Here is a 57,671-nt window from a genome sequence, read left to right on the forward strand (position 1 = left end):
ATCATCATGAGCGTCTTTTTCCTTATGAGGAATAAATGATTTTATAATTTTCCAAAAAGAGGGCGCAGATAGAATTATAAGCAAGATGACAATACCCCATGGAATAGAAACTTGTGATGTAAAAAACTTCAATATATCATCAAATATCGACAGGAGCCACTTTATCAATGTTAGTACGCCACGCCATAAAGCGAATACTATCGCCAAAAGAATGCCGCCAATAACTGTAATAATTATTCCATTGCGAATTGGGTGTTTTTCTTCAGACATAGATTTTCTCAAAACCAATAGGATCGTTCCAGCCTTCGGCGTTGAGTCGCTGGTAGAATTCGTGGACGGTGGGTTTGTCCTGCGAAGAATGACAGAGGAATACGCGGAGTTTTCTGTCAACGGACTTCATAACGGACTCACGGATGAAAACGGATTTTGGCGAGGTTTGGTCATTGGGGATGTCCCCATTTCCTTGTGATGCTCAAATTATACGGCAGAATTGAGGGCGGAGGCTACTTTTTATCGCCTTCACATTCACACCCAATTCGATAAATTCTTATGTCGTCTTTATCATAAACTATTTCAATGGTTATGTACGGCTGTATATCCTGATCTTCGATAATGTCATGCGTGACGATATACCTAATATGATATGTATCCCAAAGTTTGCCATAATCCCGATTTTCGATCGTTTCTACCAAGGCCCTGTCCTTTTTATGTACGCTGGCGGGAAGCCGCGAGACGTAACCGAGCACAAGCGGTTTGTTATGAATTGTTTGATAATACAGGCTGAGAGACTTGTCACTCGCCACCAAGTCAACTACTCCACCGTCATTCGGAAGTTCCGCCAGCGATTGCACATATCCCGGAACTTCCACCCTGGTCGTGTCTAGGGGTTTTGGCAGGGTCTCAAAAATGAGCACGCCCAATAATACAAATATGAGAACCGTTTTCAGAGGAACCCGCCGTAATAACTCACTCATCCCTATGGCACTCAGCACAGAAGCGGAGAATATGACCATTACCACCATCCTGACGGGCACTCCTGCCAGGCTTAATACGGGCAATCCCTGGACTAGAAGTCCATAGGGCATGAATTTATCCCAGACGACCTGCCCTGCAATATGTAAAACTGGTCCCAGGGCCAGCAAGAAGAAGAATCCCATTATGATGGACCATAAATAGACCTGCTGTTCCATAATAAGTTCAAGCGTCTTTCTTTTTATCCAGGCATAGATTATGAGAATATAGACTGAGAGTGCCAGATGGACACTGCTCTCTACTATAAGCCCCGGCAGCCTGGACCAATAGAATTGGGTCCATTGATGAAACAGCCAGTGCCCTCCGGGGATAATAAGGGCCAGAAGGTCTAACGAAAAAATGTCAGCTTCGTGAGAACCCAATAATGGGTCTCTATAATTGATCAGCAGCAGCGAACCGACGATCGGTCCCGTGAGAAATAGTGCAGCGATAACGAAAGTTATCAGAGGAGAAAGATATTCCCTGCTTACGATAAAGCTTATATTTTTGTTTCTAAACGCATACCAGATAACAATGATGATCGCCGTCAAAACACAATAGAAAAAATAATAATAGTCGCAGAGGATGACCATCCAAAGGGCAACTGCTGCGCCGATCGCACTAAATGCATCTGGCTTGGTGATCAAGATGTACCATGCCAGGACAAACAAAGGTATCCACTCCAATGATATAAGCTGCAGATGCGGTCCAGCATGGCCGAAGTGATAACTCGAAAACGTGAAGATAAAGCCTGCCATGATGCTTGCCCAAAACGACCTGGTCAGATAGTAGGATAACCAGTACATGGTGATTCCACCCATAACAAAGCCAAAAATCACAATCGTGTTATACGTAGCTATGGGCGACAAGAACCTGAAAAGAAATACCGCCAGGAAGCCATTGAATGGATTGAGGGTTTGCCCATACAACGTTGTCCCGAAAGGCCAATGTAGCATGTTTGTCTGCCAAATTGAGGGATGTAAATCTGGATGGAGAACAGCAGAGTTAACCCACCAAAGATTCCACACGTTCTGTAAACCATCACCAGCATCAGCAAAATAGTGAGTGAGAAATTTTGTTATTAGCGGATATGTAAGCAGGGAAAACACGAGAAAATAAAACAAAAAAGGCAGTACAACATGTTTTATGGCATTTATTACATTGGGGTGTTTCCAAAATGATTTTTCCACCGTAATGTCATCCTTGTCATTCAGAATTATTTATTCAGCCTTGTGAAAGTTGTTCTACGCTACCTGATATCATACAGAAACCAGGACGCGCGTCGTGATTATGAGGAAGACGCGCAATTTTCTCTCAGTTGGATTCTATCTGGTTAATGAGATTTGTCTACGGGTCAGGTCCTCAAAGCGAATAATGAGAGGTGCACCCGCGCTCATCCACCTACGGGCATTTCAATACGAAATCCAAAATAGCCGTTTCTCCCGCATCGACCGTAACATCCACACTTGAAAAAAGTATGTCATACCACATCTCTCCCTGAAGCGAGGTGGCGTAGTGACGCCATGCCAGATCCGTACTATAAATATATTCAGGGGCATCACACAGCCTGTCACTTATTGGCAGATTAAAGTAAAGCCCAAATCCATAATCCCCGGGTTCGATATTAAGGAATGCAAAATGGCCGTTCTGACCAATTTTCGTTGTATATCTTGGCTTGTTGCCCGAATGCCCATTAATTTCCAGGTTCACCTTGGTAATGGGCACCTTCGCGGATGTTGAGGAGTCCAACCACGAAATATTGCCCTCGATGCTCCCCATTGTAGGGTCAGGGGTTACAGGCACTGGAACAGTGCCGCCAACTTCAAAGGTGTTTAGGGGAAATATTGGTTCTCGTGTGGGAGCCAGCTTCACCGGTCCAGAACACGAAGCCAATCCAATGAAAATAAGTAGAAAAAATCTTACGTGCTTCATTTTGATCGCCTTTAATTTCTAAATAGTCTCAAGTGATAGTTAGATTATACGGCAAATGATTTCAACAGAGTCGTGTAAAATCAGCCTATCGTCAAGTTAATTTATTGGATTTTATAAGCAAGGTATGTCAATGACAACAAATACAACGCAACATGGGTACTTATTACTGGCAGATATTTCAGGGTATACCTCCTTTGTTGCCGCCACCGAGTTAGAGCATTCCCAGGATATTCTAAGTGAACTGCTTGAAGTGATCGTGGGAAAATTTAAAACATTACTGACGATCCATAAACTTGAAGGGGATGCAGTTTTTGCATACGTGCCGCAAGAGAAAATTGTTCGCGGTGAGGCCGTATTAGAATTGATAGAAGCAGTATATATGGCATTTCGCGCCAGAAGGGACGCTGTCCATCACCGCACTACCTGCACCTGCAATGCCTGCCGCAACATCCCAAACCTTGACCTGAAATTCATCACGCATCACGGAGATTATTTTGTGCAAGATGTTATGGGGACAAAAGAACTCGTCGGCAGTGACGTAAACCTGGTACATCGCCTGCTCAAAAACCATATCAGTGAAGTTGAAGGCTGGCGTGCCTACGCGCTCTTCACGGCACAGAGTCTTGAGCATCTTAACATCCATCCTGAGGGGCTGTTCGAGCATATCGAATCTTACGAACATTTGGGGGATATCCGAACCCTGACCATGGATTTGAATGCCCGTTACCAGGAAATCATGGAAACTCGTCAAATAGTTATCCCGCCGCAGGAAGCTCATTTTGTTTTTGAGCATGATTACAATGCGCCTCCAGGAGTCGTGTGGGAGTGGTTCAACGAACATCATAAACGCGGCCAGTGGATGACCAGCGAGATCATCCCGATCTTGCGTATCCGCGGACGAAATGGAGCCGGTGCCCGCAATCATTGTGTCCATGGAAAGAATCAAGTGATCGTTGAGGATGTGTTGGATACCAGACCTTACGAATATTTCACCGCGTCGCATACGCCGCAGGGAATGTCTACATCGCTGCTGATGACTTTTTATTTTCAGGAGCGCGGTGAAAATAAGACACATCTCTCCCTGGTATTCAAAGGCTATATTCCCTTTATGCCGAATTGGGTTAATAAACAGTTTTGCAAATTTATTGTGCGTTCCCAGATATTCAAATTATGGAAATTGGAATCCATCAATGATCTGATGGCAAAGTGACCCAGGTTTGCCCAGGGATTGGTAGATGAACAAAATTATCCGCGATACTCAGGCAAAATATTTATAGATATTTCCATACCTCAGTAGGGTGTATTTTCTCAAGCCATCATTTATAAATAAGCTATCTTCAATTTACAAGGAGCCCAAATGACCACTGTGATCGCTGAAATTATTGTCGATGCGCCTTTAAAATTTGCCTATCGCGCCTTTACCAATTCCACTTCCCTGCGCGAATGGCTGTGTGACGTTGCCACCGTCGAGCCGCATCCGCAGGGACGCATGTATCTTTGGTGGCGTGGGGATTTTTATTCCAGTGGACATTATCTCGAATTGGAGGAGAACAAACGAGTCAAATTCCGCTGGTATTCGAACATTGACCCCGCCCCCACCGAGGTGACCGTGACGCTCACAGAAAAAGGCGACAGCGTGGAAGTCTGCCTCGAGCACGAGGTGCCCAGCGACGGGTCATGGAAAGAGGCGGCGGAAGAGTTCCGCAAAAATTGGGTGGAAAGCCTCGAGAATCTAAAATCCGTACTGGAAACAGGGATCGACTTGCGCATCACCACCCGTCCAATGCTTGGGATTCTGCCCGGTGATTTCACCGAGGAACAGGCAATTGCATTGAATGTCCCGGTGCGCGATGGGATGCGAATTGATGGCACGGTGGAGGGCATGGGCGCACAAAGGGCGGGGCTTCAACGCGATGATGTGTTGGTTGGAATGGCGGGGCATCCGATCACGAGGGATTTCAACAGCCTGCCCACCGCAATCACCGGCAAAAAAGGTGGCGATAATATTGAAGTTGTTTTCTATCGCGGGCCTGAAAAGAAAACGATCAACATGGAGTTGAGCAAACGTCCCATGCCTGATGTTCCGTTCAACCCTGCTGAGCTTGCAAAGAGAGTACGCGAATTATTTGACCCTGCCCTGGCCGAAGTAGAAAAATGTTTTGAAGGGTACAGCGATGCGCAAGCCATGGCACGCCCGGAACCAGGCGAGTGGAGCGCACTTGAAATTGTTGCGCATCTTATTCATGGATTACGATTCGATACGACCTTCCTGACCGGCTTGATCGATGGATACGAACCTGTAACTGACGGCTTTGGGACAAACATCCACGCGCAGGTGCAGGCTACCGTAAAAGCACATCCATCGATCAAATTGATGCTCACAGAGCTGCGCTGCGCCGCTGACGAAGTTGTGACTTACACCACGCTGATTCCCGATGATTTCGCGCAGAACAAGGGTAGTTTCTATCGCTTCGGTTTCCTCCTTTTGCAGCCTGATTTTCATCTCGCGGCGCATACGCAGCAAATCAAAGAGGCACTTGCCGCGGCAAGCAGTTAACAACAAAACAGAATCAAAGTTGCCACGGATTTCACAGATTTTCACGGATTAATTAAAAAATCCGTGCCGATTCGTGAAATCCGCGGCAAAATATTTTAAGAAGGTTGTTGTAAGGCCTACAATAAAACATGATTCAGGGTGGTTAATTTCGCATCAAGAGTAGAATCGATGAAACAAAATTACGGCGCGCGTCGTCATCAATACAAAGGAGAGACCATGAATAAAATTTACAAACTTTTCACCTGTCTATTGATCACAACCACTCTGCTTTCTGCGTGTGGAGGTGCAGCGGCGCAAATTGTGGAATCAAGCCGTAGCCGTGAAAATAATCCGTCGATTCAAGAAGACGCGTTTCAGAATCTTGTGGATAGAAACAACGCCTTCGCCTTCGACATTTACAACTCGCTTCGTTCCCAAAACGGAAACTTGATCCTGTCTCCGTATAGCATTTCCCTCGCCCTGGCCATGACATACGCCGGTGCGCGCGGCAATACCGAAGCACAAATGGCGCAAACCCTGCATTTCACTCCACAGGAACAACTACACCCCTCATTCAATGCTCTCGATCTTCAATTGGAAAAAAAGCCCATCAACCTGGATAAAGATCAGGAGCCCATGCAATTGAACATCGCCAATGCCGTCTGGGCCGAACAAACTTTTTCGTTCCTGCCTGAATTTCTAGATACCATCGCAGTCAATTATGGCGCGGGAGTCCATCTTTCAGATTTCATCAACAATTACGAACCCACCCGCAAAGAAATCAACAATTGGGTCAGTCACCAGACAGAAGATAAGATCAACGACCTGCTTCCCGATGGCTCCGTAGGGGCCGATACACGCATGGTCTTGGTCAATGCTATTTATTTCAAAGCAGACTGGCTCGATCAATTCGATGCAAACGATACATATGACATGCCTTTCAATCTATTGGATGGTTCGCAAGTGAACGTACCCATGATGGGGCAGGGAATGAGCATCCCTTATATGAAAGGAGATGGCTACGCAGCCGTTGAGCTACCCTATGCCGGTGATACCGCCGCCATGGATATTATCGTCCCCGATGCGGGCAGGTTTGATGAAATCGAATCTGCTTTAACAAACGAACTGTTCAATCAAATCATTCAGGATATGAGCCAAACTGCCTTGCAGTTAAATCTTCCCAAATTCAAATTCGAGAGTTCATTCATCCTATCCGATACATTGAAGAATATGGGCATGGCTGACGCTTTTGATGGCGACAAGGCTGATTTCTCAGGTATGACGGGCAATAAAGATTTATTTATTGGCGATGTCATCCACAAAGCATTTGTAGCCGTGGATGAAGAAGGTACAGAGGCTGCTGCTGCAACAGCCGTCATTATGGAACTCGCCAGTGCGCAGTTGTCGGAAATATCATTGATCATCGACCGCCCCTTCATCTTCATCATCCGCGATCTGCAAAGCGGACAGATCCTGTTTGTTGGGCGTGTGTTATCGCCTGACTCATAATTCAGCAAACCTTTTGGCAGAGATTGCGAGTATTTATCACAACTCTGGTTTAGTAAATTACGCGATACCGTGTGAATCCGCAATAAAGGCTCGCAACGCGTAAACCTCCTTTGGGTTTTTATCTATAACCAAAGGAGGTTTATATGCCACATCCAGGGTTTCATGGAGTTATTGCGTTAGCCGCCCGTAAAGCTTTTTCAACAAAAAATTGGTTTGCACTGGGCCTCGTCTTCGGGAGCATGATCCCCGATGCGGATGGATATCCACAGGCCTTTGCTATCATGGCGCAGGGCGTGGATCCGCATATTGCAGAAGAAACTTTTCACCGCACATTCACCCACACTTTATTCTTTCCTCTCGCCATCGCGCTCATCTTTCTGCTCATTCATCTATTCAAGCGCGATCAAAACCTGTTGAACTTTGGCCTGGGGATGGCAACAGGTTCGGCCATCCTACACAGCCTGATAGACATCCTTGGCTTTTTCGATGGGGTCGGACTGCTTTGGCCGATCTGGTCCATCAACTTATATAGCAATGTACAACTGACAGACCAACAGGTACAAATGCTGCGTTCGGTCAACTTCCTGGCGTTCACCTTATATTTCTGGTATCTGCTGTCGATTGCCAAGCAGAAAAACTCAAACACTGAGTATGCTCCGCGATTACGAAATTACATGTTTGTGCAGGGAGCATTGTTCGTTATTTTCTTTGCGCTTACGTTTTTCCTCCCGTTCAAGACCTACAACACTATTGACGGCGCTGTATTCCTCTTCCTTGCATTCCCAAATGTGTTATGGGTCACATGGAAAATGAGGGAGACAATTGAAGCCTGAAACATCATCCATCCACAGATTTAGCAGATTACGCAGACAAAACAATAAGCAAATTCTGCACGGTTTGTGGGTAAGATCGGAATTCTTTCCCTTCCATTAGGGGAAAATTCTTCCAAAAAAAGTAGTTTCACGTAACGTTTTCTTTTATCATATAATGAAAGCGTGGTTTTATTTCAAGGAGGAGAAATGAACAATCCATCCGTTTCAAAAAATTCAACAAATGGAATATTAATTTTCATGTTGATCTTATGGATGGCGAGCTTATCCTGTAGAACAACATCTCGCACACTTGCGAGCACTACACCTACACCAATAAGATTGCCCCAAGTTCAAGTATCCTCCAAAGATGGAATGGAAATAATACTTACCCCCAGTGGAGAATTTACAATGGGAAGTGAGGATGGAGAGGACAATGAAAGCCCTGCTCACACTGTTTACCTTGATGATTTTTGGATCGATAAAACGGAGGTCACGAACAAAATGTATTACGATTGCGTGAGAAGCGGAGCTTGCGAGTCACCCCTTGCGGATGGATTTATCGCACCTCCGGATCACTATACGAATCCTGTTAGAGAAAATTACCCTGTCGTCTTTGTTGGTTACGATAATGCTAAAAGTTATTGCCAATGGGTAAACCGTAGATTACCAACCGAAGCCGAGTGGGAAAAGGCAGCAAAGGGAACAGATCATCGTACTTACCCCTGGGGGATTCAATTTCCAAGTCCCGAGTTATTAAATTTCAATCAATTTTATGGAGATCTAATGCCTGTAGGAAGTTTTCCTCTTGGAGCCAGCCCCTATGGAGTATTAGATATGGCTGGAAATGCGTGGGAATGGGTAGCTGATTGGTATGCCGATGATTATTATGAGTATTCGCCCTCAATCAATCCAATTGGGCCGGCTGTGGGTGAGTTTCGAATTACTCGGGGCGGCGGGTATTATCAAGGAAATCGTGAAGTACGTGTTACCACAAGATCTACAGTATCGCCGTGGTATCGCCAAAGCGCTGATTTTGGCTTTCGGTGTGCCATGAATGACATCCTGACAACCACATCTTTCATATTATCGGAAAATCAATAACCGGATTTTAGTGATTCACAACATTCAGCCAGGCCGGCAATTGATCGAATAGTGTTTTCATCACGGCTTTGGTGCGCTCATGGAATAACTCAATATTTCCATAGGCTTCTCCCCCATCATTCCCCACCAAGTCAGTAACGCCACGTAGAATCAACAGGCGTGTATTATTCTTTTTTGCCACCCATGCGATTGCGCCTGATTCCCAATCCGCGGCGACGGCTGCATATTTTTCGATCAGCATGGGGATATCTTCCACCACGATGTCACGGTCGGCAGAGACGAGGAGTCCGCGCGAGGTGGGATGAGGCAAATTGGCAGGCAACCAACTCAGGTCGAGGGTTGAGGCGTAATGCTCAATCGCTGCAGCGCCATCTCCCATCTGCTCGAGGATGTCATAGACTAGAGTCCGCTCAACAAGGATGATAGTCCCTGTTTGGATGCGCCCGGCAAACCCGCCGCAAGTGCCGAGGTTGACGAGCAGGTCTGGTTGGAAGTGATCGATCACATATTGGGCGGTGGCCGCCGCTGAAATTTTTCCCCAACCGCCATGAAAGAGTCTCAGGTGCGAGGTACCAAGATTCAGATCGGCATATTCGCCATATGGAGATTGCTTGGTCTCAAGGTTGGGATATAGTTCCTTGACTACCCGCCATTCCGCATTGGCTGAGACGATAACGACTGTCTTCATTCCAATTTTCCGTCCAGATAATCAAGTATGAGTTGTAAAGCGGCATCGCACGAATATTGTTTATTCTGCTCACGATTGCCATCCCAGGTGAATTGACGCGCCCACTCACCATTTGGAGTCACCAATCCGACCCAGGTAAAGCCAACAGGTTTCTCCGGCGTACCGCCGCCAGGGCCCGCAATTCCACTGACACTGATGGCAATATCGGCATTCAATATCCGTTTTGCGCCCCGCGCCATTTCAAGGACTGTCTCGCGCGAAACAGCACCCTTGGTATTCAATGTATCCCACGAAACACCCAATAATGAGGCTTTGGCTTCATAAGCATAAGCAACAATGCCGCCAATAAAATATTCGGATGAGCCGGGAATATCTGTTATGCGGTCTGAGATCAATCCGCCAGTGCAGGATTCGGCGGTAACCAGTTTTAAACCATTATTCTGAAAATGATTTTGTAATACTTTTTCAGGCAATATCGACATACAATCTCCTTACACCACTTGTCGTATACATTCATAAATTTTTTATTGAACATTATGAGGAATTTCATGGCTCCGTTTAGAAACTATGAAGTGCCATGAAATTTGTCAAATTATACTATCAGGTATAATCTGCCCATGTCAAACTGGAGCGAGAAAAATCTTGGCAAAGTTCAAATCGGCGAGATGATCGCACGCGGCGGCATGGCAGAAGTTTATCTGGGAGAACATACTTCGCTTAACCGCAAAGTGGCTGTAAAGATCATGCGCGATCACGTTGATGATGACCCCGAAACTCGCGCCCGTTTTGAACGCGAAGCGAAGGTGATCGCCAGCTTGCGCCACTCCAACATTATCCAAATTTTCGATTACGAATTAGTGGAAGGACGTCCCTTCCTCATCATGGAATTGGTAACTGGCCCTTCGCTTGGCGGCTACCTTAAAGCCCTGCACAAAAACGACGAAAAGCTTCCGCTGGATGTTGTGGCGCGCATTCTTTCCGCAATCGCTTCGGCAATTGATTATGCCCACAGCCAAAACATCGTCCATCGAGATATCAAACCATCCAATGTATTGTTGCGTTCCATGAGTGGATCAGTAACCCTCAACCACCCTTTACCGGAAGATGTGGAACCGATCCTGACTGACTTTGGGCTGGTGCGCCTGCTGGATTCTTCCATCCAGACCTCAACTGGTACTGTTTCCGGCACGCCCACCTATATGAGCCCCGAACAGGCACGCGGCGAAAAAGTGGATAAGAGAAGTGACATCTATTCTCTGGGTGTCATGCTATACGAGATGTTGGCTGGCACAGTTCCTTTTGACGCAGAGTCTTCCTTCGGTGTGCTAATGAAACACCTGAACGATCCTCCCCCACCCATCGACGGCATCTCCACAGACTTGCAGGCTGTCATTGATCGCACACTTGCCAAAGACCCAGACTTGCGCTATGCCAGCGCAAAAGACCTTGCAGATGAATTCCTATCTGTCTTTAATGGAGAGACCGTTTCCATAGATACCTCCAAGGTGGCTAAATTTGTTCAAAGTTCGGGCGCAACCAACAAACGCAGGACTCCCATTGCCTTGACGATCACTGCCACCCTTACAGTGATTGCGCTGGCCTTCTTCGCATTGCGCCCGTCGCTCCTGAGTTTGGCAGATGATAACCAATCCATTGGCCGCGTCTCTTATACAGACTTCAATGCCATCATGGATAAGGCGACCATAACCTTCTCCGATCTCCCCGCCCTGGAAGATGGCACTCACTACGATGTCTGGTACCTCGCCCAGGGAGGAGAGGTGCGCCGCAATATAGGTTCCATCCAAATGGATAACGCCAATCAGGGTCAACTGGTTTTTATAAACTCCGGGCAGGAAAACATTCTTTCGTTGTTTGATCAGGTCGAAGTTACGACAGAAGCGGATAATGATCCCAGCCCGGACGAGTCATCAGGCAGCATCGTTGCATCCTCCATCTTCCCGCCGCTGGCCCTGGTGCATGTTCGTCATGTGCTTGTTTCATACGGCGATGCTCCTGGTGGCATAGCCCTCATTCAGGGGTTATGGGAGACAGCCGATAAAATTGACTCATCCGTTCTTGAGCTGCAAGGCGCTTTGGACAGCGGTGAGGAAGAACTCTTCCGCCGAAAAAACGAAGAGATCATCAACCAGCTTGTGGGCCGCGGAAACAGTGACTTGTACATGGACTGGAACCAGGACGGCACCGTTGATGACCCGGGCGATGGGTTCGGCTTGCTTGTAAATGGAGAAGACAATGAAGGTGGCCTGGGTTACATTCCGGCAGCCATCAGCCACGCAAGATTCGCCGCAGATTCAGTGGATGCAACTGAAAACATTCAGATGCATAGCGGTCACGTGGTGATATGTATTGAAAATATGCAGGGTTGGTCTGAGCAGTTGCTTGATAAAGCCCTGCAACTACAGAAAATGCCATTTGGCCCGGAAATGACGCCTGTCATTAGTGATATGCAATCGCTCTCACGCCAGATCTTATTTGGTGTGGATACGAATGGAAATGAATTGATCGAACCGATCACCGGCGAAGGCGGAGGCGATACAGCCTACGAACATGCCTACTACATGGCTGAAATGCCCTTGCTAATCGGCGAGCATCGCATCCCGCCGCCTGCTGCAAATGAATAAATAAAAGTGGTGCCTCCCAAATTGGGAGGCACCACTTTTATTTACGGAAGATCAAATTTTATGGAGCAACCGGTAAGCCTTCAAAAACATTGCCGATCACAGGGCCGAGCAATGACAAACCTGCGATCACAATGCAACAAATAAATACGAAGACGACCAAGCCTGGGATGAAGACAGAGCCGATAGCCGGGCCCCAGCCAAATCGATTTACACCTTTAACCGCCATCACCTCCAGCACAATTACGTAAAGGGTTAATCCAAGCGAAAGCAGGCCGGTGCAGGCTCCTACAAAAGGTATCGCCGTGAACAGGCTTAGCACCGCAGAAACCAGCGTGAACGGCACAGTGATTGCGGCCAGTGCATATGCGAGTTTATCGAAAGAACCCAGACCGCCAAACAGTTTCGCGATCCATTGGACGATGGCTGTCCCAATTGCAAAAAAGATAATACTCAAAACCGGTGCGATGCATAAAAACATGACAAGGGTTATACCAATTGTGCCTACTTCACCGCCACCGCTGGGTGCATATTGCTCCAAACCAGGAATTGGCAATTGAGGCGTTGTCCCTGTTGCCGCGTAAATGAGCTGCAAAACCGCTTGAGCAAGTCCTGAAACCAGCCCTGCAATAAAGACCCAGATGAAGGCCGTTTTGGCGGTGGCATCAGGATGTTCTGTAATTTCCACAAAGGTCTGTTCGCTGGGCTTGGTGACAGCCTTGATCCAGACCGGCATCCAGCCAGCGGGACCGGGCTTGGATTCCATGATCGGCATATTGGACGGCATTTGTTCCATTTCTCATTCTCCTTTTGTTAAATGATTTATTCAATTGTACTTGCTCAAAATAAAAAGTCCAGTGGCAATTATTGATTCACTTTACGCAGTGTCATGCTGAGCGCAGCGACACTTGCACCGCGCGCCAGTGCGGTGAGCATCTCATATTCCTGTGGTAGAGACCCTTCGCTACGCTCAGGGAATCACGATTTGACACGTACGGTAAGTTATTGATTCACAGCTTTATCCGTGATCTCCAATGCATCATCCAAAACATCAAAGCCTTCCTTCAATTGCTCCTCATTAATGATCAATGGCGGAATGATCAACACAGTATGCCAGTGTGTGTATAAAAATAATCCGTGATCCACACAATATTTTCGCAGCGCAGCCATCTCAGGTGATGACCCGTTCCACGGCGCCATGGGTTCCTTGGTTTTTCTATTTTTGACCAATTCGATGATGCCGAACAAACCGATATTGCGGACTTCGCCAACGGACGGATGTATTTCGCCGAGATCGGTCAACATGCGCCTCAAGACTCCGCCCATACCTGCCGCGTGCTCGACGATTTTATCCTCCCTCATCACCTGTATGTTCGCCACAGCCGCCGCCAATGAAATGGGATGCGAGGTATATGTCAGCCCGCTTTCAAAGGCATGTTCATCGAAAGCCGCAGCAATCATCGGCTTCATCGCAACGGCTCCCAAAGGCGCATACGCAGACGTGAGCCCTTTCGCCATTGTGATCATGTCTGGAATAACGTCCCAGTGCTCCACTGCGAACATTTTGCCTGTACGGCCAAAACCGCTCATGACTTCATCACAGATCATCAGGATGCCATATTTATCACACAAGGCACGCACGCCCTGCATATATCCTTGCGGCGGGATGATGATGCCATTTGTGCCCGTAACCGACTCCATCAGAATCGCCGCAATGGATTCAGGGCCTTCGTAGAGAATGATCTCTTCCAAATGATTGAGATAATCACGCGTGAATTCCTCTTCTGAAATATTCGGGTTCGCACGATGAAAGGTGGAACGATAGCGATACGGGTCGAGGAAGTGAACAATCCCTGTCATCAAATTCGGCTCCCATGCCACGCGGCGTGGGTCACCAGTGGCGGCCATCGCCCCAGCGGATGCGCCATGATAGGAACGATAGCGGGACAAAATCTTATGGCGTTTTGTATAACCACGTGCAAGTTTGATGGCATTCTCATTCGCATCCGCCCCACCGAGGGTGAAGAGAACCTTGCTCAACGCACCTTTGGGTGTAACTTCAGCCACAGCCTTGCTCGCAATCGCGCGGATTTTCGTGGCCATGCCTGGCGCGGCATAGGGCAATTCCGCAGCTTGGTCCTGTATAGCTTTGATCACGCGCTCATTGCCGTGACCAATATTGACACACATCGTCATTGAGTTGAAATCGAGGTAGCGCTTATCGTCCACATCCCAAAAGTACACACCTTTGGCTCGTTTCACTGCAATCGGGTTTACTTTGGCTTGCGCAGACCACGTCCAAAAGACATGTTCCTTGGAGAGCGGGAGAATTTCATCATCGGGAAGGTCAAACATGGAACCTCATTTTTGATTTACGATTTTCGATTGATGGTCGAGTAACCCCAAGTGTTTTCCGAGGGGTGTATCGAGGCCACGATTTGTAAATTATAATCCCGCGTTCTATGAATACCTTTCCGTTCAAACGCATCGTTGTAATCGGCACGACATCTTCGGGCAAGTCCACTTTGGCAGAGCGGCTTGCCAATAAACTCGATCTGGATTTCGTTGAGTTGGATGCATTGCATTGGGAACCAAACTGGAAGGAAGCAGAGCTTGAAGTGTTCCGAAAGCGCGTCGAAACAGCGACCAGCTTACAGCACGGTCAGAGCGGCCATTCATCAGGTTGGGTGGTGGCGGGAAATTATCATGTCGTGCGTGATTTGATCTGGCCCAAGGCACAAGCAGTCATTTGGCTGGATTATCCATTTCATATCGTGTTCTGGCGGATGCTCATCCGCACAATCCGCCGCGCAGTGACTCAGGAAGAATTGTGGAATGGCAACCGCGAGACATTTTTGGTGCATCTAAAATTTTGGTCAGAGGATTCTTTATTCAACTGGCTATTCAAAACCTATTGGCGGCGTAAACGCGTCACCCCGCTTTTACTTTCCCAGCCTGAACATGCACATTTGAAATTAATTCATTTCAAACATCCGCGCGCAACGGAAGAATGGATGAACCACGTAGGTCACGCTTGCAAAGTCCCAGATGGGAAAGCGTGATATCACTTCTTTATCCACGCAACAATTTGCATCAACCCCAGCAAAGTTACACCCAGCAGGAAAATTTCCCATTCCAAAGTTATCTGCCCCCATAACAACATTAATATGGATGCAAATAACAAACCGCCGAATGCGAAAAAGCTGACCCGCGCAATATGACGCCGCTCCACACCCCTGACGTCATCACGCGCAGTCATAAGGTACAGTTTTTCTCGAAGCTCCGTCATATCCCATGCAAACAACGCAAAGATCGCACTGCTGAACATCCAGCCAATTTGAAAATTTAGCAGCAAACCGATGATGGCAAGCAATAGGCAAAAGAATAATCCCAGCGATGAAAACCATTTCCAACCGCGCCAGTAGGATGCCAACCACAAAATTCCAAAAGCGATGATCCACGGTACAAGGCCATTGAGTCCCGTGCCTGCATATCCCCACGCAAGCGAACCCACGCCGATGACAATACTAAATATAAGCGCAATGATACTCAAGAGATTCTCCGCAAAATATCTGAACGCATTTTATCATCTGAAAAGAACCTGCATGATATACTACCGAAACTATCCAAATTATGCCTTCGCGAATCGACATCATCCTTAACATCCGCCCCGATGAACGCCGCAACGTATATCTCATGCTGGCACAATATTTTTTCATGGGCGCCGCCATGCTCTTCGCGCAAACCATCTCCATGCCTTTGTTTTTGGAATATTGGGATGCCTCCGCCATCCCTTTTACATACATCGGCATCGCAATTGTTGTCTCATCCATCACGGCTGTATTTCTAAAAATATCCGAACGCGTCACGCTTGCAAAGTGGCTCTGGCTGACCGTCTTATTTATTTCAGTCATCACACTTGTTCTACGTGCGGGTCTCGCAGTTGCCCCATCTAAATGGCTGGCTCTGTTCCTCCCCATCTGGACTCAAACTCTCATCAACCTGGCCGTACTCGCCTTCTGGACCCTCGCCGCTGACATCTTCGATGTGCGTCAGGGCAAACGCCTTTTTGGTTTGCTCAATGCAGGTTCGTGGCTTTCGTATGTTGTCGCAGGCCCATTCACGGGGACTCTCGCAAAACTGCTCGGCACAGAAAATATTTATTTTGTAGTTGCCATTTGTTTATTCATTGCCTTGCTCATTCAGGGTGTTATCTTGCGTGGTGTAAAAAAACCGAAGGCGCAATTTATAGACTCTGCCCCACAAGCACAACCTCCCACCAGCGCATTATTCCGCAACCGTTACATTCTGCTGGTCTTCGCAATTGCCGCGATCTGGCGCGTGGCGTATTTTGTGATGGATGCCATCTTCTACAACATGACCTCCATTCAATATCCCAACACCGCCGAGAGCGCAGGCTTCATCGGCGGATTTTTTAGCATGGTCGGTTTGCTCGGCTTTATCACAGATACTTTTCTGACAGGCCGCATCATCAGCAAATATGGATTATGGGCTGGATTGCTGACCACGCCAATTGCCTTGATCCTCTCAATGAGCGGATTCGCATCCATAGGCATCTTCGCCTCTTCCTGGACCTTGGGCCTGTTCTGGTTTGCAATAGCAGGGAAATTTAACAACGAGGGACTCGGCTTCACCCTCGATCAGTCTGCTTCATCCATTTTGTATCAACCCATTTCAGACGCGATGCGCCCGAAAGCCCGCGCCATTGGCGAGGGGATCATCCAACCTGCGGCGATTGGCATCGCAGGTTTATTACTCACCTTACTTTCTAATATTTTAAAATTTGATGCGATCCAACTTTCATTTGTTTACATCCTGCTCGCAGTTGGCTGGCTCTTGTTGAGCGTTGTACTTGCAAACGCTTACCCCAAACAACTTGTGGAAGCCATCAACAAACGCCGCCTCAAACGTGAAGACTTGATCAACGTGGAAGAGATCAACACGCAGATATTGATCAAAAGTCTAAAAAGCCAGCACGAAGGGACAGTCATCTACTCGCTGGATTTACTGGAAGAACTCAATCACCCCAAGCTAAAAAGTGAATTGATTCCTTTATTGGGTCATGCCTCGTCCAAAGTCCGTGTTTCCGTGTTGGAACGGATCGAAAGACTCAAACCTGCTGAAGCCCGCCAGGATCTTCCTGGGCACATCAAGAAAGAAGACTTGCCCCAAAACCGAACAGCAGCCGTGCAGGCATTTTCTGCGTTGACAGCAGAAGATGTCAACTTGATTCTCCCGTATTTGAATTCAAGCAATTCGGCAGATACCTTTGGCGCGCTAGTGGGATTATTAAAATATGGCGGCGAAAACGGCATTTCCATTTCACGTGAAAAGTTGGAGAAACTGGCAAGCCATAAGTCTCCGCAAAATCGGGTATTGGCGGCACAGGCGCTGAGGAAGTTTGGGTCATCGGGTTATGATGATGTGCTTGAAAAACTATTGGATGATGAAGAAACATCCGTTCGGCGTGAGGCTTTGCTGGCAGTTGGGAAAATCCAGAGTAAAAATCTTTGGCCAAAGGTAGTGGATGCGCTCACCCATCAACACACACGCGATGCCGCCGCAAAAGCACTGGAAGCAGGCGGCGAATCCGCTTTGCCGCTTATCGAAAGCGGATTGGCAAACAAGGACTTTCCAAAAGCTGCGCGAATCAAATTGACACGCATTTGCGGGAACATTCGCGGAGAGGCTGTGGCGAATCTGCTGCTGGCTCATATCGCCGTCCCTGAGAATGACTTACGCGAAGCGGTGCTCTCGGCATTGAGCGAATGCGGCTTTAGCGCTGGCAATGTCAATGGTGAGATTCAGGCTCAGGTTAAGAATGAAGCGGCGGATGTACGGGTGTTGTACTCTGCTTTGCGGGAGATAGAATCAGAAGATGGGATGAGTCTTGCGGCGCAGGCCATCCGCATTGAACTCAAACATGCGCGCGAAAGATTATTTTATTTACTATCGTTCATCCATGATCGCAAAGCCATCCTGAATGCGCGACGAATTATCAATCAACGCAATGAAGCGAAACTGTCTTATGCTATTGAGACGCTGGATACGATTTTGCCGCGCGACATCAAATTAATTATGGTGCCGCTTGCAGAAGAACTTCACGGAAAAGAAGTTTGCAAGAAAATTGGCATTAATGAAACGATTTCACTACATGAACTTGTGGAGTGCTCGCAAGGTTGGCTGAAAATTTGCGCGCACGCGATGATGAAAGGAAAGGCTGAGATGCATTCAACTGTTGAAAAAGTTTTGATCTTAAGATCGGTGAATTTGTTCAAGACAACACCCGATGATGCGCTGGCAGAATTGAGCGAGATCATTAGTGAGATGGAAGTGCCTGCGGGGACGAACATTGTGGAAAAGGGCGAACAAGGCAGCAGTATGTTCATTATCGTGAATGGTAAGGTGGCGGTGATGGATGGTGAGCGGGTGTTGAATACGCTCGGCGAGCGCGCTGTCTTTGGCGAGCTGGCACTGCTGGATACCGAGCCGCGCAGTGCGACCATCCGCGCGACGGAAGATACGTTGTTGTTTCGACTCGACCAGGAACCGTTCTATGAATTGATGTCTGATCGGGTTGAAGTGGCGATGGGCACCATCCAAATGTTGACGGGGAATCTGCGGGCGCGGGTACGGGAGGTGATGGAGTTGCACGCGGAAAAGGGATGAAGAATGAAGGCTGAATCTGATTGCAATGGTGTTTTGCACCAAAAAGCAATTGAGGGAATGAAGCTGTTTAACGAAGGGAAATTCTTCGAGGCGCATGAAGAGTTGGAGGCGGCCTGGAAGGATGAGATTGGCGAAGTGCGCGAGTTGTATCGGGGGATTTTGCAAATCGCAGTGACGTATCTGCACATCACACGCGGGAATTATGATGGTGCGGTCAAGGTTTATGGGCGAAGCATGAGATGGCTGAAGAATTGGCCTGAAGTTTGCAGGGGAATTCAAGTGAGGAAATTAAGAGACAATGCCGAACGGGTGATGAAAGAAGTGGAAAAGTTGGGGAAAGAAAATATTCATGAATTTGATAAATCCCTTTTCAAGCAGATTATATGGAATGCCGCCGAGGATGGCGGCGAGAGCAGAAAAACTTGGATCTGTGATCGCTGTGGCAGCGAGATGCACGAGAAGAATTGCAAAGTTAGCTGCCCCAATTGCGGGAATCGTTTTGATTGTTCTGATCTGAATATTTATTTTGATTGAGAATACGCGCCCTCACCCTAACCCTCTCCCGAAAGGAGAGGGGACTCCCTTCCCCTTCGGGGGAAGGGTTGGGGATGAGGGATTATTCGTGACTGCGTAAGCGATAGACCAGTGCGCTAATTCCCCAGATACCCAAAAGAGCAAGCAAAGCCGCTGCGCCAAATGTCAATGTGACGTGGATGCGGGTTGCGGCAACATAACCCGCCACACTCAAGCCGATCACAAGACCAAGGCGTGCCAAATGGGCGCGTTCCATTTTATGTGCATCCTGCGGGCTATCCGTCATTTGCAGGCGCTGGAAAAATTTGGTCAAGTCCCAGGCAAGCAGGGAAAATATCACACCTGCCAGGGCCAGCCAGGGGGAAACGCCCACCCAAAGGCAGGCTAGTGAAATGATCGTGAAAATTGCAAACACAAGCCCGGAGAAGCGGTGCAAACCACGCATAAAAAGGACGATCCAGGCCACGCCTAGTAGTGCAACAGTTATGGCGGAGGAAATGTAATCCTTTGCGAGCAGTCCAGCCGCCAGGGCAGCAGTAGAGGCAAAAATCGACCCGTAAATCAGAAAACGTGTCATTTGCCCACTCCACGCTGGATGGCGTGTAAAAATGCGGCTGGACGGCTCAGAGAGGCGCGTACAGCCTGTTCAAACGGAAGCGCCACATCCCAACTGACAATTGGTACGCCGGCACGACGCAGTTCGCGCAATAAAACCTCGCGCTGAAGCCTTGCAATGCGGGCGGCAAGTTTCACCGAGGGACGGTCTCCAAGCCCACGTGCCTCAAAGGAAACTGGGTCCGGGCTGATGACCATCAGTTGGTAGCCGCGTGCGCGCAATTGCATCAACAGGGACGCGTCACCCGCACCCAGAGGACTGATGAGAATGATCTGCGAGTTGGGCGGAAATAGTTTGCGCGGAATCACTAACGAATTGAAATTCTGGCTTTCCCCCGTCTCTGCCAGGGAAAGGTCCTGCATGATTCTTTCGCGTTGACGTTTTCCATAGCCGGGCGAGGTCCATTTATTGCGTTTGCCAAAAATGAAGAGGCCAACCCGATTCCCTTCTGAAAGCAGGGAAGATGATATAGCCACCGCAGCCAGCACAGAATCTTCAAAGATGGAACGTCCGCTGCTGAATTCATTGAGGCGCCGCCTGCCATCCAGCACGATGCCGACATCCGCAACGCGCTCCTGTTCATATTCATTGGAATAAAGTACATCGCCTTGTTTCGCCGAAGCACGCCAGTTGATGTGATGCGGCGAATCCCCCACCTGATATTCACGCAGGCCGAAGAACTCGATTCCTGTGCCGCCTTGATGTGCGGGAATGACTCCCGAATACACACGCGTCTGGCGAGGCTGAATGGCAATATGTCGGACGCGAGCCACTGCGGGTAGTACGAGCAACTGTCCGCGGGTGGGAAGAACCGCGCGTTTGACCATCAATCCCAAACTATCTTCAGCAATCGCTTTGATTTCTCCAAAGAAATGACTGCCGCGTCTGCCGCGCAAAACATAAGACCATGAAATGCTTGCGTGTGCAGGCAGGTTTACTAATCTGCTTGACGAACCTTCAACAACTTTGAGGAAAGCGGGCAGCGGATCGTAAAGCAAAACCTGCTCCAATGCCCCGCCATGATTTGTGATTTTCAATTCAACGGTGACTTGATCGCCAGGCGCGATTCTTTCCGCGCTGATAGTGCGTTCGGCGGAAAGATTTAGTTCTTCTGGCCCGCGCCATAACCCCGCCAATAAATACAAAACCAAAGGCAGGGCCAGCGCCACCATTGCCCCATTCAACGTGCCGACGCCAGCAAGAATGACGAGGTAGATTAAGGCTGCCAACAGAGCGATACGACTCATTTAATTCCTCAAACCTCTTGTATAGGTAATTGTAGGGCAGGTTTGTAACCTGCCAAATTATATTTTTCAAAAAGCGTCAGGCTGCAAGCCTGACCTACAAGCGACTTTTGCAAGAGGCCTCTTAGAGAGCGTTTTGATATTCGTTTTTAACCACAGATGAACGCAGATAAACTGGATTTAAAAGCGATTCCACCACGTGTTTTATCAAAAATCGGTGTTCATCCGTGTTTATCTGTGGTGAATTCTGATTTATTAAACACTCTCTAAAAGGTTTATGCGCCGATAGCTTAAGGGCATTAGCGAAGATTAGCGGATTCATTACGCTCCCGCAACCACTGGCACAGCAACTTTTCTCAAGACATCGCTAATCACCACAGAGGTGATATCCCGCGCCACCCAGTACTCCGGCAAAAGAATGATTCGATGAGAAAGGATGGGGCCAGCAAAACGCTTAATATCATCGGGCAAAATAAAATCACGTCCATTCAAGGCGGCATGAGCGCGCGCCATTTTCAAGAAAGCCAGTGAAGCACGCGGGCTTGCTCCCACCGCCACGCGGCGGTCATTGCGGGTTTCATGCACAAGGCGGGCGATATATTCCTCAAGATCAGGATCAACATGCACAGACTCAACGGTTGCGCACATCTTGATCAACTTTGCGGCAGTGGTTACCGATTTCAACTCCACTTCATCCTGGCGGCGTGTATGGCGGCGATTCAAAATTTCCTTTTCTTCCGCCACATCGGGATAACCAATTGAAAGTTTGAGCATGAAGCGATCCAATTGCGCTTCAGGCAAAGGGAACGTGCCTTCGTATTCAATTGGGTTTTGAGTTGCCATCACCAGGAAAGGATCGGGCAAAGGCATGGTCTCGCCTTCAAGAGTTACCTGTCCCTCTTGCATGGCTTCGAGCAATGCCGATTGTGTTTTGGGCGACGCACGGTTGATCTCATCCGCAAGTACGATGTTTGAAAAGATCGGGCCCTGCCGCAATTGAAAACGGTTGTGAGTGCGATCTAATACATAGCTGCCAGTAATATCACCGGGCAAAAGGTCAGGTGTAAATTGAATGCGTTTGAAATCGAGTCCCAACACGGCGGCGAATGAACGAGCGATCAAAGTTTTGCCAAGCCCGGGGTAATCTTCCAACAGCACGTGTCCGCCCGCCAGCACCGCAGACATGATCATCTCCAACACACTGCGTTTGCCAACCACCGCCCGCTCCACTTCATTCATTACCTTTTGCGAAGCCGCCGCAACATCGTTGATCTTACTGTTCATGTTTGATCTCCATTTGCTCCTCAAGATAATCCACCACTTGTTCCAATTCAATGTCGAGCGGGTTGGATGTACTTCTCAACAAAATTCCATCAGGCGCATAATCCGCGTAGGATGTACTCACCCCCGCATCCAGAAAAGCCTGTACTTTCTTTGATGGCAGCGGAATTCGGCCCGAAGCAGTTTGTTGAATTGTCTGCTGGACTTTGCCCAAGAGGTTGGCGATCTGCCATTTGAAATAGATTCCGCGGTGTCTTTCCTCGATGTATCCCGCCATCGCTTCCACCGCGCCGATAATTGGTGAGCTGTCCTGCGGGCTTGATTCTTCGCTGAAGCGTTTTCCATAAAAACTTCCTACTGCAATGTAGAGGATCAAGATCAATAAAAATAACCATAATACCTGTTGAGGGATCACCTGTCCGAGAATGTTCACAGACCAAACCAGATATGCGCCGAATCGAACTACTACGCCAGCCACTGCATGGCGCAAGGGAAATAAAATAATTGCGATCAAAATCAATAAGGCGATGGAAAGAAGCGGCTTCCAGGCCTTTAGGGTCTCGCTTCGCATGCCGTCAGAATGCTGGTCAGACAATGCTTGGCCTCCTTGATCTCCTCCGCGCTGACATTCTGCCCCCCATAGCGGACTTTCTCGAACACCTGCGTCAATCCATTGATGGCTTCGCTGGGTAAGCCTGCTCTTTCAAGTTTCTCCGCAAACTCAGTCGGAGTCATTGCCTCGTCACGGGTAATACCTCGGTGTTCATTCACTGCCGCATTCATACGCACATAACTACGGATGATGACATTTCTGGATTCTTTGTTTTTGGAAAGGTCGTTCAATGCGGAGCGGGCAATTTCAGCGATCTCTTCCAGCCCTGTTTTTGGCTGAAACCAGCGATCTACAAAGCGATTGAAGAGAACAATGGCAACCGCGCTAATTCCAACAGCGATCAACGATATGATCCAAAACTCCCACTGTGATGAAACTTGCGGTTGAGTGAAAGCTTGCGGTTCTCCGTTCGAGCCTGGCACAGGTGTAAGAGATTGTTCGTCCCCAAATAATGACAAGTTGTTTCGAGCCATACGTCCCAGGACGAGCATTACAATAAAAGCGAATCCTAAAAGGCGGGCAAGTTGTGAGATCAAGCTCTTGGTGGTCTGCGGGCGGATAGGCCCGAGCATGACCAGAAACAACACAATGAACATGCCAACTACAAAATATCGAAACCATGAATATTGAGTTGTATCTTGTGAATCTCCAGTATTTGAAAGCCTGAAAAAATTCTCAACCACCTCCATGCGCGGCTGATCGAATTTCATTCCGCTCAAACCCGAGGCAAGGACGACCAACCCGATCAGCGCGGCAAACGCCAACAGGAGTATCCATGTTTTACCGTTAAAGAGGGATTTCATAAGGTTACCTGAGTTATTTTACCAAGAACTTGTTTAGCGACAGACCGCCTGTAGTAGGGTTTTTCTAAAAGTGCGCTCTGGTATACTGCCAATCAAAAATCAGGAAAAGAATCCCATGTCTACTTTTACAAACAAAATTGCTCTTGTTACAGGTTCAGGGCGCGGAATTGGTAAAGCCATTGCCCTGCACTTCGCCCAACATGGCGCAGATGTGATCGTCAATTTCTTTCGCAACCGTACACCCGCCGAAGAGACAGCCCGTGAAGTGGAAAAATTTGGCCGCCGCGCATTACTTGTCAAAGCAGACGTGGGCGACATCGATGACATCAACCGTCTCTTCGATGAAGTCGAAAAGGAATTCGGCGGGCTGGATATTCTTGTCCACAATGCAGCTTCGGGCTACAATCGCCCCGCTATGCAGCAGAAACCAAAAGGCTGGGACTGGACGATGAATATCAACGCCCGCGCTTTATTATTTGCTGCACAACGAGCAACAACTCTTATGGAAAAACGCGGTGGAGGGAAAATTGTCAGTATTTCGAGCGCGGGGTCTGTGCGTGTGCTGCCTGACTATGTTGTGGTCGGCGCAAGCAAAGCGGCTTTAGAATCGCTGACCCGCTATCTGGGTGTCGAGTTGATCTCAAAGGGAATCAATGTCAACGCTGTGTCACCAGGCATTGTTGAGACAGATGCGTTGAATTACTTCACGTCCATGGGCAATCAGGATCAAATCCTGCAAAAATTTATCGAGCAAGTCCCCGCAGGTCGTCTTATCACCCCGGAAGAAGTTGCAGGAGTCGTCGAGTTTCTATGTTCCCCATCTGCATCCATGATCGTAGGTCAAACCATCGTAGTGGATGGCGGGTACACATTGCCAATACCACAATGATCATTCGGGCTCAGGGAACGGGCATTGGAGAGCAGGCTGAGGCGAACGCAAATAGACATACTCTGGCTCCGATAAGATAAAGACGGCTATGGCGTCCAAGTGTAACTCGTTCTTGCAACCTATCACTACCACATCTGCCGCGTGGAAATTAAACTTAGGTTTGTCACCCGCGATAATCACACTCTGTTGACCAGTATCAAACGGCCCTATTGTTAAAAATACAAGGCGCGGATAATCAAGCCGCACATAGGGATAATGCCGATCCATCTCCCCCTGCCCCGCACGATAAAAGCGTGGATAAAGCAGCCTGCCAACAAGCATATCCGCCTGTGGGTTAGCTAGAAACGTTGAAAGATCATTCTTGCTAAAACTGGTTTGCTCGAGCATCCCCTTTTGTTCCAACATATCAAGCGTTTCATCCACTGAAGAAGCCTGATACCGCCTTTCAAAAGGCAATTCGGCAATCGGAACTAATGAACCGATCATAAATATTATTACAAAAGCGAAAATAACTCTGGGATAGCTGAAAGGAATTTCCGCCTTAGCTTCAGACGGTAAATTCTGAAAAGTCAAAATAACCCCTGCCTTACGCATTGCCCAGGCTGCAACCTGCAAAAGACCAGCCATGTAATAAACACAAATGATCCAATCCACCGGGGTAATATATCGTCCACCGGATGTAAGCACCAAAGCGTTAGACAATATATAAACCAGAAAAACTGCCGCAGGTAGAAGGCCAATAAATCTGTTACGCTCCCATGCAGCCCCCACTCCCAAGGAAACCATGGCCAGGTTTATCGCAATAAAAACACCCTGGGTTATGCCAACACCTCCCCCTGTCCAACCTGCTCTCCAAAAAGGCACGCCCTCTTTTATGATGTTCCACAAATCATCAAGCGTGAAAGATGTTGGCAGAAAAAGCACGGATGTGATTAAATTGTGAAAAAAGTGATTGACAATATTACAAACGCGAGTATTACACTCACCGATCTCCAATGGATACGCGGCATGTGATCTTAATATTTCTCCAGAAGCAATTCGAGCACGCGAATCTCGAAGGCTGGAACCCATGGAGGGCGTGGGTGGAAGATATGTGTCCCCGTAACGCGCTCGAAGGATTAGTTGGATGCGTGCATAATACATATAGAACATGGGCAGGCCCATCGAGCGGTTTCGGATCTCCCAGGGCGTTGTGGCAGCAAGCATTCCAAATATAAACGCCAGGGAGCCAATTACCCGATAATTCCAGCGAGGCCGTACCCCAAATAACAACACGTAAACTATTATGAACGGCACGAGCAAAAGTACGTGAATTCTGAGCATTAACGTCAGGCCAATGATACCGCCTGACCAGACTGCAAAGTTGACCCCGGCTGGTTCTTTCAACCACTTAAAAACAAACAGTATAAGCAATGCAATGCCAATTGCAGTAGGGAAATCTGTCAATATCATTTTTGGGCTGGCAAGATCAATCCAGGTGGCAGATGCAAGCGAATTCACTCCGCGCAGTAAAATCAATATCGCCGCTGAGACGCCTAATGCGCGGCTATGTAATTCCCTGACCAGCAGATACACGATTACCGGAAAAACCGCATAAATAATGGCCTGGGCAGTCAGGATTTGTTCCATGTCTTGGCCGAATAAAGTATGCAGGTATGTTAAAAAAGCACTATAAAGTGCGCGATCAAAAAACTGATTATTAAAAAGTCCCTGTCCGATCAAAGCAAATTGACTCCCCGTATCAAACGTTGCGCTGTCTGAATATGGATAAAGAACATTTTTAGCCGTGTCCGGCATAAAGAAATTTGGAAGTAACGGTTCGCGCGCCCAGAGCCAGGCCGTTATCAGAAAAATCACAATACAGATAAGCCACTCAGATGCTTTTGTATCGTTCCGTTTGGCTGTGGTGTCCATCCACATGACGAACATGCCCACCAACAGCGAGAACAAGATTTGCAATCCCATCACCGGCACGCCAGTGCCATACCAATAATCTCCGGGGTGGCGAACGCCAATACCGGTGAGAACAACCAGCGCTCCCGTAAGAAGAGATAGCCCAAAAACGATGAGGGCTATCCTAACTGCAGTCCTGTTCATTAGGATGATCGTCTTAATTGATTCCTTTCCACGCTCGAACAGGATTAAAAGCATCGTGGCCGCGCTGACAACTGCAAGCCACACAATGACAGCTTTCAACTGGATGGCATATCCCGCCATATTCCCTGAAAACCGATACAAGGGCCAAAATAATACTATCCAACATATTAAAAAAAAGATGAGGGCAATCCCTAGTATTGTCGCATTGATGGCCTGGTTATTAAACGCAACATCCCACAAATGGCGCGGCCATTCGGGTTTCTGAGCCAGCTTCGTGGTCAACATGGTGAAAATCAGAAATAATAAGAGAAGGCCAACTCCAAGCAGGACTCTTTCCAACGAGTAACCCAAAAAGAAAGCATTGCTTGACTCTGACCGTGAACTCAGCACTGACAAAAGAGTGAATAATGCCCCACACGCTAAAAATCCAGCATAAAAAACCAGTACAAAGTGGGGCTGGTGCCATTGGCGGAGGTATTCAATCATTTTGCGCACGGGTATTTGTTTCCTATTGGTCATCCAGGGTAGGCCTTCGCTCCAACCACAACAAAACTATTATCCCGCAGAAGATTGTTAATAAAAAGAAAATCATGGCAATAAATGGGGGTAGGTAAAGGGTTAGAAAAGCAAGGAAGCTGATGGTCAGCGCCGCTACGTGAGTGATTAACACGGAAAATCGCGGAGAAAAACCCAGTGCAATCAGACGATGGTAGGTATGATCACGCCTGCCACTCCCCACAGCCTGTTTTCTCCTGATACGAGATAAAACCACAAGCGTTGTATCGAAAATCGGAACGCCCAGTAACATGATCGGCACAATCCAGGAGGATTCGGGATCACGATTTAGGGGATTATACATGATGCTAAATGAAGCAAGTAAAAAGCCCAGCGTTTGCGCCCCTGAATCACCAAGAAAGAATTTGGAGGCCGTTTTATTCCAAAAATACAGCCCTGTGCAAATACCTAGCAGGACCGCAGACCAAACTGTAAGCGCAGTCTGATCCGATAATTTCGTCGCACCAAGAAAAAAGGCGAAGGCAATCACACCAAGCCCGGCCACAATTCCATCCATACTGTCTATCATATTCAGGGCATTTGTGATTCCAATTACCCAAAACAGCGTAATGATAATATTTAGTAACTGGGCAACTGCTGGAGATATATGCCAAACATCGGAGAGAATAGTAATAAATTGGACCTGAACCTCAAATGAGATCAAAATGGCTACTGCAATAAGTTGACCCATCAATTTAGGCCAGGCTGATAATCCTTTATAGTCATCCCATACGCCAAAGAGAAATATCACCGCGGCCCCAGTGAATACTACGAGAATTTCGCGGCCGAGCCACGGTCGAAGGATAAATGCAACAACAGCGAGCGTCACCGCCAGCAAAAGGCCGCCTGCCAGTGGAGTAGGGTTCATATGTGTTTTGTGGGAAGCGGAACCAGGGATATCCATTAAATTAAATCGCTTTGCCAATAATGCAGCGGGGTATCCCAAGATCATACTTATCAGAGCACTTATTACGAGAGAAAAAAATGGATTATCCATGGGGGGCCGTATCACGAAATTCCTATTCACAGGATTTTATAGCGCCGCTGCCTATTTCTTCCACTATCGCAAGGAGACAGCGGGCAAATAGCACGCATATTTGTATAACCAGCAGGGCATCAACTAAGGAATGCAAACATATTATTCAAACTTGATATCAGTCCAAATTATAGCCCGCCATTGAGCAATTGAAGATAAAGTTTTAGGGTTTGAGCAATAATGTGGCGATCACTAAAACGTTGCTCCACCAGCAATCGTCCTTGTTCACCCATTTTACCTCTCAACGGCTGATCCATAAGAAGCCTTGCCAATGCGGACGCTAATGTATCTGGATCATTGGGGGGCACCAGCAAACCGTTGACTCCATCTTGGACAACATCGCGACAACCGGGCACATCCGTTGCCACAATGGGTTTTCCACAAGCCGCTGCTTCTAGTAGAACAGTCGGGATGCCCTCACCCAGGCTGGGCAGAGCTACCAGATGGCAAGCGGCAAACACAGTGCGCATATCTGCTTTCCAGCCCCACCACTCCACTATACCTTCATCCACCCATTTTTCCACCACTTCAACGCCGATACTAGCTGGATTTCCAGGATCGGTTTCACCGACCAAAATACAGCGCACATCCATCTTTTGTTTGAGGAGGCGGGCCGCATCAACAAATGTCCCAACGCCTTTATCCCACAACAAGCGGCCAGCCATCAATACGGTTGGGATTCCATCCGGTTCAGGTGAGGAATAGTAATAGTCTGTATCTACCCCCACGCCCTCGATAACGAAGGAATACTCCGGGCGAACAAGGGCTTCATCCAAAAAATATTGACGATCGGTTTGATTCTCGAAAATCGTTGCACCACCACCCGCATTGAGCATTAAGCGATAAGTCCCCTTGACGAAAGGTTTTAGCACCATCGCCCTTAGATCACGGCCCAAAAACACATAGCCGCGTCCGGTAATGGAACGAACAACAGCCGGCAATTTAACCAGCCTGGCAGCCAATGAGCCGTAGAGTACAGCCTTGATGGTATGCAAATGTACAAGGGAGGGATTTTCATGTTGAAAAATACGAATCAAATCAAAAACACTATTAATTTCCCCAAGCGGGTTGATTGTCTGACGGCCCACAGACCATTCCAGCCAGCGGAATCCCTCCGCTTTAATCTCCTGTACATATTGCCCGGCTGGAGAAACAAATACCACATCCATCCCCTGTGTGCGCAGGTGTTTTGCCAGCAAAAGGCGAAAACGATAGAGATACCAATCAGTGTTTGCAACAAGGAGGATTTTGGTCATTCATCTCTTCAACGCAAGGCGGCCTGTTTCAGCAAAGCGAGCAACTGAGGCGCTGTGACTTCCAGATCGTACTCTTTTTCAACTTTTTTTCTGCCTGCGATCCCCATTTTTATTCTCGCTTCGGGGTTATCACGAAGATATTCCAAGGCATATATCCATTCATTTTCAGAGGTGGCTAAAAAGCCATTGACCCCATACTCAATAATCTGACTATTAATCCCCACCGGAGAGGCCACAACGGGCAACCCAGCAGCCATATATTGAATCAATTTATAACCACATTTTCCCTTTTCAAATGGGCCATCAGGAAGAGGCATGATCCCTACATCGAACTGCTGTACAACAGCAACTTCAGTCTCTTCGCTCCAGGGGAGAATCGTTTTCGGAATCTGAGGCAATAAATCGGTCCCACCCGCGCCGATCAATACAACTTCTGTTTGGCCTTCATAGACAAGGGTTTCCAAGGATGATTGAATTGCACCCAAGAATGGCGAGGTGACCGGTGAGCCGATCCATCCAATAACAAATCGAGATTTGATTGTTTTTTTAGGTTGAATATATCGCAATCCATCCACAACGCTGGGCAAGTATACCACCCGCTTTGCACCTGCCTTGATGGCGCGTTCCTTCAAATAATCATTTCCCACAATCACAAGAGCCGCATCACGCATAACCCGATCTATTTTTTTTCCGAGAAAAAACCGAACCAACACGTTTTGGTGCTGGTCATAACGATGAAAGACTGCATCATCGTAATCAACGACATAAGGGATATCCATTTTCTTAAGGAACATTTCACCCCAGGCAGGGAGCCAAGGCAAGAGTTCCTTCTCCAACCAGACTAGATTAAAAGAGCGGCTTTTTATTAACCAGCGAAGTCGTTTCAGGTATGCGGATATGATTAGGTTCAGATTTTGTCGTTTTTTCTCATACAATCTTTGCACATAATCATCGTTGAGAAGAGGAGCAACGATGATCTCAATGCCATGGGCAGTCAGGTAGGGAATATATTGATAAAAACGCACCCGGCTGCTGGAGCCAAGTCGTTCATAACGAGTAAAGGTGAGGATATGCATTAGAGTCTTTTTTCAATCGCCTTTTTCAGCACACGCCGAAGTTGATACTCGCGGACAAAAGGCTTGAACCAGCCATGTTCCATGGACCTGACCAGGTCCGAAGGTCTAACGCAGCGATGGTTTTGTATCTCCCGCCGTTTATGGAGCGAGGTCAATAATCCACGCACTGCATCCCCTTTCGCTCGCCATAAAACCCCTCCCCGTCCCAAAAAAGTGTAATAGCATAGATATACTAAACTCGTCATGATATGCAATGGCAAGTATAGCCAAATGTATGGGAATGGCATGTTAGCAAAAAAGATCCATACAAGATTGCGGTGTGAATAATAGAAAGCAAAATCGCTTCGCACACCTAGTGTTCCTGACCCAATATGCTCCACAACTGCATCAGCCACATATAATGCTCGATAACCTGCCAAACGCAATCGAAATCCCAGATCAACATCTTCATAATAACTGAACAGGTCTTCGTCAAAGCCACCCACTTCCAGAAATGCTTCATGGGAGTACAATGCTGCGGCGGCACAAGGGCTGAATATCTCAGTTGATTCCCCGCCGTAATGGTCTGCTGGATAACCAAGATAACGTCTCCACGCAAATCCGCTGATGTGATAGACATCCCCTGCACCATCCAGATAATGCACATCACTGGCTTGAATCTGGCGCGACGAAAAACTGGAGAACTCTGGTTTTTTTTTAGCCGCTTCGATTAATTTTGATAACCAATCAGATGCAGGAAATGCATCGGAATTCAGCAACGCCAGCCAACGTCCCCGAGCGAGGCGCGCCCCAATATTGTTTGCGGCAGAAAACCCCATATTCTCACTTAATCCATGGATATGAAGATCAAGCGATGGGTATCTTTCCTTCAACCCATTCAGCGTCCCATCAACAGAGCCATTATCCACAAGAATAACCTCAAAATCCTGAAAAGACTGTGCCAAAAGATGATTTAGGCAGTCGGCCAGATATTTCTTGCTATTCCAGGCAACGATAATTATGGAGACAAGGGGAAGAGGTTGCATTGTTTATAACTGATGCTTATTATTTAGGTAGGTCAAAAATCGTGTCATTTGCAAAAATACACTCTTCCAAATTAGAAGATTAGCCCTTATATATTTCTATTAAATAATTACTATTTTCAACTAATAGTTTTCCGCAATTTTCCAAAGTATCAGCATATGAAAGCAGAGCTCCTGCAAAGTATTCCATAAGGGATTTACCATTCAGCAGACTCTGGGCTACCAAAAAAACCGCTTGTAGTAAAGAAACTGCCAACGGCAAAACATCCTAGATCAAGCTGTCCGGTGGTAAATTTAACAAACAAATTTGCATCGCTAACTCGGAGCAAAGCGTATAAGTGGTGCACAATCACAAGAGAAGCCATAATAAATCTTAGAACATCGAAAGCATTGTTCTTTACGTGGTAAATCTCCAGAATTGACTTCTTAAAATTCCATATCTCTTTCATACTCAAACTCGCCTTATCAATAGGACCTCTCATCATTTAGATTCCTGCAATCAACCGGATAATATCTCTAGTTGCCGCTTCCTTGGAAATTGTAACCCCAATACTTTTCTGGATTTTTCCGATCTTACTAATCTGGGCATTTATCATGTCTAAAACTTCCTGTCGCCGGATACGGGAATCGAGATCATCAACCGGATTTCGTTGATAGACCTTTTCGTAGGCCGCCAGCGTTCTGTGCCGTTCAGTATATATGGAGTTTGTGCTATTAACATAATAACGGTATTCACAGACAACCTTTTTAACGTGGTGGAAAGGATAATCGGCGCTCAAGCGAAGTAGAAATTCGTAATCTTCCAACCTATCGAGAGACTCATCCCACAAACCAATTTTTTCCGTACATTCACGAGCATGCAACCAGGTGTGAATAGGTATATGGTTTTGAATGAGTAATTCCTTGCGACTATACTCCCAAGGTGTCACCGCCATTAATATTTCCGGGGTTATTTTTTTCTCGTCGAGAAACAGCGCACGATTGCAGTCACCATAAACAAATTTAGACTTATTTCTCTCCGCTGCCCGAAAAAGTTCCTCCAGATGCCAGGGGTACAAAATATCATCGTCGTCTAGGTAGGAAATCCATTTTCCTATACTATCTTGAAAGCCTCTATTTACCGCAGCCGTGCGCCCTTTTGAAATTTCATTGTGGACATATTTAATGGGGAATTGTGCCGCGAAAAAGTGCAACAAATTTGAAACGTCTTCTCCACCATCATTAACCAATACCACTTCGAAATCTCTGAAAGTCTGATTAGCCAAACTTGCAAGCGCCCTTTGGAGCAACAACGAGCGATCTTTAGTTCTGACGATAACACTCACGTTATCTTTTCTTGACATATTTGCGGGTAACAACTGGCGGGACGTAGTTGCAATTCTTCCGGCTTTTTTATAAAAACGCACTCTGTTTCTTCCCATATATTGATCGTGCGAAATTTTGTTGGACTTAAAGGTGGCGCTTCCATGATGGTACACAAAGGCATTTTTTGCTATGGCAAGCCGAAAACCAGCCATTCTGGCTCTTAAACAATAGTCATCATCCTCGAAATTCCCTTTTTCATAGCTTTCATCCAAGCCGCCGATAAGGTCTATGAGTTCGCGCTTTATCATCACACAGAAAAAAACAAGGCGGTTTGACTCGTACATCACATCAGTGCGGCCCGCAATGCTTTCTGCATATTGATTAAGAATATCTATATCCGGAGGAAGTTCCTTTGCGTTTTCGTCAATTTGAGGGCCCTCCCCTACATAGTTGGTAACAGGGCTCAAAATACCGATGGAAGAGTCGCTTCCCATCGCATCGATCAGATTGTCCAACCACCCATGCGTTACTATTGTGTCATTATTTAAGATAACAACGAACTCACCCTTGCTCTGACGAATACCATAATTAACAGCGGGGCCAAAACCCAGATTTCTCTCCATCCTAAATATCTGCAACGATGTGTTTCTTTCACTTTCGTCCTTCAGCCAGCGTGAAGTGTTGTCTTCAGATGCATTATCAATCACAATAATTTCATACTGTATACTCTGAACCTCCGGTGAAAGGCTATGAATACACTCCTTGGTTAATGAGAGCGCGTTAAAGACCGGAATGATAATACTCACAGCGGGACTAACCCCGGCTTCATTTTGAAAGCGCAGTACGTTTCTTAACACGTTATTCAGGGACAATTGGTTTCTGACCCTGGTTAATAACCCCGTAATACCCTCACCTCTCAGCACAAGTTGCACACGATAAATAAACCTCACAAGCCTATTTCCAAAAACGACTAGCCGTTCATATAATATTTGCATTTTTAGCACCTAATTCGAGGTAACACTTTATTGAGCACTTGCCCAGCGTCTTCTTTCAGTTTCCAACTGGGTACTCGAAAATAAGTAATCTTGCAAGAGTCAGTTTGAGTGCGTTGGAGGTTGTGAATTGCGGCAGTCAAGTTGAAACGCATGGCAAATCTTTTCTGCGATCACTTGCATCTGCAATTAGCCTAACGAGGAATAAATGGCACTTTAATCATTACGCGATCAATTTCCTGAGAGGATACAGTTCGCAATTGTTGAGCGTGTTTTCTTTTGCGGAGTACGGTGGGCAAAGCACGGAACGCATCCAACTGGGATTTCAAAATTATGCTTCTTTTTTTCCTGAGCAAAAATACGGCAGACACATAAATATTCATGAGCATGTGACGAGGCAGGTAAGCCCAAAGTAGGGAAGCAGGCATATCCTTGAAAAATGTCCACACAAGGTTGCGATACCCATGGTATACAGCGAAATCGCTCTCTTTGCCTGTACTGGCAGAACCAACATGATATACCACAGCCTGTGGAACATAAAGGCAACGCCCACCTGCAAGTCGCAGGCGAAAGCTCAGATCCACGTCCTCAAAATACGAAAAGTAATCATCATCAAAACCGCCGGCTTTTATAAAATCATCCCGTGAGTATAATGCCGCAGCTGCGCAGGCACCGAAAACCTCACAAGATTGAGCGCAATATTTGCTTGCCGGGTAATTATAGTTTTGCCGCCACGCAAGTCCGCTGACATGATAGGCATCACCAGTTCCATCCAACAGCTCGGGGCTATTGGCTTGAATTTGACGAGATGCAAAAAAGGTAAACTCTTGATTGTCGTCTGCGGCTTGGAGTAATTGTCCAAGCCAATCAGGTTCTGGGAAGGCGTCCGCATTAAGGAGGGCCAGATATTTTCCTCGCGCAAGGCGGACACCGATGTTGTTGGCAGCGGCAAAACCGAGATTTCCATTCAGTTTTTTTATCGTCACCTTCAACCCAGGGTACTTCCCCTTCAAATCCAAATATTCCTGATCTGTTGAACCATTATCGAGGATTACAATTTCGAAATCTTTATTCGTTTGGGCAGAAAGAGCATCCAGACACTGCGGCAAATATTTCTTACTGTTCCAGGTGACGATGATGACAGAGACAAGGAAAGAAATGGGCATGGGTTGCATTATACACTGTGCTGATGAGACCAGTCTCTGAACAGTCTGAATACGTAATGCAGGGCTCAATGCACTATTCAAGGATAATTGGTACCTAATTCTAGTTACCAATCGTTTAATATCATCCTGCCCAAGAACAAGTAGTGGGCTTGATTTGATAATCCAACCTTATTTTTATGGCAAGAAATATTATGGACAATAAGCGAAGTGGCTCACTCAAAATATTCTCAGATCTTCACTAGAAATAAAACATCTTGCACTTCGAGCATCAAAAATCGGATTCATCTTATTGATGTGAGTTTGTAGATTCAACTCATAAGTGCAACTTTGAAGGTTGGTGAGAGGTAAGCTGGCGTAGGATAATGCTTCTCAAACGACCAAGTCAAAGGAGCATTATGAGAACCTACAGTCAGCTTACCCAAGCACAACGATACCAGATTTATGCGTTGCAGAAAACCGATCATAGGCTTTCGGAGATTGCAGCCATAATTGGGGTTCACAAGTCCAGCGTGAGCCGAGAGCTGAAACGGAATCGAGGGCAACGCGGCTATCGACCTCAACAGGCGCATGAACTGGCGTTGGAGCGCAGACAGAAATCTACACCAAGAATCACAACTGAGATCTGGGCGGTGGTGGAGAGCTTGTTGAGGCGGGATTGGAGTCCCGAACAAATCTCTGGCAGGCTGAAAAAGGAGCAGAAGGTTAGCATCAGCCATGAGTGGATCTATCAATATGTGCTCAAAGATAAACAAGCAGGCGGTAATTTACACCGACACTTGCGATGCCAGAAGAAACGCCGCGAACGCTACGGAAGCTATGATCGGCGCGGCAAATTGCCCAATTGCCGCAGTATTGAAGAACGTCCAGCCATCGTCAGCTCCAGAAAACGATTAGATGACTGGGAAGTGGATACGCTTATCGGCAGGAAACAGAAACAAGCCATGGTGACACTCACCGAACGAAAATCTCGTTTCACCTTGATTTGGAAAGGTGTCTCGGCGAACGGCCTGTGCCGTTCGCCAGAAAGTCTGTAGGCTATTGTTGCCAGTCATGGATCAGGTGCACACCCTGACTTCAGATCACGGCAAAGAGTTTGCAGACCACGAAAAAATTGCTGAAATACTCCAACTCAAATTCTATTTCGCTCATCCGTATGCTGCCTGGGAGCGTGGCACTAATGCAAACACGAATGGCCTACTGCGACAATACTTTCCAAAGCAATCTGACTTCCAAACGATCTCCAACAAAAAGATGAAACAAGCATTGTCAAATTTGAATTTCAGACCTCGCAAATCCCTTCGTTTCAAAACACCTTTTGAGGTGTTCTTTCATACATCTGTTGCACTTACTACTTGAATTCACAGTTAATAAGACGGGCTACAATCAACATTATCCAAAAGGCCACTGATCTTCAAATAATTGTCTATACTCATCGTAGGAGCTAGTGAGAATATCCTTTTTATCTTCCTGAGGGTGCCAGACAAATTGGCATACGAAATATAGTAATCTCTACGGGGCAAAGGTAATCGTGGCTGGTCGGGATCGATCTCACGAGGATGCAAATAGTAAATTACAGTCCGCCCTTGATCATTTACCAATCTAGTGGCCAAGTGTATTGCCCAATGTGGGAAAAAGCGAAAGTAAAATCCACCAGCAAATGGCAATCGTTGCCCAAATAGCGCTAAAACAGTAGCAGGCACTTCATACAATTTGGATCCATTCACCTCATGCACGAATGGTGCAATAGGTGCCTGACTATCTCCGTACAAAAAGGTTGTGAAGGGAAAGAGACTAGAATCGTATAGTAGCCCCAATTCTACAAGCACTTCATAAGCCCATGGAGTATTTTTGTTAATTGACCATGAAGGGGCACGATATCCTTTGACTGCCACCCCCGTGATTTCCTGCAAAATTTTTAGTGACTTATAGACATCTTCAAAAAATTCACCCCGAGTTTGCTGATAAACCAATTTATGTCCATAGCCATGGGATGCAATTTCGTGTCCCTCCGCATGCACACGGCGGACAAGTTCCGGATATTGCTCTGCGACACTACCCAGGAAGAAAAAAGTCCCCTTAGCCCTGTATTCAGCCATGGCTTCGAGCAATGTTTCAGTGTTAGTTTTTACGCGCTGTTCCAGCGAAAAACCAGGCAAAGAAGTCATGGATGCAAAATTTAGGTGATACCATTCCTCAACGTCAATGCAGAATACATTAGCTGCGCTACTGGAAGAGTGGGATGTATTCATAACAAACTCCTAAGAAAAAAATGTCAAGTATTAAAGCCATATTTGATCACTTGAAAAATATCGGCTGACAAGTTACCTTTCTTCTCAAGCAAACCCTTAACATTAAGTAGAGAGTAAAACCTGAATTCTCAACAACTATGTAATCTAATCTTATTACACAAGCTTGACCGTCTAAATAGATTAAGTAATGAAATCCAAGGAGCATTTCAGATGGATGCTTGTATATTCCATTCAACTCACATCTCTTATGAATCCTTGGAGAAAGTATTAACAAAATTCAACGATTAACCCATATAATAACCACCATTGATATTAATTACCTGGCCCGTAATATATCCTGCTTGCGGTGCACACAAAAAATGGATTGCCCATAATAACTCATCAATCTGACCAAATCTTTTCATCGGTATTTGGTCTTTTAATATATCTAAAGTTTCTGGGGCAATTGTATACAACATGCCTTCATCAAAATATCCTAACGACAGGGCATTTACTGTTATGCCCTTCAATGCTATTTCTTTTGCCACTGACCTTGTAAAGCCTATGACCCCTGCTTTTGAGGCTGCATAAGCTCCAGTTCCAGCTACACCAGATTGAGCAACTACAGATGTCATATTTACAATTCTGCCATAACTATTTGCTCTCATTAAAGGCAACACATATTTTGTACAAAGGAAAGTGCCCTTGAGGTTGGTGTCAATCACAGAACGCCAGTTTTCGGAAGTTAATTTCCAAGCCACCCCGTCAATTGAAATGCCAGCGTTATTTATTAATATATCTATACGATTATTTTCCTTGGCAATTAATTCAAAAAAGTCTTTAACCTGACTTTCGTTGGAAACGTCTAATTGATAATATTCTGAACGACCACCTTTTGAAGTAATTCCATCACTAACAAGCCTGGCCAGCTCACCTTTAGATTTATATGTAAAAACAACTTTTATACCCAATTGTGATAGTGAAAGCGCTATATGGCTCCCTAGTCCTCTTGAAGCGCCAGTAACAACAGCAACTTGATCTGTATATTTAATCATTTTACTCTCTCTAACTCCATCTCATTATTAATGAGCCCCAAGCCCAGCCGGCCCCAACAGCAGCAAAAGCAATAATATCCCCTTTTTTCAAGGAACCTGAATTGACTGCTTCATCCAGAATAATCGCTACAGTTGCGGCAGAAGTATTTGCGTATTTATCCATATTTGTATAGAATTTACTAAAAGGCATATCTATAATTTCTGCCGTTTTCTTTAAGACATTCATGCTCGGCTGATGCGGTAGTACGTGATCTATATCAGAAATCGACATCCCCGCCCTTTCCAATGACCGCTGTAAAGTTTGGGGGATTCTTTTGGTAGCCATGTTATAGACAGCTTGACCATCCATATGCCAAAAATTCAGCCCTTGATCTAATGTTTCATGAGTGGTGGGCGTTTCAGACCCTCCAGCTGGAATCGTCCAAGCAAATTCTTCAGAGCCATCGGCTCCTAAATCAAAAGACAAGACTCCCTCCCCGACAGGACATGCGGTTAATACTGCTGCGCCGGCTCCATCTCCAAAGAATACACAATCTCTCCTGCTCCAATCCGTAATTTTTGAAAAAGTATCTGCACCTATCACAAGTACATTTTTATAAGCGCCAGACTGGATAAACTGCGTCCCCACAACCATACCATAAATAAAACTTGAGCATACAGCTGACAAGTCAAAAGCAGCGCAATGTTCTGCACCCAATTGGTGCTGAATATAACATGCCGTGGACGGGGCCGGCCGGCGTGGTGTTGTTGTTCCCAAAATGATCAGATCCAAATCTTTCGGACTAATACCAGCCTTATCCAACGCCTTCTTTGACGCCGCAATGGCTAAATCAGCGGTCGACTCATTAGGGCCCGCAATGTGCCGCTCTCGAACACCTAATTTCCTATACGTCCATTCAGCGCTGGTATTTGGGACTGTTTGCTCAATTTCCTCGTTCGTCAAAACTCGTTCTGGAAGGAATGAACCTGTCCCAGAAATTTTGGCAGACCTTCGGTCAAAATTCATTTATTTCTCTCCTAGATAACATCTGTATCACCCCAAGTCAAAAGCCAATTGGCCTGATTATATAAGTTTTCAAAATTAAAAGCTAGCATATCATCTGAATTCTTGTGAATGATAAACCAAAACTTTTTCGGTGAAGCCAGAAAACCATGACGCTTGAGAAGATCATAATACCGATTTGATCTCGAAATCATAGATGCAATTAATGCAATATTTTTCTGCGCCCTATAATAAGTCTTGACATAGTCGATTAGAGCGTCCAGCGCAGAAAAGTGATCAGGATCTACCAACAGATCTACAATTACCCCACAATTAAGCCCAAGGATATTTTCCTTCCTGATTACTACGTATCCTACTAATTCCTTCCCAACGTAGGATCCTAAAATTTTGTATTGGTAGTAAGGATGCTCAATGTATCGCCACTTGAGATAGTTCTTAGTACGAGATGCCACTATTGCAAATTGTTGGGACGCACGCTGCCAAAGATGATCGAAATCTTCTGTAACCGCATCAATTTTACGTATGGAACATTGATTTCTAGGCTTTGAAAAAACATTTGCGGTACTTTCCTTGATTTTTCTGTACCCGCCCCAAATTGAATTCAAGGCCGTGCCAATAAATCGAGACATTACTTTATTTTTAAAATAGTACTGTACAATCGAAATAAAATTTTGAGGATACACTAGTACAGGTAGGTCAAAAATATGCTCCCATCCCACCTTCAGATGTCCCGGCATAACATCTTTTCTTACAGGGAAACCATATGAAAACAAAATACCTTTTTCTCCCGAATCCACCAGAGCGGCTTTACCCAAAGCAGCAAACATACCTTGAAAACGATATCGTTCATCCGTCATAACGTCTACGACAATTGAACCCATATGGTTTCCATTATCTATCTTCCATAACCGGGGAATAACAGCGTAATGACCGACAATAAGGCCGTGATCATCAGCCAACCATATATTTGAAACTCCGTCAGGGTTTTTGATAAATTCCCATTTCCAATACTCCTCAGAAAACCTATCAGGATTTTGTTCAGAAAACACTCTTCGATCTAAATCGAGGATCGCAGTTTCATCCCCATCTAAATAAGATCTCAGCTTCCAATTGATAATTTTCATAAATTATTCCTTTTATTTCTCTACCATGTATCCAAAAACGGGGTTATGATCTCGTGGAGAACGCAGATAAAAACCACGTTTTCCTATGCCTCACGGATTTTGTATGGCAAGGAAATTAATTTCGATTTAGGCTTGTTCTTGATGATTCTTGAGCATTTTATGGCCACAGGCGCTGGGGCAAACTGGTCCATATTAATTGCAGAACATGAAGATGAAACTACGAATCCAGCAAAATGTTTCGGCCCATCTTTTGAGATAATTCACCGTCACGATAAAAAGGCAGGTAATTAGTTCTTTGATTCTATTGGGCGTCGCGCTAACAATAGCAGCGCATCAGAACGACCCCGCTGTCGTTCTATGAAATTTACCAAGTAAAAACCGGGAGCAAATAGTGTGGCTTGAAATCTCGAAATAGATGAGTCTACCAACATCCTCTCAATAACAGTGTTGTTTGGGATTTCATCCAAATATGTCATGGAAATCGTTTCAAAGTTATGAAACTTCAGATAATGTTGCAGCGATTCTTGGTTAAAATACACCGTATGCGGAGCCTGGTAGGCTATTAACCACAATCGTTTTATTACATTGTATAAAAGTGAACCTATAAAGCGCACAAGAAAATGGGATATCTTGAAGTACAAACCATCATTACTTGGTAACTTAATCACCCACAGACCACCCGGTTTTAACTTGGAGTGTACCAAGTGTGCAAAATTAGGTAATTGTTCGGTAGGAATGTGCTCCAAAATATCCAAAGTGGATATCACATCAAAGCTCTGATCAGGTGCAACTGAATCATCCATTAGACCTTGATAAACATTTTCGCTCCCCACTAACGAAGCGGCCTGCTTCAAAGCCTTAGAGTCAGGTTCAACACCCAAGACTCGATAGCCCCTACGCAATACTTCTTGCAGCATATTACCTGTACCACACCCAATATCCAGCCAATATCCATCCTTAGGCCGGCCCTTATGATACTGTCTGACAAATTCACTTATCAACTTGGCCTGCTCGCGCCGAACCAAACCTATACTTTGCTCATATGCCCCATCATTTATGCGCTCATAACCTGCCTGGCCATTTTTTTCACTATCGTTTATCAACAAACCGCATTTAATACAAGCCTTGATACGCAACAAGTTCGGTATCAGTTCTCTGTCATTGAATTTAAGTCCCTGGCAAGCTGGGCATATTATTGTAGTCATCTCAATTTTCCGCTCGTATTATATGAATCATCACAGCCAAATCACTAACAGAGGATTTGATAGTCTTCTGGCATTTTGAGAACTGGTTCATGCACTAAGGGTACAAGCAAATATCCTCATAAAAAATAGGTGTTTAGTATAACTTATATGGGGAAATTTTCTATAGATTCACTATGGATTACCAGCGCAACCAATCTAACTCGCAACCAATCTAACTAATGAAAAATCAACAAACACAAGCAGTGTTTATTGATTCAGTTCCTGCTCTTTATAAATATGCCACACGCTCTCTCCTGATTGGTGAACAATGCGATTAGGTACATTCTGCACATCCAGTGCTATAGCCTGCAATACAAATTGAACGCCTAAAATAATGGGCATAACTACGAGCATAACCGTGCCCGTTGGAGTAGCTACCTGAGTTAGTTCAGCCAGCCACCAGTGATAGGCACCAAAGGGGATACCAAATCCCAACAAACACAAGCCACTAAGGAGATACAGCGACACTAGGCTAAAATCCTTTACAAAATACTGTATCCAAATCCGCCTGATAAAACCAATCAATAAACGCCTTGGGAAATCAAACAATGCACTCCATTCGGATAAGTTACTGGTCTCATTCGAATATCGCGCTGGGATGTATACATCACGAACAACTGCTCTTAGAAGTCCCAATTCCAAGAACATACTCGTCTCAAAAAAATAACGCCGATCTATGGCTGCTGTATCAATTAGTCTCACTACAGATGCTGAGATTGCTGTATAGCCATTGGATGGATCAAACATATTCCAATAGCCGGAAGCCAACTTGGTCAAGAATGATAGACCTAAATTACCGATTCGCCTGAGAATTGGCATCGTTTTCAATTGTCGACTATGAAGGAAACGGTTGCCTTTCGTATAATCCGCCTCGCCCGCCAGAATTGGCACGATAAGATGCGGCAGATAAGCTGGATCCATCTGTCCATCAGAGTCTATTTTGACAATGATCTCCGCACCCAGTTCGATGGCCTTTTCATATCCACTCAGCATTGCACCACCAACGCCCTGGTTTTGTTTATGGCGTACAAAGGAAACTCTTTTGTCACCCACTGTCAGGGCACACTCATAAGAATCGTCAGGGCTGCAGTCATCCACAACGATAATCGTTCTGACAAACCCCGGTAGCCCACGAAGGACATCGGCAATCTGGTCGCGGGCTTTATAGAGAGGAATAACCACACAGATGTATGGCTTGTGGGAAGAAAGAATAGTTTGGCTCATGGAACCGGAATCTCACTGGTAATTTCGCGAAAGATGATATTATCCACATCAATACCACTGCCGGATATGTAGACTACTACAGTTTGAACGCTGGCAGGGGCGGTTTGCAGAAAACGATAGGAAATAAATTCGTTTCTTGGTTCTATAGGTTGGCCCCAAAACAAGCGTAGTTGCCCAGAAGAGTCTAACCAACTAATTCGAAGAGTGGCTGTGGCGTTTGCTGATATCGCCTTGTAATCTACGCTCAATTCATAGGGAACTTCATCATTGACGGCAATAATCTGACTTATTGTAGCGTCTTTTTCCAATCTGAGAACATTATTTCCATCAGAATAAAAGACTGTTCCTTCTCCAGTAATATCCCAATTATGCGGCAAACCAGCCGCATTGAACATTTCAAACCCAGAATTTTCGATTAGATTAGGGTGCAACTGAACGGCATTAGCTGTAAAAATTGGTATCTGACGGATTTTATATAATCTGAGTCCACGATCAGCGCACTCCAGTTGTAGATAACTCTCTTCAAATGCAGCGCTGAAAACACCTTGCCATTCAGATTCTGATGTGACACCCAATAGCGACCTTCGTGACGTATCGTACAGTAGATGAGTATATCCTTCAGTGACAAGATTTTGATAAATGGCGGCGAGGTTAACTGACAGAGAAGGGTCACTTAGAATATCACTCAAAGGTTTGGTGATTGTTAGAATACCATGTGGTAGGGCAGAAACCGGTGCATTAAAGTATAAATGATCGCGTATCGGTGGTATTTGCCAGACTTTGGCATTCTGACCATAATGCTGGTTAAGCCATTCAGAACAGAAATAGGTGGGTAGAATACCAGTCAGATAATCGAATCCGGATTGTTCACTTAGCACAACCTTTAGAGGAAGAGCCTGCCCGGAAACCGCCCATTGCATCCAAAATGATGGTCTGATTGCCTGTATTCCAAAACCCCCTACCAGCCCAACCAAAAACAAGGCCTGAATCACGGAGTATTGCAACCGGTTGGTTAATCTCTCCTGCCATTTGAGCAATCCAGTACCAAAGGCCAGCATAAGTAGATATATGGCGAATAGGGAATAGCGTGAATTTTGCTCAGTGACTAGCCAGGAGATGTATGCCAGTGTCCCTGCCCCAAGCCACAGCCAGTCCTTTCGCGAAGAAACCCATATCAGCCCAGTAACACCTAGAACAGCTAAAGCTAGAATCAAGGGATGATATGTGCCTAGTGATCCGAAACGAGCCGGATCAAAAAAAATACCCCAAGGTACACTAAAGATCTCGGGAAACGAAAGCCCTACCCCAAACTTTGCCACGGGCATCTCCACAATCAATGGGCTTTTGAAGATTTCATTAGCAAATGGGAACAAGGGGTTTTGAGTGAGCAAATATGAGCGTATCAGCCACGGCAGCAGGCAAACAGCCGCCGGCATCGCCAAATACAGGTTATTTGTAATTACCTTCGCATATGAACGCGTTTGATAAATTGTGACACCCACCACGACGATACCCGCAATGACCAAAGCACCGGCACCGTTCAGTTTAATGCTTGTTGCGGTTGCACCAGAAATACCGGCCACAATCAACCAGATCGGGCTTTCAGGCTCATCAAACCAGAACCGCAATGCCAGGATGCAAGCAAAATAGAAGAACATTTGCGACAGATCCACAAAACCCCAGATCATCTGCCACCACGCAAGCGTGGAACCCCAGAAAGCAAATAAAATGAGTGCAGTTTCTTTCTGATGGCGCAGATCAAAAACCTGAACATAAACGCTCACAACCAGAACAATTGCCAATCCAAATTGCAGTACCTTGGCTGCAACAAAACCAGTCATTGGCAATAGCAACAGGTGAAGCATTTCGCCAGCGAACATACCATAGGAAGAAAGCATCTCAGGCAGCGGACGGATAATGCCATCTCTCAACCAGATGACGGGCCCAGCCATTCTGAAACCCAATGCATCAGCGCCAACTTCCGGAGCAAGAGCGTCAATCCAATAGATAAGGAAAAGAGCGGTCAGCGCGGCCAGCCCACCTAACTCAAATTCCAAGAAGGGAACAGGTTGCCCCCAAGGTAAGGCGGCAAAACGCGTCAGGGAAGATTTGATTTGCTTAAGACACAATGCAGTAGTCCCTAGCAAAAACAGAAAAACACCGGTAGTACTCGTACCACCGATCAAACCCAATCCCAAAGTCACTAAAATCAGAATTCCCAGGCCCACGGCAACCGACAAAAGCCCGGCGCGGTCAATGGATGCCGAAGGGGAATTGCTCAGACGATTTAACCAACGTAATAAATGCATGCCCAAGGCATCTGAAAGTACCAAAAGCCAGCCCAATGCCAGGAGACTGGCAATCGCCCCAGCACGTAAAGTAATGAAAAGGAATGGAAGAATCAGACAAACGGCTAACGAGCCTAGTGTTAACGGATGTCGACTTATGCGCGTGCCAAGGCCGATACCAACACCCATCAAAGCCGCCATGGCAACCATCAATGAGGCCAGCACCCCATCAGTTAAATTTATTACCTTGAGCCAGGTGGACTGAATGTTGGAGTGCAATAGCAATGCGCCGGCAATAACAAGTATCAGGCTGAATGTCCCAATAATTATTTTCCGGCGATAATTTTGTCCCGCCCAGTAACCAAACAAGATAGAGCCTAAAAATATTCCGGTAACAATGAGCAAAAGTCTATTGTTCACAGGAACAAAAGTTAAACTCAACAAAAAATTATTGTCTACGCCCAGATAGCGAAGTATCACAAAAATAGCCCATCCGAAACCCGCCAAAGCGGCCATGTAAGTGAGTATTCGCTGGAGTGTACCGCGCTTAAGAATCATGAATGACCGATCTCCTGTTTATATTCTGAGATAACAATATTATTTGCAAAGATCCGGCAAAGTTCGTGCGTTAACTAAATTTACCTCAATTGGTTTTGTATGAAAATCAAGTTGTATACTTTAATCTAGAGGCTGTTATGAACTTTTGGAGATGGTAAACTCTGGGAATGACGAGAAAACCATACCCAAGTGATGTGACAGACGATGAATGGGCATTCATAGCTCCTTATCTTATATTGATGAAAGAAGATGCTCCACAACGAGATCATGAACTTCGAGCAGTGTTCAACGGCTTACGTTGGATTATTCGGACGGGTGCGCAATGGCGGATGATGCCCAATGATCTGCCACCATGGTACACGGTCTATCAACAAGCGCAACGCTGGATAGCAGCAGGCGTGTTTGAAGAGATGGTGCATGACTTGCGAGCCTTGGTACGCTTGGCAAACGGTAAGAAAGAGCAACCGTCTGCGGCAATATTTGACGGTCGCACTGTACAATCTACTCCTGAAAGTGGAGAGCGAGCCGGGTACGATGGGTATAAACGCAAAAAGGGAAGCAAGATCCATATTGCCGTGGACACTTTAGGTTTGTTGCTTGCCGCGCATGTTACACCAGCCAACAAACAGGAGCGTGCGCAAGTCAAGGAGTTGGCAGAAGCTGTACAAGAAGTGACACAAAATTCTGTTGAAGTTGCTTTTGTGGATCAAGCTACACCGGTGATAATCCACAAAATGATGCCAAAGAAGCAGGTATTGAGTTGATTGTAGTCAAACTGCCCGAAGCCAAGAAAGGATTTGTACTGTTACCCAGACGCTGGGTGGTAGAACGAAGTTTTGCATGGACGACCCGTTTTCGTAGGCTGGCACGTGACTTCGAAAGACTGCCCGAAACCTTTCGGAGGCTTCACTTTTTAGCTTTTGCGATCCTGATGCTTCAAAATTTCGTCAAAACCATTGCGTATATCCTATGAAAGTTCATAACACATTCTAGGCATACTATCTCTGATTTAATAAACCCAGAAATAAGAGTATTTACATCCGTGCTGATATCTGGCCGAAAAATGCCAGCCTCAAGGTTGAGCGATTATAGGTAATGACCATGGTTGAGGCCAATAAATTCCAAATTGCCAGCAAGGTTCCGAACAGATTTTTATGCTCTTAAATCCTGCCTGTTTCAGTTCAAACAGCAAACTATTTTGAGAAAATACACGCATTTCCAGCGTTGTCCCGGGGCCACCGTGAAATACCAAATTATCAAAAATCTGTTCCCGCCCGTCCCGCGTTATGTTTTTTAGTACAGTATTAGGGCCTGCTTGTTTGATCAACTCATAATGATAGAGTTCGGGAAAATGCTCCCGCGTTTCAGGTTCTAATGTGTAAGGCACTGTGAGGATTAACACACCACCAAGCTTAAGCAATCGCCGCGCATTCTCAAAGGCAAGGGAAACGGGAGGGGCTACATGCTCAAAAACTTCAGTTGAAATCAAGAAATCCAGAGTATTCTCAATGCTGGTATCCAATGGCGCGGCAATATCAAAACGAGGTTCCTGATGATAAAACGTATTAACATAACCGATTTTTTGAGATAACAGATCCGCATAACCCGAATCGCTCATCCCCCAACCACGCAGGTCGGGACGTACAGGGAAATCAGGTAAAGACAGACTGCGCCCAAACAATTCAGTAGAAAGAAGGTGCACAATTGCCCGACTTCGCACAGTCGAGCCACATGTGGTACAAGATGAACTTTCACGGCCAAGATCATTAACCACGGTTTCACAGATATGACTGCAAATATTACATCGATAACGCAGCACTCCCAACGAATTTGAGAATGAAGCCGTTGCTGGATTTCGGGGCAGGAAAGAATTATCCTGCCTGGATTTGTACACCTCCCATTTACGTCCCCACTTCTCCTCATATTTGCGACGGTTCTCTTCAAACAACTGTGCATATTGAGCGCTTTCAAGTTTGCCGAACGACGCGCCCTGAAAATGGTGAATAAAAACATCCTCAGCACATACCACCCTTAATCCTTTTTGATGATAGCGAACTGCCAGGTCATCGTCTTCAAACATGCCTACGGAATAGCGCTCGTCCAAACCACCTAAAGATTCGTATTGATCTCTTCGTGCCATCACGCAGTAAAACGCCAGCATACGAATATCAAACGAACGCATGGACATTGCAACGGCACGTTCAAGAGCAAAAGCCTCCATTTGAGCGGGAGTAGCATAGTTGACTGGTATGAGCGCTTCATTCCCTGTCGCATTAGTTACCGGGCCAATCAGGCCAATTCCAGGGTCGCTTTGGAAGTGCAACAAAAGCCGCTCCACCCATCCTTGCGTGACAACCGTGTCGTTGTTCAAAAAAATCAAATATTCGCCAGTAGCTTCACGAGCTGCTTGGTTGTTTCCAGCTGCAAATCCGAGGTTGGCTGAGTTTAGGAGCAATCTAAGATTAGAATGAGTCTTAGAGTAGGTTTTTAGCCAAGCCGGTGTCTTATCGGTAGATGCATTATCTACAACAATCACTTCAAAATTTGGATAGGTCGTATTGCAATATACGCTTCGAAGGCAAAGTTGATTAATAAGAAAGTTGTTGTAAGTAAGAATGATAATGCTTACTTTGGGAAATTTTTGGCCATCAATAATTAATGTCTGACTGATTTCAGCCCGGTGTTCATAATAAGACAACCAATCCCCTATTGGAAAGGTAGTCGGGATTCTCCGAAATTTGATCTGAAGTTTAGAGATAAGGGCCCGAAAAGCGGATCTTACACCTCTCTGGTGGGTAATTCGTAAGCCTTTTTTTAAATACTCGGATATTTTTCTGAGAAAATTCATTGGGTTCCCTTGTGACATTGATCATTAATCTATTTTATTTATAATGATAGTGACCTTAGTTGTTCATCTCTATCTTTGCACATCCGTATCAAACCAAGGGAAGTAAACACACCGGTAATCGATCTGACGGGAACGATTCCCGATTAGGCGTGCGGGAATGCCCGCGACAATCTGATAAGGCTCTACATTCTTAGTCACTACAGCGGCAGCAGCAACTACGGCCCCTTCGCCAATGTGAACACCCGGCAAAATCATTGCCCTGGCTCCGATCCAAACATGATCATCGATTGTCACTACTTCACCTCGCGTGGCAAATAAAGGGTGGTTTGGGTCATGTTCCATTGAAACAATATATACCTCGGGCGAGATGCTGATGTTATTCTTAATTTTAATGCCGATACGTCCATCCAAATAAACGCGGCGGTTGATCACAACGTTATCGCCAATCTCTATAGAATCTCCTGTAACAAACGTGCCCATATGAATGCTGCTATCTTTGCCAATTCGGTAACGCATAACATGGCGATAGTACCAATGCCGCATCCGGAACGACGGCAAGTTCGCCACCAAATGATTAGCAATATAGAACACCAGCCCGACAAAAAAAGATCGCATCTTACTTGACATCTGCTTTATTCTCCAGATACTGATACAACGAAAGTAGGTAGCCTGTCAGGCGTTTGGTATCATAATTTTTCCTTGCCGTATTATATGCGCTTTCTGCCATCTGTCTGGCAAGTTCAGGGGTCTTTAGCAGACTGATAATTCTTTGAGAAAATTCTTCCGGCGTATCAGCACAAAAGTAATCCACTCCGTCTTCGAAGACAAGGTCCTCTATGGCGATGGATGTAGCAACAAAGGTCCGTCTTAACGCAGCGTATTCAATTACCTTGCCGCGTAAACCCGCGCCAGAAACAAGAGGGGCAATGCACACCGAGGCACTTTGAATGTATCGGCGCACATCAGGAACTGCACCGGTGACAATGACACTTTTTCCATCTGCCAACTGCATGAGTTCTAGAGGAGGGGTGGTTCCAACGATATAGATACAGACTTGAGGTATCTCTTTTCGTATATCCTCCCAAACTTTATTAAAGAAGAAATGCATTGCATTGACGTTGGGATAATGCTTGAAATTGCCGATAAAGGCAAGTGTTTGGGGTTCTGGTTCGACATCTGGAAGCGTGAAATTCTCAAAATCCAGGCCATGATTTAAAACCACGTATTCCTGAAAAGGGAACAACTTTTGGAAAAACTCCCCATCCTTTGAAGTAACAGCAACGCGGGTGTCCAGCGGTGCTGCCAGCACAAGCTCGAACAACAAGGCATCAGATAGTTGTTGAAACTTATCCAACCACGCTTCAGAGAGAGGCTGCAGTTGTTCCATATCCATCAACAGCCTGAGAGAAACCGCTTCCATGTAGGTAAATATTTGAAATTGGCCCAGATCTGAACCATAATTTTTCAAGGAAAATATCCATTCATAATGGACCGTATCCATGGGTATGCCGTGTAACCATTCCCGTATTTCTGCCTGATTCCCACCAAAGCGTTCAAAAGGAATCTTTAATATTGATTTGCAATATTGCTCTACATCGCGGAGGTGTATTTCATGTTCGGACTGAGAGAAGGCGGTGCACAGATATATGTTATTTCTTTTGCTTAATTCCTCGATAAAATTTAGAACACGATTTCCACCACCGTGATGGCGATCTGGAAATTCGGAGGTAATAAAAAGTATGTTCTTTTTTCCTGCTGTGGGCGAGATCTCCGGCAACTGCGAAGCTTGGATCAATGGATATTTTTTCCTATTTTCTGCACGAGATAAGAATGTCTCAACTTCAACAAGGTTGGTCATGGTTTTATTGTATCCACTATATTCACTCAGTGCTGAAACGATTTCGTCAATTGGGTTGGATATACCCAGCCTTGTCAGGAGAGTATGCAAAGATGCCATGACGTCAGGGGGTGGTTTCTGTGGTTTCGGACTATATCCTTCAGCCTCACCGTATTTCAGGTAATGCAGTAGGGGATTGATTCCAGCCATTTTAACATCAGGATGGGTTGAAAGGTACCAATTACTATTGAAATATGGGCTGGGATTTAAACCTTCGAATCCGCCAAACTGCAGATAGTGGCGTGCAGGGTCAATATTTTTAACGGCAGGATATTTGGATACATACCATTTCCTGTCAAATAAGTCGGATGAGTTAATTAAAGCAATATCCTTCCAGATTTTCCGGTAACGTGTTGGTGAAGTAATAAATTCCCAAAGCCTGGCGCGCATGCTATTGGGCGGGGCAATCCACAATCGAATTTGGCGAAATAACAATGCAGTCTTCCATACCTTGCTGTGCAAGATTTCGTGAAGTTGAGATTGCAAATTGGTCACCTGCATAGAGAGCGTCTGCACGATTTGCTCTTCCTCTTCAAGCCTATTGGCGAGAACCTGCATCCCGCGCTTTTTCTCTTCAAGCCTATTGGCGAGAACCTGCATCCCGCGCTCTTTCTCCGCAAGTTGCATATACAAATTTGGTATCAATCCAATTGAAAAAACATCATGTTGGCCCGTCAGGCGAACAAAATCCTTTTGAGTAAAATCATAGAGTTCCATAATTTTGTTGGCTCTATCAGAGTTATTTAATGCATCAAAAAGAAGCTTCAGTCCAAATAGCTTTATTACATTGGAAGTATTGGAATCAAGCGCAACCATCCCCAAAGCAAAACCGAGATCATAGTCTTTCTGAATAAAATATTTTTGGGCAGTCGGAAATATATTCAGAAATTCTTCTGGAGATTCAATGGTACAGTAGTTATTAAACAGTTGCAGGAATTCGAACTGTCCTCTAATCTGGGCCTCTGGACGATTCCCACTGGCATTCGCCTCATTTTCCAGAACTCGAAAACGGACAAGTTTCTCCGGCATCACATGAATCTCATATTTCAAACAAAGGCGCACCCACATGTCAAAATCGGGAAGTTGGGCAAGCCCATACCGATACAGACCACATTTGTCATAGCATATTTTGCGAATCAACACACTCGGATGGCAAAGTGCATTGCCTTGATAAAAAAAGTAATTTAACCACTCATGGCGAGTCCGATTGGGTTGATCAAATATCTTATAATAAAAATGGGATTTATCCTCGAATGTTTCATTATTTTCCCCAACTATAAGCGCATTGCTGAAAACTGCGCCAATTTCTGGATGCGCATCTAGAAAAGCAACTTGTCTCTCCAATTTTTGAGATTCCCAAACGTCATCAGAGTGATGTAAGGCAATATATTCTCCTTTAGCCACCTCAGAAATTGCCTTTCGAAGATATTCAACAAATTGGTTTGTTTCGTTTCTAAATGCCCTAATCCGCTTATCAGGATAACTCAAAATGATATTCCACGAATCATCCGTAGATGCATCGTCCCAAATAATTAATTCAAAATCTTTATACGTTTGATTCAAAACACTTTCAATTGATTCACGCAAATATTTCGCATGGTTATAAGAAGTTAAAATCACAGAAACTTTAGAAGAAATTGTCATGATTCCTCCTGGTCGCTGAGTTTTTCGATAATCAGAGGCGCATTTTCAATAGAAAAACGAATCAGATGGCAAACTGCCTGGATCTCACCTTCATTTATTGCTGTACCAGTTGGCAACTGTAATACTTTTTGAGTTAACTTTTCTGTTTCCGTTAATAACAATCCAGCATTGGGAAAATAGGAACGGTAAGGCTCCATTTGATGAACACCCGGAAAAAAATAACGGCGCGCAAGTACATTTTCGGCGCGCAAAATCTTAACCAGTAAATCACGACTAATTCCAGTGATATGCTCATCCACTTCAATGACAATGTATTGATAATTATTTTTCTCGCGCGGATCGTATTCCACCATGTGCAGCCCAGGCAAATCTCTAAAGGCATGTAAATAAGTTTGGTAGTTCTTATAATTTACTTCGATAAATTCATTCATACTTTCCAATGAAACCAACCCCATGGCAGCACAAACCTCGCTCATTTTTCCATTGGTTCCAACATCTATTATTTCATCCAGTCCGGCAAAGCCAAAATTTCGCATATCACGTATTTTTTTTGCCAGCGCATCATCATTGGTAGTAACCGCCCCACCTTCAAAGGAGTTGAAAAACTTGGTGGCATGAAAACTAAAGACTTCAGCATTGCCGAATCCTCCAATCATCTTTCCCTCATGGGAGCAGGCAAAGGCATGAGCAGCATCGAACATGAGATGCAGGTTGTGTTTATTAGCAACATCCTGCAATGCTTCCACATCGCAAACCCGTCCCCAGACATGGACGCCCAGAATACCACTGGTGCGCGGCGTGATCAAATTCTCAATTTTTGACGGGTCGATATTATGAGTGAGAGGGTCCACATCGCAAAAGACCGGCGTGATCTTCTGCCACTGCAGGGCATGTGCAGTGGCAATGAACGTAAAGGAAGGGACGATTACTTCACCATGTAAACCCAATGCACGCGCAACAATCTCCAAAGCAACAGTTGCATTACACATTGCAATGCAATGCCTTACACCCAGAAACGTGGCTAATTTTTTCTCCAACTCTAATACGAAGGGACCGTTGTTGGTCAGCCAGCGACGATCAAGCATTTCGTTGATGAGAGCTAAGAGCTGTTGTCGATTACCGATGTTTGGCCGCCCCACATGAAGTAACTCTTCAAAGGATGGAGGGCCGGCAAAAAAAGCTAGATCATCTAAACTGGTCTTATCCATTATTTTATCCTTGTTATATTCATATATTGGTCAATAGCGAAATTTCATTGGCGTATTCATACCATAAAACTGTGCAACCCTTAAGGTCATGACGATCCTCTCGCGTTGGTCTTTGTTCATAAAATTGGGTATTGACCGCAGCATCAGAATGATTTAAGAAATCTTTCACCAGGTTCGCGCGACCGAATTATTCTGGCTGGCCTGCCGTAAGCAAGCACATTGTCAGGTAAATCCTTCAAGACAACGGACCCCGAATCCATAACAGTATTCTCTCCGATAGTTATTCTATCAACAATTGTTACTCCAAGTGTTATTGCGGAATATTTTCCCAATCTAACTTTACCTCCAGTAATAGACCCGCACGATAAGTGTGAAAATTCTTCCATTACACAATCAGGATTAACAATCACACCTGCCATCATTAAAATACCTTTCCCAAGTTTTACATTCCTCCCAATAGTGCAAGTAGGATGAATTGCATTAATAAAACTAAATTCAGGCACTATGGATATAATGAAATCTCTTACAAATTTCCGGGAATAGTTATCTCCTATCGTTATTAAGCCTGCATCGACACTATATGCCTTTATTAATTGGCCAATATTCTCTTGCCGCCCAACAACTTCATAACCATATCACTGCGACCCAACTACCGCCTTCGAATCAACTATCCCTACGATCTTATACTTACCTTCTTTTTCAACAATATCAATACAAACATTTGCCTGGAGTCCTCCTCCAAACAATAATATATTTTCCATGTTCTATTATCCTTTTGAAAATGCTCTGTTGCAAACATCAGTCTGACATGATAGAGTAGGCGCATGAACCAACGAGAGAGCCGCTACGTGAAAGTCGCCAAGATTGCCTATCGCCTGACTAAACAGGCGTTGCCGAAGTATTCACGCGCCAAGAGTCCGCATCATTTTGAATTGCCGCAACTGGCAGCCTGTGTTCTGCTGATGTTCTACCTCAACAAGAGTTACCGTGATATGGAAGAGTGGCTCCTGGCAACCGACAAAGTGTGTCAAGCACTTGCCTTGCCACGCATTCCAGACCATACCACACTTCAGCGCACCTACCGTAAACTGCGAAAACTGGACTTCGAGAATATGAAGAACCAGCTACTCGAGGAAGAAAATATCGAAGAGAGTGTCATTGCTTCCGATAGCACGGGCTTTTCACCCGGTCAAACCAGCCTGTATTATCAAACGCGCAGTGGACGCACTTATGAACACTGGATCAAAGGCGCGTATGCGGTTGGAACAGAAAGCCAATACATTCTGGCTTGGCAATCTGGATATGGACCGAGTAATGACACGGCTCATTTGAACGCCTTGAAACGCGGCTGCGCTCGTTTTGGCACTCATAGTGAAACCAAACAACGTACTTGGCTGATGTTGGCGGATGCAGGCTTTGATGCCAAGAACTTGAGTTCGCTGGACATTATTCCGCCAATCTAACGGCATGGAAAGTTGGTAAACCCTGATCGAAAGGCCAGAGCCGATTTGGTTGCAACGGCGCGTCTGGATGGGCTTTTCGGACAACGTTGGAAGACTGAAACTGTGAATTCGGTGATCAAACGCAAGTTTGGCGATACCATCCGTTCTCGCAAGACGCAGCTTCAAAACCGCGAGCCGATCATCAAGGCCTTGGTCTACAACATCCATCGCTAGTTCTCATTATCTTTGCAACAGAGCATTTTGAATACAGTTCCTTGTTTACCTGAAAATATTGTAAAGATTCGTACAAGTAAATCTGGGTCAAAGGTCGAAATAGTTGCATATTTTTGGGCGTAATATCCAATATCGACAAATTATAATGGCTCACATTGGCCTTGCCATGACAACTTTGCGTAAACTCAATTAAAGGTCTTGAGAAAATTAATTTGCGGTGGAATTATTGTGTTTTTCTTTAGGAATGTATTGGTTATTTTGGTCATAAAATTCAGCGCGCAAGCGTGCTTCCAACTCGAGAATGCGCTCTGCTGGACGTGTTCGAATAGCCCTAACTGGAGTGCCTACATAAATCGTCCAAGGTTGAAGGTCAGATTTTACCAATGAATTTGCGCCAACAGCGGCTCCCTCCCCTATTGTTACTCCAGGTAAAATGACAGTATTGGCTCCAATGATGGCATGTTTTCTTATCTTGATGTAAGACCTAAGCGGCGACCGATACGGAGGGGGAATTGTCGGACCGGTCAGGCTTCCGCCCAAATAATCATCATCACCAGTAAACACCCTGCACCCGCTGGAAATTCCGGCAAAATCACCTATTTCCAATTCGCCTCCACCCGTTATGGAGACAAAAGATGCAATATGGACAAAACTGCCTATTGTTGTTTTTTTTCCTCCCATGATAAAAACAAAATCATCAATTATTACTGAGTCTCCAATAGTAATAACCTCAGGAAATAAAATTTTCGTATCAGGCCAAATAGTAACATCATCGCCGATTTTAGCGAAGTCCAGTTTGTAAGCTTGATTGGTCATAATATTATCATCATGTTATATCTATTAGTCAACCAACATCGCGCTGAAATTGCTCTTGAGTACTTGCCTTTATTTCCACCGAAGGAAACAGATATACCTTTGACCAGACTCTGGATTGCCCCCATCTTGAAACAGAAAAAACAACCGCGTCAGATATGACATCGACAAAGTTAGCGGTTTGGTCATGAATTACAGGCTCTGTCAAAGCGACTTGTATGGAATATTCTCCTTCCGCCAAAGGGAGGCGAAGGGCGTAATCCACCTGGTAACGATCCCCGTGATGAACATCCAGCAATGGCTGACCAACCAGCATGAAATTGGATCCGCTAATATTATTTTTCTTGTCGTCGGTCACATTAAAGTTGGCCGATAACCGCTTTTTAGCAAATGCCTCAAAATGGATACGGATTTTGACGCTTTGATTGAATTCAACCATGGAGATCGGCTCATTGTTCATGTCGAGCAATTCGGCATAGGTAACACGCACCTCCCCTGTTCCATAGCGGAATTGGGATACCCTGCGGTTAAACTCTTCAGATGCCTTGAGATTCCTCCCCGCTTTGGGTTTGGGAACCATTGAAGAATTTTCCTGTTCAACAGAATTTACAGGAGGAGCCAGGTAATTGCGTTGTTCATCGTTCATCTCTTCGCGCATTATGCGGAGATAGCGCTCTGCAATATCGGCGGCAGTTCCTATATTTTTCAATTCTCCATGCTCAAGATAGATGCCGCGCGAGCATAAACTCTTGATTGTCCCTATGTCATGGCTTACAAAAAGTATGGTTGTACCTGCTTCCTGTCTTCGTGTAAGGGCAGTCATACATTTTGCCTGAAACTTCATATCGCCGACCGAAAGCGCTTCATCAACAACCATAATCTCAGGCTGGGACATGATATTGACGGCAAATGCCAGGCGCACATACATGCCGCTCGAGTACATTTTGACCGGTTGCTCGATGAACTCGCCGATATTGGCAAAGGCGGCGATATCATCGAAACGGTTATCCATCTCATCTTTGGAAAGTCCCAGGATGGAGCCGTTGAGATACACATTCTCCCGCTCTGTAAACTCCGGATTGAAACCAGAGCCAAGTTCCAGAAGCGCGGCAAGGCGGCCATTAGTCAAAACAGAGCCACTAGTTGGAGTGAGTGTGCCGCAGATTAGTTGTAATAATGTGGATTTACCTGAGCCAATCACTACAATTTTCTTTCTTGGCATACTTAATCCTCCGAAGTAACAAACACCATATACAAACCACTCGCCATAAATAACACCATCCAAACACAAATTGAATTATGCAATTCACATATTATTCTAATGAGTTATCTCAAATTACTATCCTGAACATTAGCGAAGGAATTCTATTATAACAAGAAGACAAGATGCTCAAATTGTTAATTACGCTTTCTTAAGTATGTCACAGTAAATATCAGACAAACCCATAAGATTTCAAT

47 protein-coding genes and 2 pseudogenes are annotated in these 57,671 nt (G+C 45.6%); 14 read left to right on the forward strand and 35 right to left on the reverse strand.

Annotated features, from left to right (window positions below; genetic code table 11):
* The 3 genes from AC14M5_RS11355 to AC14M5_RS11365 all read right to left on the reverse strand — a co-directional run.
* Window positions 1–270: hypothetical protein (locus AC14M5_RS11355; RefSeq protein ID WP_484029784.1), on the reverse strand; the 270-nt coding region annotated here is incomplete at its 3' end.
* Between the two features lie 233 nt (window positions 271–503).
* Window positions 504–2,201, reverse strand: a complete 1,698-nt coding sequence (locus AC14M5_RS11360) for a hypothetical protein (protein WP_484029785.1) — start codon at window positions 2,199–2,201, stop codon at window positions 504–506.
* A gap of 211 nt (window positions 2,202–2,412) precedes the next feature.
* Window positions 2,413–2,943: a hypothetical protein gene (locus AC14M5_RS11365; protein WP_484029786.1), complete on the reverse strand. Its 531-nt coding sequence runs from the start codon at window positions 2,941–2,943 to the stop codon at window positions 2,413–2,415.
* A 130-nt stretch (window positions 2,944–3,073) separates the two neighbouring features.
* Between AC14M5_RS11365 and AC14M5_RS11370 the strand changes: the two genes are divergently transcribed.
* The 5 genes from AC14M5_RS11370 (at window position 3,074) to AC14M5_RS11390 (ending at window position 8,901) form a co-directional block, all read left to right on the forward strand.
* Window positions 3,074–4,153: a DUF2652 domain-containing protein gene (locus AC14M5_RS11370; protein WP_484029787.1), complete on the forward strand. Its 1,080-nt coding sequence runs from the start codon at window positions 3,074–3,076 to the stop codon at window positions 4,151–4,153.
* Window positions 4,154–4,300: 147 nt separating this feature from the next.
* Window positions 4,301–5,500, forward strand: coding sequence for an SRPBCC domain-containing protein (locus tag AC14M5_RS11375; RefSeq protein WP_484029788.1), 1,200 nt, complete (start codon window positions 4,301–4,303; stop codon window positions 5,498–5,500).
* Between the two features lie 216 nt (window positions 5,501–5,716).
* Window positions 5,717–6,988, forward strand: a complete 1,272-nt coding sequence (locus AC14M5_RS11380) for a serpin family protein (protein WP_484029789.1) — start codon at window positions 5,717–5,719, stop codon at window positions 6,986–6,988.
* 143 nt (window positions 6,989–7,131) lie between these two features.
* A complete protein-coding gene (locus AC14M5_RS11385) occupies window positions 7,132–7,821 on the forward strand; it encodes a metal-dependent hydrolase (protein ID WP_484029790.1) in 690 nt (229 codons plus the stop codon).
* A 186-nt stretch (window positions 7,822–8,007) separates the two neighbouring features.
* The gene (locus AC14M5_RS11390; RefSeq protein WP_484029791.1) at window positions 8,008–8,901 is read left to right on the forward strand and encodes a formylglycine-generating enzyme family protein; all 894 of its coding nucleotides are present in this window, start codon (window positions 8,008–8,010) and stop codon (window positions 8,899–8,901) included.
* Between the two features lie 7 nt (window positions 8,902–8,908).
* Here AC14M5_RS11390 and AC14M5_RS11395 read toward each other — a convergent pair whose 3' ends face one another.
* Both AC14M5_RS11395 and AC14M5_RS11400 read right to left on the reverse strand, forming a co-directional pair.
* On the reverse strand, window positions 8,909–9,589 hold the full coding sequence (locus tag AC14M5_RS11395; protein ID WP_484029792.1) for a 5'-methylthioadenosine/S-adenosylhomocysteine nucleosidase family protein: 681 nt from the start codon (window positions 9,587–9,589) through the stop codon (window positions 8,909–8,911).
* Window positions 9,586–10,071, reverse strand: coding sequence for a CinA family protein (locus AC14M5_RS11400; RefSeq protein ID WP_484029793.1), 486 nt, complete (start codon window positions 10,069–10,071; stop codon window positions 9,586–9,588). The genes AC14M5_RS11395 and AC14M5_RS11400 overlap by 4 nt, the downstream gene beginning before the upstream one ends.
* Before the next feature lie 135 nt (window positions 10,072–10,206).
* Between AC14M5_RS11400 and AC14M5_RS11405 the strand changes: the two genes are divergently transcribed.
* A complete protein-coding gene (locus AC14M5_RS11405) occupies window positions 10,207–12,231 on the forward strand; it encodes a serine/threonine protein kinase (protein WP_484029794.1) in 2,025 nt (674 codons plus the stop codon).
* 58 nt (window positions 12,232–12,289) lie between these two features.
* Here AC14M5_RS11405 and AC14M5_RS11410 read toward each other — a convergent pair whose 3' ends face one another.
* The gene (locus tag AC14M5_RS11410) at window positions 12,290–13,024 is read right to left on the reverse strand and encodes a YIP1 family protein (protein WP_484029795.1); all 735 of its coding nucleotides are present in this window, start codon (window positions 13,022–13,024) and stop codon (window positions 12,290–12,292) included.
* A gap of 206 nt (window positions 13,025–13,230) precedes the next feature.
* The gene (locus tag AC14M5_RS11415; RefSeq protein ID WP_484029796.1) at window positions 13,231–14,583 is read right to left on the reverse strand and encodes an aminotransferase class III-fold pyridoxal phosphate-dependent enzyme; all 1,353 of its coding nucleotides are present in this window, start codon (window positions 14,581–14,583) and stop codon (window positions 13,231–13,233) included.
* A 107-nt stretch (window positions 14,584–14,690) separates the two neighbouring features.
* Between AC14M5_RS11415 and AC14M5_RS11420 the strand changes: the two genes are divergently transcribed.
* The gene (locus AC14M5_RS11420) at window positions 14,691–15,290 is read left to right on the forward strand and encodes a P-loop NTPase family protein (protein ID WP_484029797.1); all 600 of its coding nucleotides are present in this window, start codon (window positions 14,691–14,693) and stop codon (window positions 15,288–15,290) included.
* A gap of 2 nt (window positions 15,291–15,292) precedes the next feature.
* Here AC14M5_RS11420 and AC14M5_RS11425 read toward each other — a convergent pair whose 3' ends face one another.
* The gene (locus AC14M5_RS11425) at window positions 15,293–15,781 is read right to left on the reverse strand and encodes a hypothetical protein (protein WP_484029798.1); all 489 of its coding nucleotides are present in this window, start codon (window positions 15,779–15,781) and stop codon (window positions 15,293–15,295) included.
* Window positions 15,782–15,861: 80 nt separating this feature from the next.
* Here AC14M5_RS11425 and AC14M5_RS11430 point away from each other — a divergent pair, with 80 nt between their 5' ends.
* Complete coding sequence (locus tag AC14M5_RS11430; protein ID WP_484029799.1) at window positions 15,862–18,918, forward strand: MFS transporter; 3,057 nt, start codon at window positions 15,862–15,864, stop codon at window positions 18,916–18,918.
* Window positions 18,919–18,921: 3 nt separating this feature from the next.
* The gene (locus AC14M5_RS11435) at window positions 18,922–19,452 is read left to right on the forward strand and encodes a DUF309 domain-containing protein (RefSeq protein ID WP_484029800.1); all 531 of its coding nucleotides are present in this window, start codon (window positions 18,922–18,924) and stop codon (window positions 19,450–19,452) included.
* A gap of 82 nt (window positions 19,453–19,534) precedes the next feature.
* On the opposite strand, the gene AC14M5_RS11440 is transcribed toward AC14M5_RS11435, so the two are convergent.
* The 5 genes from AC14M5_RS11440 to AC14M5_RS11460 form a co-directional block, all read right to left on the reverse strand.
* Complete coding sequence (locus AC14M5_RS11440; protein ID WP_484029801.1) at window positions 19,535–20,029, reverse strand: hypothetical protein; 495 nt, start codon at window positions 20,027–20,029, stop codon at window positions 19,535–19,537.
* Window positions 20,026–21,315 carry a DUF58 domain-containing protein gene (locus AC14M5_RS11445; protein WP_484029802.1) on the reverse strand — a complete coding sequence of 430 codons (1,290 nt, stop codon included), beginning with the start codon at window positions 21,313–21,315 and terminating at the stop codon, window positions 20,026–20,028. The genes AC14M5_RS11440 and AC14M5_RS11445 overlap by 4 nt, the downstream gene beginning before the upstream one ends.
* Window positions 21,316–21,633: 318 nt before the next feature.
* The gene (locus AC14M5_RS11450; protein WP_484029803.1) at window positions 21,634–22,596 is read right to left on the reverse strand and encodes an AAA family ATPase; all 963 of its coding nucleotides are present in this window, start codon (window positions 22,594–22,596) and stop codon (window positions 21,634–21,636) included.
* Window positions 22,586–23,188, reverse strand: a complete 603-nt coding sequence (locus AC14M5_RS11455; RefSeq protein ID WP_484029804.1) for a hypothetical protein — start codon at window positions 23,186–23,188, stop codon at window positions 22,586–22,588. Before AC14M5_RS11455 ends, AC14M5_RS11450 begins: the two co-directional genes overlap by 11 nt.
* A complete protein-coding gene (locus AC14M5_RS11460; protein WP_484029805.1) occupies window positions 23,146–24,009 on the reverse strand; it encodes a DUF4129 domain-containing protein in 864 nt (287 codons plus the stop codon). Before AC14M5_RS11460 ends, AC14M5_RS11455 begins: the two co-directional genes overlap by 43 nt.
* A 115-nt stretch (window positions 24,010–24,124) precedes the next feature.
* On the opposite strand from AC14M5_RS11460, the gene fabL reads away from it, so the two are divergent.
* A complete protein-coding gene (gene fabL / locus AC14M5_RS11465; RefSeq protein ID WP_484029806.1) occupies window positions 24,125–24,898 on the forward strand; it encodes an enoyl-[acyl-carrier-protein] reductase FabL in 774 nt (257 codons plus the stop codon).
* On the opposite strand, the gene AC14M5_RS11470 is transcribed toward fabL, so the two are convergent.
* From AC14M5_RS11470 to AC14M5_RS11505, 8 genes are all read right to left on the reverse strand, one after another.
* Window positions 24,899–27,280, reverse strand: a complete 2,382-nt coding sequence (locus AC14M5_RS11470; protein WP_484029807.1) for a glycosyltransferase family 39 protein — start codon at window positions 27,278–27,280, stop codon at window positions 24,899–24,901.
* Between the two features lie 223 nt (window positions 27,281–27,503).
* A complete protein-coding gene (locus tag AC14M5_RS11475; protein ID WP_484029808.1) occupies window positions 27,504–28,502 on the reverse strand; it encodes an MraY family glycosyltransferase in 999 nt (332 codons plus the stop codon).
* 212 nt (window positions 28,503–28,714) lie between these two features.
* Window positions 28,715–29,842, reverse strand: coding sequence for a glycosyltransferase family 4 protein (locus AC14M5_RS11480; protein ID WP_484029809.1), 1,128 nt, complete (start codon window positions 29,840–29,842; stop codon window positions 28,715–28,717).
* An 8-nt stretch (window positions 29,843–29,850) separates the two neighbouring features.
* Entirely contained in the window at window positions 29,851–30,918 is a 1,068-nt protein-coding gene (locus AC14M5_RS11485; RefSeq protein ID WP_484029810.1) for a glycosyltransferase family 4 protein, read from the reverse strand.
* Window positions 30,918–31,943 (reverse strand): glycosyltransferase family 2 protein, encoded by a 1,026-nt coding sequence (locus AC14M5_RS11490; protein ID WP_484029811.1) that lies wholly within the window; start codon window positions 31,941–31,943, stop codon window positions 30,918–30,920. Before AC14M5_RS11490 ends, AC14M5_RS11485 begins: the two co-directional genes overlap by 1 nt.
* Window positions 31,944–32,137: 194 nt before the next feature.
* Window positions 32,138–32,425, reverse strand: a complete 288-nt coding sequence (locus tag AC14M5_RS11495; protein WP_484029812.1) for a hypothetical protein — start codon at window positions 32,423–32,425, stop codon at window positions 32,138–32,140.
* Window positions 32,426–34,240 carry a glycosyltransferase gene (locus tag AC14M5_RS11500; protein ID WP_484029813.1) on the reverse strand — a complete coding sequence of 605 codons (1,815 nt, stop codon included), beginning with the start codon at window positions 34,238–34,240 and terminating at the stop codon, window positions 32,426–32,428. It abuts the gene before it with no gap.
* Between the two features lie 191 nt (window positions 34,241–34,431).
* A complete protein-coding gene (locus AC14M5_RS11505; protein WP_484029814.1) occupies window positions 34,432–35,403 on the reverse strand; it encodes a glycosyltransferase family 2 protein in 972 nt (323 codons plus the stop codon).
* Window positions 35,404–35,798: 395 nt separating this feature from the next.
* On the opposite strand from AC14M5_RS11505, the pseudogene AC14M5_RS11510 reads away from it, so the two are divergent.
* A pseudogene (locus AC14M5_RS11510) lies at window positions 35,799–36,759 on the forward strand (IS30 family transposase).
* 8 nt (window positions 36,760–36,767) lie between these two features.
* Here the strand turns inward: AC14M5_RS11510 and AC14M5_RS11515 are convergent.
* From AC14M5_RS11515 to AC14M5_RS11545, 7 genes are all read right to left on the reverse strand, one after another.
* A complete protein-coding gene (locus AC14M5_RS11515) occupies window positions 36,768–37,652 on the reverse strand; it encodes a polysaccharide deacetylase family protein (protein WP_484029815.1) in 885 nt (294 codons plus the stop codon).
* 284 nt (window positions 37,653–37,936) lie between these two features.
* On the reverse strand, window positions 37,937–38,686 hold the full coding sequence (locus AC14M5_RS11520; protein WP_484029816.1) for an SDR family NAD(P)-dependent oxidoreductase: 750 nt from the start codon (window positions 38,684–38,686) through the stop codon (window positions 37,937–37,939).
* A gap of 10 nt (window positions 38,687–38,696) precedes the next feature.
* A complete protein-coding gene (locus AC14M5_RS11525; protein ID WP_484029817.1) occupies window positions 38,697–39,692 on the reverse strand; it encodes a 3-oxoacyl-ACP synthase III family protein in 996 nt (331 codons plus the stop codon).
* 11 nt (window positions 39,693–39,703) lie between these two features.
* Entirely contained in the window at window positions 39,704–40,813 is a 1,110-nt protein-coding gene (locus tag AC14M5_RS11530) for a GNAT family N-acetyltransferase (protein ID WP_484029818.1), read from the reverse strand.
* A 287-nt stretch (window positions 40,814–41,100) separates the two neighbouring features.
* The gene (locus AC14M5_RS11535) at window positions 41,101–42,018 is read right to left on the reverse strand and encodes a class I SAM-dependent methyltransferase (RefSeq protein ID WP_484029819.1); all 918 of its coding nucleotides are present in this window, start codon (window positions 42,016–42,018) and stop codon (window positions 41,101–41,103) included.
* A 246-nt stretch (window positions 42,019–42,264) separates the two neighbouring features.
* Complete coding sequence (locus AC14M5_RS11540) at window positions 42,265–43,281, reverse strand: glycosyltransferase family 2 protein (RefSeq protein WP_484029820.1); 1,017 nt, start codon at window positions 43,279–43,281, stop codon at window positions 42,265–42,267.
* A complete protein-coding gene (locus AC14M5_RS11545; protein ID WP_484029821.1) occupies window positions 43,278–46,127 on the reverse strand; it encodes a hypothetical protein in 2,850 nt (949 codons plus the stop codon). Before AC14M5_RS11545 ends, AC14M5_RS11540 begins: the two co-directional genes overlap by 4 nt.
* Before the next feature lie 167 nt (window positions 46,128–46,294).
* On the opposite strand from AC14M5_RS11545, the pseudogene AC14M5_RS11550 reads away from it, so the two are divergent.
* Window positions 46,295–47,100 (forward strand): annotated as a pseudogene (locus tag AC14M5_RS11550) (IS5 family transposase).
* Window positions 47,101–47,199: 99 nt separating this feature from the next.
* On the opposite strand, the gene AC14M5_RS11555 reads toward AC14M5_RS11550, so the two are convergent.
* From AC14M5_RS11555 to AC14M5_RS11575, 5 genes are all read right to left on the reverse strand, one after another.
* Window positions 47,200–48,825, reverse strand: coding sequence for a glycosyltransferase (locus AC14M5_RS11555; RefSeq protein WP_484029822.1), 1,626 nt, complete (start codon window positions 48,823–48,825; stop codon window positions 47,200–47,202).
* A gap of 219 nt (window positions 48,826–49,044) precedes the next feature.
* Window positions 49,045–49,602, reverse strand: coding sequence for an acyltransferase (locus AC14M5_RS11560; RefSeq protein WP_484029823.1), 558 nt, complete (start codon window positions 49,600–49,602; stop codon window positions 49,045–49,047).
* The gene (locus AC14M5_RS11565; RefSeq protein WP_484029824.1) at window positions 49,592–52,516 is read right to left on the reverse strand and encodes a glycosyltransferase; all 2,925 of its coding nucleotides are present in this window, start codon (window positions 52,514–52,516) and stop codon (window positions 49,592–49,594) included. The genes AC14M5_RS11560 and AC14M5_RS11565 overlap by 11 nt, the downstream gene beginning before the upstream one ends.
* The gene (locus AC14M5_RS11570) at window positions 52,513–53,724 is read right to left on the reverse strand and encodes an aminotransferase class I/II-fold pyridoxal phosphate-dependent enzyme (protein WP_484029825.1); all 1,212 of its coding nucleotides are present in this window, start codon (window positions 53,722–53,724) and stop codon (window positions 52,513–52,515) included. Before AC14M5_RS11570 ends, AC14M5_RS11565 begins: the two co-directional genes overlap by 4 nt.
* Before the next feature lie 635 nt (window positions 53,725–54,359).
* The gene (locus AC14M5_RS11575) at window positions 54,360–54,485 is read right to left on the reverse strand and encodes a PglD-related sugar-binding protein (protein WP_484029826.1); all 126 of its coding nucleotides are present in this window, start codon (window positions 54,483–54,485) and stop codon (window positions 54,360–54,362) included.
* 63 nt (window positions 54,486–54,548) lie between these two features.
* Here AC14M5_RS11575 and AC14M5_RS11580 point away from each other — a divergent pair, with 63 nt between their 5' ends.
* Both AC14M5_RS11580 and AC14M5_RS11585 read left to right on the forward strand, forming a co-directional pair.
* Complete coding sequence (locus AC14M5_RS11580) at window positions 54,549–55,187, forward strand: transposase (protein WP_484029827.1); 639 nt, start codon at window positions 54,549–54,551, stop codon at window positions 55,185–55,187.
* 12 nt (window positions 55,188–55,199) lie between these two features.
* Window positions 55,200–55,400, forward strand: a complete 201-nt coding sequence (locus AC14M5_RS11585) for a hypothetical protein (protein ID WP_484029828.1) — start codon at window positions 55,200–55,202, stop codon at window positions 55,398–55,400.
* A 207-nt stretch (window positions 55,401–55,607) separates the two neighbouring features.
* Here AC14M5_RS11585 and AC14M5_RS11590 read toward each other — a convergent pair whose 3' ends face one another.
* Together AC14M5_RS11590 and AC14M5_RS11595 are read right to left on the reverse strand one after the other, a co-directional pair.
* A complete protein-coding gene (locus tag AC14M5_RS11590) occupies window positions 55,608–56,216 on the reverse strand; it encodes an acyltransferase (protein ID WP_484029829.1) in 609 nt (202 codons plus the stop codon).
* 28 nt (window positions 56,217–56,244) lie between these two features.
* On the reverse strand, window positions 56,245–57,435 hold the full coding sequence (locus AC14M5_RS11595; protein WP_484029830.1) for an ABC transporter ATP-binding protein: 1,191 nt from the start codon (window positions 57,433–57,435) through the stop codon (window positions 56,245–56,247).
* Between the last annotated feature and the right edge of the window lie 236 nt (window positions 57,436–57,671).

The sequence above is a fragment of the Candidatus Villigracilis sp. genome, from assembly GCF_057083605.1.

Excerpts from the sequence above, each read along its gene's own strand:
- AC14M5_RS11365 (WP_484029786.1), bottom strand. The coding sequence starts at position 2,943 with ATGAAGCACGTAAGATTTTTTCTACTTATTTTCATTGGATTGGCTTCG.
- AC14M5_RS11370 (WP_484029787.1), top strand. The coding sequence starts at position 3,074 with ATGACAACAAATACAACGCAACATGGGTACTTATTACTGGCAGATATT.
- AC14M5_RS11375 (WP_484029788.1), top strand. The coding sequence starts at position 4,301 with ATGACCACTGTGATCGCTGAAATTATTGTCGATGCGCCTTTAAAATTT.
- AC14M5_RS11380 (WP_484029789.1), top strand. The coding sequence starts at position 5,717 with ATGAATAAAATTTACAAACTTTTCACCTGTCTATTGATCACAACCACT.
- AC14M5_RS11385 (WP_484029790.1), top strand. The coding sequence starts at position 7,132 with ATGCCACATCCAGGGTTTCATGGAGTTATTGCGTTAGCCGCCCGTAAA.
- AC14M5_RS11390 (WP_484029791.1), top strand. The coding sequence starts at position 8,008 with ATGAACAATCCATCCGTTTCAAAAAATTCAACAAATGGAATATTAATT.
- AC14M5_RS11395 (WP_484029792.1), bottom strand. The coding sequence starts at position 9,589 with ATGAAGACAGTCGTTATCGTCTCAGCCAATGCGGAATGGCGGGTAGTC.
- AC14M5_RS11400 (WP_484029793.1), bottom strand. The coding sequence starts at position 10,071 with ATGTCGATATTGCCTGAAAAAGTATTACAAAATCATTTTCAGAATAAT.
- AC14M5_RS11405 (WP_484029794.1), top strand. The coding sequence starts at position 10,207 with ATGTCAAACTGGAGCGAGAAAAATCTTGGCAAAGTTCAAATCGGCGAG.
- AC14M5_RS11410 (WP_484029795.1), bottom strand. The coding sequence starts at position 13,024 with ATGGAACAAATGCCGTCCAATATGCCGATCATGGAATCCAAGCCCGGT.
- AC14M5_RS11415 (WP_484029796.1), bottom strand. The coding sequence starts at position 14,583 with ATGTTTGACCTTCCCGATGATGAAATTCTCCCGCTCTCCAAGGAACAT.
- AC14M5_RS11420 (WP_484029797.1), top strand. The coding sequence starts at position 14,691 with ATGAATACCTTTCCGTTCAAACGCATCGTTGTAATCGGCACGACATCT.
- AC14M5_RS11430 (WP_484029799.1), top strand. The coding sequence starts at position 15,862 with ATGCCTTCGCGAATCGACATCATCCTTAACATCCGCCCCGATGAACGC.
- AC14M5_RS11435 (WP_484029800.1), top strand. The coding sequence starts at position 18,922 with ATGAAGGCTGAATCTGATTGCAATGGTGTTTTGCACCAAAAAGCAATT.
- AC14M5_RS11440 (WP_484029801.1), bottom strand. The coding sequence starts at position 20,029 with ATGACACGTTTTCTGATTTACGGGTCGATTTTTGCCTCTACTGCTGCC.
- AC14M5_RS11445 (WP_484029802.1), bottom strand. The coding sequence starts at position 21,315 with ATGAGTCGTATCGCTCTGTTGGCAGCCTTAATCTACCTCGTCATTCTT.
- AC14M5_RS11450 (WP_484029803.1), bottom strand. The coding sequence starts at position 22,596 with ATGAACAGTAAGATCAACGATGTTGCGGCGGCTTCGCAAAAGGTAATG.
- AC14M5_RS11460 (WP_484029805.1), bottom strand. The coding sequence starts at position 24,009 with ATGAAATCCCTCTTTAACGGTAAAACATGGATACTCCTGTTGGCGTTT.
- fabL (WP_484029806.1), top strand. The coding sequence starts at position 24,125 with ATGTCTACTTTTACAAACAAAATTGCTCTTGTTACAGGTTCAGGGCGC.
- AC14M5_RS11470 (WP_484029807.1), bottom strand. The coding sequence starts at position 27,280 with ATGTTGACCACGAAGCTGGCTCAGAAACCCGAATGGCCGCGCCATTTG.
- AC14M5_RS11475 (WP_484029808.1), bottom strand. The coding sequence starts at position 28,502 with ATGATCTTGGGATACCCCGCTGCATTATTGGCAAAGCGATTTAATTTA.
- AC14M5_RS11480 (WP_484029809.1), bottom strand. The coding sequence starts at position 29,842 with ATGACCAAAATCCTCCTTGTTGCAAACACTGATTGGTATCTCTATCGT.
- AC14M5_RS11485 (WP_484029810.1), bottom strand. The coding sequence starts at position 30,918 with ATGCATATCCTCACCTTTACTCGTTATGAACGACTTGGCTCCAGCAGC.
- AC14M5_RS11490 (WP_484029811.1), bottom strand. The coding sequence starts at position 31,943 with ATGCAACCTCTTCCCCTTGTCTCCATAATTATCGTTGCCTGGAATAGC.
- AC14M5_RS11495 (WP_484029812.1), bottom strand. The coding sequence starts at position 32,425 with ATGATGAGAGGTCCTATTGATAAGGCGAGTTTGAGTATGAAAGAGATA.
- AC14M5_RS11500 (WP_484029813.1), bottom strand. The coding sequence starts at position 34,240 with ATGCAAATATTATATGAACGGCTAGTCGTTTTTGGAAATAGGCTTGTG.
- AC14M5_RS11505 (WP_484029814.1), bottom strand. The coding sequence starts at position 35,403 with ATGCCCATTTCTTTCCTTGTCTCTGTCATCATCGTCACCTGGAACAGT.
- AC14M5_RS11515 (WP_484029815.1), bottom strand. The coding sequence starts at position 37,652 with ATGAATACATCCCACTCTTCCAGTAGCGCAGCTAATGTATTCTGCATT.
- AC14M5_RS11520 (WP_484029816.1), bottom strand. The coding sequence starts at position 38,686 with ATGATTAAATATACAGATCAAGTTGCTGTTGTTACTGGCGCTTCAAGA.
- AC14M5_RS11525 (WP_484029817.1), bottom strand. The coding sequence starts at position 39,692 with ATGAATTTTGACCGAAGGTCTGCCAAAATTTCTGGGACAGGTTCATTC.
- AC14M5_RS11530 (WP_484029818.1), bottom strand. The coding sequence starts at position 40,813 with ATGAAAATTATCAATTGGAAGCTGAGATCTTATTTAGATGGGGATGAA.
- AC14M5_RS11535 (WP_484029819.1), bottom strand. The coding sequence starts at position 42,018 with ATGACTACAATAATATGCCCAGCTTGCCAGGGACTTAAATTCAATGAC.
- AC14M5_RS11540 (WP_484029820.1), bottom strand. The coding sequence starts at position 43,281 with ATGAGCCAAACTATTCTTTCTTCCCACAAGCCATACATCTGTGTGGTT.
- AC14M5_RS11545 (WP_484029821.1), bottom strand. The coding sequence starts at position 46,127 with ATGATTCTTAAGCGCGGTACACTCCAGCGAATACTCACTTACATGGCC.
- AC14M5_RS11560 (WP_484029823.1), bottom strand. The coding sequence starts at position 49,602 with ATGTCAAGTAAGATGCGATCTTTTTTTGTCGGGCTGGTGTTCTATATT.
- AC14M5_RS11565 (WP_484029824.1), bottom strand. The coding sequence starts at position 52,516 with ATGACAATTTCTTCTAAAGTTTCTGTGATTTTAACTTCTTATAACCAT.
- AC14M5_RS11570 (WP_484029825.1), bottom strand. The coding sequence starts at position 53,724 with ATGGATAAGACCAGTTTAGATGATCTAGCTTTTTTTGCCGGCCCTCCA.
- AC14M5_RS11575 (WP_484029826.1), bottom strand. The coding sequence starts at position 54,485 with ATGGAAAATATATTATTGTTTGGAGGAGGACTCCAGGCAAATGTTTGT.
- AC14M5_RS11580 (WP_484029827.1), top strand. The coding sequence starts at position 54,549 with ATGAACCAACGAGAGAGCCGCTACGTGAAAGTCGCCAAGATTGCCTAT.
- AC14M5_RS11590 (WP_484029829.1), bottom strand. The coding sequence starts at position 56,216 with ATGACCAATCAAGCTTACAAACTGGACTTCGCTAAAATCGGCGATGAT.
- AC14M5_RS11595 (WP_484029830.1), bottom strand. The coding sequence starts at position 57,435 with ATGCCAAGAAAGAAAATTGTAGTGATTGGCTCAGGTAAATCCACATTA.